At 69.7% G+C, this 57671-nt stretch carries 44 protein-coding genes (2 of these 44 only partly in view); 21 read left to right on the top strand and 23 right to left on the bottom strand.

The features are described from left to right. Positions 1-460: the 3' portion of a response regulator gene (locus tag CW359_RS22265; RefSeq protein WP_269805608.1), read on the top strand. It extends 248 nt beyond the left edge of the window; 460 of the gene's 708 nt are visible here — the last part of the coding sequence; its start codon lies beyond the left edge, outside the window; it ends in the stop codon at positions 458-460. On the opposite strand, the gene CW359_RS22260 is transcribed toward CW359_RS22265, so the two are convergent. From CW359_RS22260 to CW359_RS22250, 3 genes are read right to left on the bottom strand one after another with little or no spacing between them, the layout of a single operon-like run. Beyond that, the gene (locus tag CW359_RS22260) at positions 421-1446 is read right to left on the bottom strand and encodes an ABC transporter substrate-binding protein (protein WP_105971837.1); all 1026 of its coding nucleotides are present in this window, start codon (positions 1444-1446) and stop codon (positions 421-423) included. The two genes, CW359_RS22265 and CW359_RS22260, sit on opposite strands and share 40 nt — an antisense overlap. 12 nt (positions 1447-1458) lie before the next feature. Continuing rightward, positions 1459-2265, bottom strand: coding sequence for an ABC transporter ATP-binding protein (locus CW359_RS22255; RefSeq protein ID WP_105971836.1), 807 nt, complete (start codon positions 2263-2265; stop codon positions 1459-1461). Positions 2266-2270: 5 nt separating this feature from the next. After that, complete coding sequence (locus CW359_RS22250; protein WP_408647508.1) at positions 2271-3416, bottom strand: FecCD family ABC transporter permease; 1146 nt, start codon at positions 3414-3416, stop codon at positions 2271-2273. Positions 3417-3616: 200 nt separating this feature from the next. Between CW359_RS22250 and CW359_RS22245 the strand changes: the two genes are divergently transcribed. Next, positions 3617-5770 (top strand): acyltransferase family protein, encoded by a 2154-nt coding sequence (locus CW359_RS22245; RefSeq protein ID WP_105971834.1) that lies wholly within the window; start codon positions 3617-3619, stop codon positions 5768-5770. Between the two features lie 20 nt (positions 5771-5790). On the opposite strand, the gene CW359_RS22240 is transcribed toward CW359_RS22245, so the two are convergent. Together CW359_RS22240 and CW359_RS22235 are read right to left on the bottom strand one after the other, a co-directional pair. Beyond that, complete coding sequence (locus tag CW359_RS22240) at positions 5791-6420, bottom strand: hypothetical protein (RefSeq protein ID WP_105971833.1); 630 nt, start codon at positions 6418-6420, stop codon at positions 5791-5793. A 13-nt stretch (positions 6421-6433) separates the two neighbouring features. Then, the gene (locus CW359_RS22235) at positions 6434-7141 is read right to left on the bottom strand and encodes a DUF6215 domain-containing protein (RefSeq protein WP_105971832.1); all 708 of its coding nucleotides are present in this window, start codon (positions 7139-7141) and stop codon (positions 6434-6436) included. Positions 7142-7464: 323 nt separating this feature from the next. Here CW359_RS22235 and CW359_RS22230 point away from each other — a divergent pair, with 323 nt between their 5' ends. Continuing rightward, a complete protein-coding gene (locus tag CW359_RS22230; RefSeq protein WP_105971831.1) occupies positions 7465-9756 on the top strand; it encodes a M4 family metallopeptidase in 2292 nt (763 codons plus the stop codon). Positions 9757-9764: 8 nt separating this feature from the next. On the opposite strand, the gene CW359_RS22225 is transcribed toward CW359_RS22230, so the two are convergent. After that, a complete protein-coding gene (locus CW359_RS22225) occupies positions 9765-9956 on the bottom strand; it encodes a DUF397 domain-containing protein (protein WP_105971830.1) in 192 nt (63 codons plus the stop codon). After that, positions 9938-10774: a helix-turn-helix domain-containing protein gene (locus CW359_RS22220; protein ID WP_105971829.1), complete on the bottom strand. Its 837-nt coding sequence runs from the start codon at positions 10772-10774 to the stop codon at positions 9938-9940. The genes CW359_RS22225 and CW359_RS22220 overlap by 19 nt, the downstream gene beginning before the upstream one ends. Positions 10775-10894: 120 nt before the next feature. Here CW359_RS22220 and CW359_RS45380 point away from each other — a divergent pair, with 120 nt between their 5' ends. From CW359_RS45380 to CW359_RS22180, 10 genes are all read left to right on the top strand, one after another. Then, positions 10895-11110, top strand: a complete 216-nt coding sequence (locus CW359_RS45380; protein WP_157968614.1) for a hypothetical protein — start codon at positions 10895-10897, stop codon at positions 11108-11110. Then, positions 11107-11358, top strand: coding sequence for a hypothetical protein (locus CW359_RS22215; protein WP_105971828.1), 252 nt, complete (start codon positions 11107-11109; stop codon positions 11356-11358). The genes CW359_RS45380 and CW359_RS22215 overlap by 4 nt, the downstream gene beginning before the upstream one ends. A gap of 176 nt (positions 11359-11534) precedes the next feature. Then, a complete protein-coding gene (gene recO, locus CW359_RS22210) occupies positions 11535-12284 on the top strand; it encodes a DNA repair protein RecO (RefSeq protein ID WP_105971827.1) in 750 nt (249 codons plus the stop codon). Between the two features lie 29 nt (positions 12285-12313). After that, a complete protein-coding gene (locus CW359_RS22205) occupies positions 12314-13165 on the top strand; it encodes an isoprenyl transferase (protein ID WP_105971826.1) in 852 nt (283 codons plus the stop codon). A gap of 173 nt (positions 13166-13338) precedes the next feature. Next, a complete protein-coding gene (locus CW359_RS22200; RefSeq protein WP_105971825.1) occupies positions 13339-17004 on the top strand; it encodes a laminin G domain-containing protein in 3666 nt (1221 codons plus the stop codon). A gap of 76 nt (positions 17005-17080) precedes the next feature. After that, positions 17081-23602: an RHS repeat domain-containing protein gene (locus CW359_RS22195; protein ID WP_232838525.1), complete on the top strand. Its 6522-nt coding sequence runs from the start codon at positions 17081-17083 to the stop codon at positions 23600-23602. Positions 23603-23688: 86 nt separating this feature from the next. Next, positions 23689-24153 carry a hypothetical protein gene (locus CW359_RS45375; protein ID WP_157968613.1) on the top strand — a complete coding sequence of 155 codons (465 nt, stop codon included), beginning with the start codon at positions 23689-23691 and terminating at the stop codon, positions 24151-24153. Positions 24154-24336: 183 nt separating this feature from the next. Then, positions 24337-24546: a hypothetical protein gene (locus CW359_RS22190; RefSeq protein WP_105971824.1), complete on the top strand. Its 210-nt coding sequence runs from the start codon at positions 24337-24339 to the stop codon at positions 24544-24546. Positions 24547-24672: 126 nt separating this feature from the next. Next, complete coding sequence (locus CW359_RS46620) at positions 24673-24861, top strand: hypothetical protein (RefSeq protein WP_232838524.1); 189 nt, start codon at positions 24673-24675, stop codon at positions 24859-24861. Beyond that, on the top strand, positions 24858-25604 hold the full coding sequence (locus CW359_RS22180; RefSeq protein WP_157968612.1) for a hypothetical protein: 747 nt from the start codon (positions 24858-24860) through the stop codon (positions 25602-25604). The genes CW359_RS46620 and CW359_RS22180 overlap by 4 nt, the downstream gene beginning before the upstream one ends. Positions 25605-25706: 102 nt before the next feature. On the opposite strand, the gene CW359_RS22175 is transcribed toward CW359_RS22180, so the two are convergent. The 6 genes from CW359_RS22175 to CW359_RS22150 form a co-directional block, all read right to left on the bottom strand. Next, entirely contained in the window at positions 25707-28145 is a 2439-nt protein-coding gene (locus tag CW359_RS22175; protein ID WP_456300557.1) for a M4 family metallopeptidase, read from the bottom strand. A 207-nt stretch (positions 28146-28352) separates the two neighbouring features. Next, positions 28353-29594 carry an MFS transporter gene (locus tag CW359_RS22170; RefSeq protein ID WP_105971822.1) on the bottom strand — a complete coding sequence of 414 codons (1242 nt, stop codon included), beginning with the start codon at positions 29592-29594 and terminating at the stop codon, positions 28353-28355. 124 nt (positions 29595-29718) lie between these two features. Beyond that, on the bottom strand, positions 29719-30138 hold the full coding sequence (locus tag CW359_RS22165; protein WP_105971821.1) for a Fur family transcriptional regulator: 420 nt from the start codon (positions 30136-30138) through the stop codon (positions 29719-29721). A 59-nt stretch (positions 30139-30197) separates the two neighbouring features. After that, the gene (locus CW359_RS22160) at positions 30198-31100 is read right to left on the bottom strand and encodes a metal ABC transporter permease (RefSeq protein ID WP_105971820.1); all 903 of its coding nucleotides are present in this window, start codon (positions 31098-31100) and stop codon (positions 30198-30200) included. Further along, positions 31100-31867 carry a metal ABC transporter ATP-binding protein gene (locus CW359_RS22155; protein ID WP_105971819.1) on the bottom strand — a complete coding sequence of 256 codons (768 nt, stop codon included), beginning with the start codon at positions 31865-31867 and terminating at the stop codon, positions 31100-31102. Before CW359_RS22155 ends, CW359_RS22160 begins: the two co-directional genes overlap by 1 nt. 45 nt (positions 31868-31912) lie before the next feature. Next, positions 31913-32872, bottom strand: a complete 960-nt coding sequence (locus CW359_RS22150) for a metal ABC transporter solute-binding protein, Zn/Mn family (protein ID WP_105971818.1) — start codon at positions 32870-32872, stop codon at positions 31913-31915. Between the two features lie 176 nt (positions 32873-33048). Here CW359_RS22150 and CW359_RS22145 point away from each other — a divergent pair, with 176 nt between their 5' ends. Next, positions 33049-34431, top strand: a complete 1383-nt coding sequence (locus CW359_RS22145; protein ID WP_105971817.1) for a glycine--tRNA ligase — start codon at positions 33049-33051, stop codon at positions 34429-34431. A 110-nt stretch (positions 34432-34541) separates the two neighbouring features. On the opposite strand, the gene CW359_RS22140 is transcribed toward CW359_RS22145, so the two are convergent. From CW359_RS22140 to CW359_RS22130, 3 genes are all read right to left on the bottom strand, one after another. Beyond that, a complete protein-coding gene (locus CW359_RS22140) occupies positions 34542-34748 on the bottom strand; it encodes a hypothetical protein (protein WP_105971816.1) in 207 nt (68 codons plus the stop codon). A 133-nt stretch (positions 34749-34881) separates the two neighbouring features. Further along, on the bottom strand, positions 34882-35595 hold the full coding sequence (locus CW359_RS22135) for a response regulator (protein WP_232838523.1): 714 nt from the start codon (positions 35593-35595) through the stop codon (positions 34882-34884). After that, complete coding sequence (locus CW359_RS22130; RefSeq protein WP_105971815.1) at positions 35580-36968, bottom strand: sensor histidine kinase; 1389 nt, start codon at positions 36966-36968, stop codon at positions 35580-35582. The genes CW359_RS22135 and CW359_RS22130 overlap by 16 nt, the downstream gene beginning before the upstream one ends. Before the next feature lie 267 nt (positions 36969-37235). On the opposite strand from CW359_RS22130, the gene CW359_RS22125 reads away from it, so the two are divergent. Together CW359_RS22125 and CW359_RS22120 are read left to right on the top strand one after the other, a co-directional pair. After that, the gene (locus CW359_RS22125) at positions 37236-37928 is read left to right on the top strand and encodes an ABC transporter ATP-binding protein (protein WP_105971814.1); all 693 of its coding nucleotides are present in this window, start codon (positions 37236-37238) and stop codon (positions 37926-37928) included. Positions 37929-38038: 110 nt separating this feature from the next. After that, the gene (locus CW359_RS22120) at positions 38039-40375 is read left to right on the top strand and encodes an FtsX-like permease family protein (RefSeq protein ID WP_232838535.1); all 2337 of its coding nucleotides are present in this window, start codon (positions 38039-38041) and stop codon (positions 40373-40375) included. A gap of 167 nt (positions 40376-40542) precedes the next feature. Here CW359_RS22120 and CW359_RS45370 read toward each other — a convergent pair whose 3' ends face one another. Together CW359_RS45370 and CW359_RS22110 are read right to left on the bottom strand one after the other, a co-directional pair. Beyond that, positions 40543-41025 carry a hypothetical protein gene (locus tag CW359_RS45370; RefSeq protein ID WP_157968611.1) on the bottom strand — a complete coding sequence of 161 codons (483 nt, stop codon included), beginning with the start codon at positions 41023-41025 and terminating at the stop codon, positions 40543-40545. Between the two features lie 138 nt (positions 41026-41163). Continuing rightward, the gene (locus CW359_RS22110; RefSeq protein WP_105971813.1) at positions 41164-42597 is read right to left on the bottom strand and encodes an MFS transporter; all 1434 of its coding nucleotides are present in this window, start codon (positions 42595-42597) and stop codon (positions 41164-41166) included. 101 nt (positions 42598-42698) lie between these two features. On the opposite strand from CW359_RS22110, the gene CW359_RS22105 reads away from it, so the two are divergent. Then, positions 42699-43673 (top strand): helix-turn-helix transcriptional regulator, encoded by a 975-nt coding sequence (locus CW359_RS22105; protein WP_105971812.1) that lies wholly within the window; start codon positions 42699-42701, stop codon positions 43671-43673. A gap of 65 nt (positions 43674-43738) precedes the next feature. Here the strand turns inward: CW359_RS22105 and CW359_RS22100 are convergent, their stop codons facing one another. Further along, the gene (locus CW359_RS22100) at positions 43739-45214 is read right to left on the bottom strand and encodes an MFS transporter (protein WP_105971811.1); all 1476 of its coding nucleotides are present in this window, start codon (positions 45212-45214) and stop codon (positions 43739-43741) included. Positions 45215-45278: 64 nt separating this feature from the next. Between CW359_RS22100 and dusB the strand changes: the two genes are divergently transcribed. Further along, positions 45279-46433: a tRNA dihydrouridine synthase DusB gene (dusB, locus tag CW359_RS22095; RefSeq protein WP_105971810.1), complete on the top strand. Its 1155-nt coding sequence runs from the start codon at positions 45279-45281 to the stop codon at positions 46431-46433. Positions 46434-46500: 67 nt separating this feature from the next. Continuing rightward, entirely contained in the window at positions 46501-47028 is a 528-nt protein-coding gene (locus CW359_RS22090) for a hypothetical protein (protein WP_105971809.1), read from the top strand. A 38-nt stretch (positions 47029-47066) separates the two neighbouring features. Here the strand turns inward: CW359_RS22090 and CW359_RS22085 are convergent, their stop codons facing one another. The 3 genes from CW359_RS22085 to CW359_RS22075 all read right to left on the bottom strand — a co-directional run bounded on the left by CW359_RS22085 (position 47067) and on the right by CW359_RS22075 (position 52667). Beyond that, a complete protein-coding gene (locus CW359_RS22085; RefSeq protein WP_232838522.1) occupies positions 47067-48947 on the bottom strand; it encodes a sulfatase-like hydrolase/transferase in 1881 nt (626 codons plus the stop codon). 328 nt (positions 48948-49275) lie between these two features. Beyond that, positions 49276-51213, bottom strand: a complete 1938-nt coding sequence (locus CW359_RS22080; RefSeq protein ID WP_105971807.1) for an amylo-alpha-1,6-glucosidase — start codon at positions 51211-51213, stop codon at positions 49276-49278. After that, on the bottom strand, positions 51210-52667 hold the full coding sequence (locus tag CW359_RS22075; RefSeq protein ID WP_105971884.1) for an MGH1-like glycoside hydrolase domain-containing protein: 1458 nt from the start codon (positions 52665-52667) through the stop codon (positions 51210-51212). The genes CW359_RS22080 and CW359_RS22075 overlap by 4 nt, the downstream gene beginning before the upstream one ends. Positions 52668-52787: 120 nt before the next feature. Between CW359_RS22075 and CW359_RS22070 the strand changes: the two genes are divergently transcribed. Then, positions 52788-53999: an ROK family protein gene (locus tag CW359_RS22070; protein ID WP_105971806.1), complete on the top strand. Its 1212-nt coding sequence runs from the start codon at positions 52788-52790 to the stop codon at positions 53997-53999. Between the two features lie 434 nt (positions 54000-54433). Further along, on the top strand, positions 54434-57154 hold the full coding sequence (gene ppdK / locus CW359_RS22065; RefSeq protein ID WP_105971805.1) for a pyruvate, phosphate dikinase: 2721 nt from the start codon (positions 54434-54436) through the stop codon (positions 57152-57154). Positions 57155-57297: 143 nt separating this feature from the next. On the opposite strand, the gene CW359_RS22060 is transcribed toward ppdK, so the two are convergent. Further along, on the bottom strand, positions 57298-57671 hold the final stretch of the coding sequence (locus tag CW359_RS22060; protein WP_232838533.1) for an RNA polymerase sigma-70 factor. 448 nt of this gene lie beyond the right edge of the window; the window shows 374 of its 822 coding nt (coding positions 449-822); the start codon falls outside the window, past its right edge — the gene reads right to left on this strand; its stop codon occupies positions 57298-57300.

The raw sequence follows: 57671 nt of genomic DNA, 5'->3' as shown, positions 1-57671 counted from the left end.
GGGGGCGGGCACGCAGGGCACCGGCACCCGGATCGTCGTCCTCACCACCTTCGACGACGACGATCACGTGTACGGGGCGCTGCGCGCGGGCGCGTCCGGGTTCCTGGTCAAGGACATGGCCCTGGACGACATCCTCGCGGCGATCCGGATCGTGGCGTCGGGAGATGCCCTGATCGCCCCCAGCGTGACCCGGCGCCTGATCCAGGACTTCGCCGCCAATCACCAACAGAGGGCAGAACAGAGGGAGTTGGCCGCGATCACCGGCCGTGAGCGTGAGGTGCTCACGCTCGTCGGGCGCGGTCTGTCCAACACGGAGATCGCCGCCGAGCTGTGCATCAGCGTGGCGACGGCGAAGACGTACATCACCCGGCTGCTCGCCAAGCTGGACGCCCGTGACCGCGTCCAGCTGGTGATCCTCGCCTACGAGGCGGGCTTGGTGTCCGCCACCGAGCGCAGGTAGGCGCCCAGCCGGGCTATCGCCGACGGGTTGCGCGGGCTCTCGACGAGGTCGACGTAGTCCAGGACGAAGATCCGCTTGTGCTTGACGGCCGACACGTTCTTCAACGGGCCGTACGACAGCAGGAACTCGCGCTTCTGCTCCGCGCTGACGTCCCCGTAATTGCAGATCACGATCACGTCGGGGTCGCGCTCGACGACCGTCTCCCAGCCGACCGTCGTCCAGGAGTCGTCGACGTCGTTCATGACGTTGACGCCGCCCGCCTTGCTGATGACCTCCTCGGGGGCCGCGTAACGCCCGGAGGTGAAGGGGGAGTCGGTGCCGCTGTCGTAGAGGAACACCTTCGGACGCGCGTCCCCGGTCGGAGCCTTGGCCGCCACCGCCGCGACCTGCCTCTTGAAGTCCGCGATCAGCGTGGCCGCGCGCTGCTCGACCCCGAAGAGCTTCCCGAGGTTGGTGAGGTCGGTGTAGAGGGCGTCCAGGGGCGGCATGATGCCCCGCGAGGTCTTCGTACGGCCGTTGCGGCAGGACTCGGTGAGGGTGTACGAGGGGATGCCGAGCTTCTTCAGCGCGTCCGGGGTGAAGCCGTTGTCGTCGCGGAAGCCGTAGTTCCAGCCGGCGAAGACCCAGTCGCCGCGCGCGTCCAGGACGTTCTCCTTGGTGAGCTGGTCCTTGGACAGCCACTTGACCTTGTCGTAGCCGGCCTTCCAGGGCACGTCGGTCAGCTCGCCCTTGTCGTCGGGCATGGCGAACCCGGCCATCCGGTCCTCCAGACCGAGCGCGAACATCAGCTCGGTGATCCCGACGTCGTTGGTGACGGCCCGCTCGGGGACCTTGTCGTACGTCACCTTCTGGCCGCAGTTGGTGAGGGTGACGGCGGACGGGGACCCGGAGGCCTTCGCGGATTGCTTCTCGACCGTCGCACCGCATCCGGTGGCGAGGAGGGAGGTGACCGAGAGCAGGGCAGCGGCGACAACTGGCTTGCGCATGAGGGGGGTTCCTTACAGGGAAGGCAGGGAGGACGGGGAGGCCGTGGAGATCGGGGAGGGCTTGGGAAGCAGGTCGAAGAGCAGCTGGACGGCGCCCGTCTCCGGATGCCTGACGGGATGCGCACGTACCCCGAACACCTCGGCCAGCAGCCCAGGTTGGAGCACCTCGTGCGGCGGCCCCGAGGCGACGACCCGGCCGTCCGCGATGACGTAGAGCAGATCGCAGTGGGCGGCGGCGAGGTTGAGGTCGTGCAGGGCTGCCAGGACGGTCAGGCCGCTGGAGCGGACCATGGACAGGACGTCCAACTGGTGGGCGATGTCGAGGTGGTTGGTGGGTTCGTCGAGGACGAGGACCCGGGGCCGCTGGGCCAACGCCCTTGCGATGAGGACGCGTTGCTTCTCGCCGCCGGACAGGGCGAGGAAGCCGCGGTCGGCGAGATGGGCGATGCCGGTCCGTTCCAGGGCGGCGGCGCAGATCTGCCGGTCCCCGGCCGCCGTACGCCCGAGGTGCGGCAGCCGGCCCATCGCGACCACCTCCGCGACGGTGAAGTCGAACTCGGCGGACGACTCCTGGGGCAGCGCGGCCAACACCCGGGCGGCGGCCCGGGGTTCCATGGCGTGCACCTCGTCGCCGTCGACCCGTACCGCGCCCGCCGCCGGCCGCAGCGCGCGGTACACGCACCTCAACAGGGTCGACTTGCCGCTCCCGTTGGGCCCGACGAGCCCCACGAAGGCCCCGCTGTCCACCCGCATCGTGATGTCGTCCACGAGCCGTACGGCCCCCGCGTCGACCGACACACCCTCCACATCGAGCCGCATGCCGTTCACCGCCCCCCGAACGCGTAGCCGCCGCGCCGCATCAGCAGCAGGAACGCCGGTACGCCGACCACGGCGGTGATCACCCCGACGGGCAGTTCGGCGGGCGCCAGCAGCAGCCGGGACAGGATGTCGGCCCACACCAGCAGCACGGCCCCGGCGAGCGGCGCGACGGCCAGCACCCGGCGGTGATCGGCGCCCACGAGCATCCGTACGACATGCGGGACCATGAGCCCGACGAAGCCGATGGCGCCGCTGACGGCGACGACGGTCCCGGTCACGGCGGCGGTCACGAGGAACAACTCCCGCCGTAGCCGCGTCGGTTGGACCCCGAGGGCGGCGGAGGTCTCGTCGCCCATGGCGAGGGCATTGAGCGATTCGGCCCGCCGGGCGAGCCACGCCCACCCGGCGACGACGGTCACGGCGGCGATCGGCACCTGCGCCCAGGTGGCCCCGCCCAGGCTGCCGAGCAGCCACATCATCGCGGACCTGGCGGCCTCGCCCCGGGCGGCCCCGAACACCATCACGGTGGTGATCGCCTCGAAGCCGTACGCCAGCGCGGTCCCGGTGAGGATCAGCCGCAGCGGCGTGAGCCCGTGAGCGGCCGACCGGGCGACCCCGTACACGATGACCATGGCGGCGAGCGCGGAGGCGAAGGCGGACACGGACAGTGCCCACACCCCGAGCCCGGCGAAGGCGCCCAGCAGGATCACGGCGTTGGCCCCGACCGCCGCACCGGACGAGATCCCGAGGACGAAGGGATCGGCGAGCGCGTTGCGCACCATGGCCTGCACGGCCACCCCCACGGCGGCGAGCCCGGCGCCGACGACGGCGGCGAGGACCACGCGGGGCAGCCGCAGTTCCCAGACGATGGTGTACGAGGCGACGTCCTCGGCGCGGATGGTGCCACCGGTGATCCCGTCACCGAGGAACCGGAAGACCTGCCCCCAGCCGATCCCGGAGGCGCCGAGCCCGACCCCGCACAACAGGGAGACGAGCAGCAACACAGTCAGCCCAACTGCCAATGGCAGCACGGGTATTCGGCGCACGGTCGGCGATCCTTCGCCTCGGCTCGCAGTCCACGGCGAGCGTTCAGTGGGGCACGCGCACCTTGGGTGATCGGGCTCGCACGCCCACCTGTCGGGGGCGTGCATACCGTTGCGGGTCAGCGCCGGAGTCTCACCGGACTTCCCCCAGGGGACGCGTCGGCGAGCGTAGCAAACGCGCCGGACCGGCCAATTGTCGCGGGTCACCCTTTGTCGGGTTCTCGCGGGCGGGCTCGCGGCCGACCGGGGAAATTTCTGGTGACCGAACGGAAACGACCACAACCGTTCGAGTGGGCCGACCGTCTCTGATGAGCGTGAAGACGCGACCGACCACGCGACCAGCCGCTCGACGGAACACACGACCGGACACACGATCGGACACGCGACCGCCGACGCGATCGACCGAGAACCCCGGCCTGCGGCTCGACATCCAGGGCCTGCGGGCCGTGGCGGTGACGTTGGTCGTCCTCGACCACGCGGGGGTGGCGAGGCTCGGCGGCGGCTACGTCGGAGTGGACGTCTTCTTCGTCATCTCGGGCTTCCTCATCACCTCACTCCTGGTACGCGAACTCACCACGAGGGACGGCCTGTCGATCCGAGGCTTCTACGCCCGCCGAGCCCTCCGCCTCCTCCCCGCGTCGACCCTCGTGGTCGTCACGACCCTCGCCGGTTCCTGGCTGTTCCTGTCTAGGGTCCGCTTCGAGGAGTACGCCGGGGACGCGGTGAGCAGCGCGCTCTACGCGGTGAACTTCCGTCTGGCGGCAGCGGGTACGGACTACTTGGCGGAGGGGAGCCCGCCGTCCCCCTTCCAGCACTTCTGGTCGCTGGCGGTGGAGGAACAGTTCTACGTGGTCTGGCCCCTGCTGCTGTTACTGACCTGGCGCCTGAGCCGAGGAAGACGAGCCCTGCTGGCGATCCCACTGGCGGCGCTGTGCGTGCTGTCGCTCGTCCTGAGCGTGACGGTGACGGAAGAGGCCCCGTCCTGGGCGTACTTCGGCTCGCACACGCGGATCTGGGAACTGGGCGCGGGAGCACTACTGGCCCTGGCGGCGGACCAACTACAACTCCTGCCAAGCAAGTTGGCGGCCCCGATGACCTGGACGGGCCTGGCCTGCATAGCGACAGCGGGGGTGGCGTACGGCAACGAGACCCCGTTTCCCGGGTATTACGCGCTGCTTCCGGTGCTGGGGACGGTACTGGTACTGGCGGGAGGCTGCGCCCCGTCGAGAGGGGACGCCCAAGTACTCCTTGCCAGAGCCCCGTTGGTGTGGCTGGGCGGCCTGTCGTACGGCTGGTACCTGTGGCACTGGCCGCTGCTGGTCATCGGCCCGGCGGCGCTCGGAAGACTCCCGGAGACGACGACCACGGAACTGTCGCTGCTGCTGTGCGCGTTGGCGCTGCTACTGGCCTGGGCGACCTTGCACCTGCTGGAGAACCCGATACGTTTCCACGCCAGGTTCCGGTCCCGCCCGGGCCGCGCCCTGCGCCTCGGGGCGACGCTGTCGACGGTCGCGGCGCTGCTCGCGGCGACGGCGTACGCGTTCCCGCCGCCGATCGACTCGGGCAGACCGGCGAGGGACCTGAAGCGGGAGCTGGCGAAGGCGGCAACCCCCGAACGACGCCTGAGCCAGCTGGTGGAGGCATCGACGGGAAACGGAAACCTGAGCCTGCCGAGCAACCTCGCCCCACCCCTCCCCGAGATCAAGCCGACGAGGTCGGCGGTCTACCGGGACGGCTGCCATGTGGCGTACGACGCGACGAGCGCGCCGGCGTGCGAGTACGGCGACCCGGCCTCCGACAGGGTCGTGGTCCTGTTCGGCGACTCCCACGCGGCCCAGTGGTTCCCGGCGCTGAACCGCCTTGCGCTGGAACGGGGTTGGCGGCTGGTGTCGCTGACGAAGGCGTCGTGCAAGGCGGCGAAGGTGACGCTGCGCCGCTTCGGGGGTCCGTACGCGGAGTGCGACACGTGGCGGGCACGGGCGGTCGAGCGGATCACGGAAATGCGCCCGGCTCTGGTGATCGTCTCGTCCTCGGACGCGGGTGAGCCGATGACCCCGGAGGCGGACCCGGTGAGCCAGTGGACGAACGGCCTGCGCATGACGTACGCGGAGCTGGGCGAGTCGGGCGCGAGGGTGGTGGCGCTCCTGGACACCCCGTGGCCGCGAACGGACGCGGTGGACTGCGCGGCCCTGTACTCCCTCCACCTGACCCGCTGCGCGAACCGCCTGCCCGGTGCGATCAGGGACGAGTCCCGAAGAACGGCCACGCTCAGGGCGGCGAGGTCGGCGGGCGCGTCGGTGATCGACCCGGTCCCGTGGCTGTGCACGGGCGGGGGCGACTGCCCGGTGCTGGTGGGGAACACGATCGTGTACCGGGACGACAGCCATGTCGCGGACGCGTTTGCGGAGGCGGTGGCGCCGGTGCTGGGTGATCGGCTGACCGAGGTGCTCGGGATCGGCTGAAAGGGGGACCCGGGAGGCCCCTACGCCTCTCTGGCGAACGGGTTGCCGTGTCCGGGAAGCCTCCTGTCCGGTCGTACGTACTGAGGGCGCCCGAGTTCGTCGGTGACCCGTATGAATCCGGCGGCTTCCAACTGGGCGATGTTCTCGGCGATTTGGCGTCGGCTGAAATGGAGCAGGACGGGCAGCAGCGCCATGAGCGTGGCCCAGACGATGAGAGTGGTGACGACCACGGCCGTGTCCGCGTGGAACCTGAAGGCGATGGCCGCGGCGAGCACTGAAAAGACTGTGACCCAGATCGCCGCCCGCTGCTTCTCGGTGAGCGCGTGGTTGAGGTCGAACAGCATGCGGGTCTTGAGCAGCTTGAGCGCGTCGGGTTCCACGGGCGGCAGTGAGACCCCGTCGGTCGCGTCGGGATAGCGCACCCGGTTCTGCGCGGCGCGCTCCCGGGCCTGTGGCCTGGGGTCGGGCACGATGGTCAGGACCGTCTTGTAATCGCTGGACGTATACACGTTCGCGTACTCGTACCCGAACTGCTCGGCGAAGTAGGCGAGTCGGGTGAGCTTCTTCCACGTCATCATGCTGATGGTGAGCCGGACCGGCTGCCCGCTCTCCATCTGACGCAACATCTTTCGCACAAGCTTCTTGGCCATCAGTGCCCCGTTCTCAACTCGCTGTCCACCCCGGAACCGTAGGCAGCACGCTCTCCGCGACCCGGAGCAGTGCCGTGTCGTCGGGGAGGGTGTCGTCCTGGCGCCAGAGGGAGATCTCGTACGAACCGCCGCCGTCCTTGGGGTCCTTGGCGATCAGGAGGTTGCGGGAGGTGCCGCCGGGGGCGCTGGAGCCCTTTCCGTCCTCGAAGACGATGCCGATGGTCCGGCCCGAGTAGAGGAACGCCGAGTGGCCCAGGAATGTTCTCCGCTCTCCCGACTCGGCCAGGTAACCGGCGATCTCGCCGACCGTCAGGTCGCCGTACGCCGAGAGCTTCACGGAGTAGCCCTCCAACTGGACGGTGGCCTCGGGGTCGCTCGGCAGGATGTCGCGTTCGTCGCTGAGGACGGCTTCGTTGCTGTCGGCGCTCAGCGCGCGGTCCTCGGGCGTGCCGAGCAGGGTCGGCAGGTCCGGGCGGTTCAGCGCCTCGCACAGTCGTACGCCGGAGACGGGCTTCGACAGGGGCGTGTCCTCGTCCGATCTGGAGCACGAGGCCGGTGTGCGGTCCTCGGGGGCGGAGTCGGGCTGGTACTTCGCCATCACCCAGAAGCCGGCCGCCAGGCACCCGACCAGCAGCAGCGCCGACGCGATCTGCGCACCCTCGCTCGCGCCCTTCTCGGCAACGTGCGCCGGTCTGGGCGCGTCGATGTCTTCCGTCGTCATGCCTTTTCCCCCACCCACAAGTCCCCCACCGCAAGCCCAACACCCCACACGCACACGCCCGTTACACGCGCGCCGGGCAGCATAACCGCGCGATCCCTGCGTCGCGACCGATTACGCGGCTGAAAACGTGCGCCCAGTTGGGCAGATCCCCAGCTAGTCATGGTCATTTCAAGCCGTTGTCTTGGCGATCACATGACAAAAAGCGGCACCCAGTGCCACGCTGCTGCTGAAGTTCACCATTCCTTCACCTTCTTCACTTCCTTCACGCCCACACCGAGTGCGGGAGACCCCCCACTCACCCCCCACCGCAGAAGGAGACCCCGTTGCCCCGGCGACCCCACCCCACTCCCCGGCGCAGACGCGCCACCGTCCTCGCGCTGACCACCATCGGGACCCTGCTCGCCATGGGCGCCCCGGCCGGTACCGCGACCGCGGCCGCCCCCGCCGACCCGGGCCCCGGCTCGGCCCCGGCCCAGATCACCGCCGAGCCCCGCGCGGGCGCCGCCGTCGTGCCCCTCTCGGCCACCCGCCGAGCCTCGCTGATCAAGAGCGCGCAGACGACGTCCGCCACCACGGCCCGTCAACTCGCCCTCGGCGCACAGGAGAAGCTCGTCGTCCGGGACGTGATCCAGGACGCCGACGGCACCACCCACACCCGTTACGAGCGCACGTACGCCGGACTGCCCGTACTCGGCGGTGACCTGGTCGTGCACCTCAAGAGCGACCGCACCACCGTCTCCAAGGCGAGCGGCGCGACCCTCACGCTGCCGTCCCTCACCCCGAAGCTCACCGGGGCCAGTGCCGGCAGCAAGGCCCTCGCGACCGCGAAGGGCGCCGACGTCACCGGCGCCGAGACCGAGCGGGCGCCGCGCCTCGTCGTCTGGGCCGGTGCCGGTGCGGCCAAGCCCGTCCTGGCCTGGGAGACGGTCGTCGAGGGCGTCCAACCCGACGGTACGCCAAGCGAGTTGCAGGTCGTCACCGACGCCGGCACGGGCAAGCAGCTGCTCGCCGCCGAGAAGGTGCACACCGGTGAGGGCACCGGCCAGTACAGCGGCACGGTTCCGCTCGGTACGACCCTGTCGGGATCGACGTACCAGCTCACCGACGGCGCCCGCGCCGGGCACAAGACGTACGACCTGAACCAGGGCACCTCGGGCACCGGCACCCTGTTCACAGACGACAACGATGTCTGGGGCAACGGTCTGCCGTCCAACCGCCAGACAGCCGGGGTCGACGTGGCCTTCGGCGCCGCGGCCACCTGGGACTACTTCAAGGACGTGTACGGCCGCAACGGCATCCGCAACGACGGGGTCGCCGCCTACAGCCGTGCCCACTACGGCAGCAGCTACGTCAACGCCTTCTGGCAGGACAGCTGCTTCTGCATGACCTACGGCGACGGCTCGGGCAACACGCACCCGCTGACCTCGCTCGACGTGGCCGCCCACGAGATGAGCCACGGCGTCACCGCCGCCACCGCCAACCTCACCTACGCCGGTGAGTCCGGCGGCCTCAACGAGGCGACCTCCGACATCTTCGCCGCGGCCGTCGAGTTCCACGCGAACCTCGCCGCCGACCCCGGCGACTACCTCGTCGGCGAGAAGATCGACATCAACGGCAACGGCACGCCGCTGCGTTACATGGACAAGCCCTCCAAGGACGGCTCCTCGCGCGACAGTTGGAACTCCAGCCTGGGCAGCATCGACGTCCACTACTCCTCGGGCCCGGCGAACCACTTCTTCTACCTGCTCTCCGAGGGCAGCGGCGCCAAGACCGTCAACGGCGTGGCCTACGACAGCCCGACCTCCGACGGTCAGGCCGTCACCGGCATCGGCATCGAGAACGCCGCCGCAGTCTGGTACCGCGCGCTGACGACGTACATGACGTCGTCGACCAACTACGCGGGCGCCCGCACCGCCACCCTCCAGGCGGCCGGTGACCTCTTCGGCGCCTACAGCCCCACCTACCTCGCCGTCGCCGACGCCTGGGCCGCCATCAACGTCGGCGGCCGGATAGCCCTCGGCGTCAACGTCGCCCCGATCGCCGACCAGACCAGCGGCGTCGGCCAGGCGGTCAGCCTCCAGGTGGACGCCTACACCACCAACTCCGGTGCGGGCCTGACCTACGAGGCCACCGGTCTGCCCGACGGTCTGACCCTCAGCCCGAGCGGCCTGATCTCCGGCACACCGACCACCCTCGGCGTCGGCGACGTCACCCTCAAGGTCACCGACGGCACGGGCTCCTCCGTCACGGACACCTTCAGCTGGCGGATCGCGTACATCTACGCCACCACGACCCGCGTCGACATCCCCGACAACGGTCCCGCGGTGGAGTCCCCGATCACCATCGAGGGCCGCGACGGCAACGCCTCCGCGACCACCTCGGTCTACGTCAACATCGTGCACACCTACCGCGGTGACCTGACCGTCGACCTGGTCGGCCCCAACGGCACCGTCTACTCACTCCTCAACCGCACCGGCAGCTCGGCCGACAACGTCGACCAGACGTTCACGATCGACGCCTCGGCCCAGCCCCTCAACGGCACGTGGAAGCTCCGCGTGCAGGACCGGGCGGGGATCGACGTCGGCTACATCCAGCGGTGGCAGCTCACGCCCTGACCCCCGGGTCAGATGACATGGCCGATGAACTCGGCCCAGGCAGGCGCACCAACTAGCAGTACCGGCCCGTCCGAGACCTTGCTGTCTCGGACGGGCACCACTCCGGGGACTCCGTCGGCGACTTCGACGCAGCTTCCGCCGTTGCCGTCGCTGTAGGTGCTTTTGCGCCAGCGGGCGTTGCTCAGGTCGTACTCGCGCATCGTCTGTGGTCCTCCGCCGCCGACTCGATCAGGGCCAGGGACGCCTCCGGCGACAGCGCGGCGGCCCTGATCAGATCGTATGACGCCTGCGCGCGCTTCACCACAGCCGGATCGTCCAGCAGGTTCCCCGAATACACGGCTTCTGTATAGGCCGTTGGGGGCGCGTCATCGAACTCCATGAGCGTGACCATCCCGTTCATGAGGGCGTACGCACCAGCCGAGTACGGCAGCACCTGGACCAGCACCTTTCGCTCTCGCACGAGGTTCGCGATGTGCTCCAACTGCTCGGCCATGGCGGCGGGTCCGCCGACCGGAACCTTCAACGTGTTCTCGTGCAGGATCGCCCAATACTCGGGCCGTGTAGCGTCCTTGAGGATCTTCGCGCGCTCCAGTCGTCCGGACACCTTCTCCTCGATGTACTCGTCCGGGGCGAGCGGGTTCATGGCGATGGTGACCGCGCGTGCGTACGCCGGGGTCTGCAACAGCCCAGGCACCAGCGCGGGTGCGAACTCGGAGATCTTCGTAGCCAGCGACTCAAGCTCCGCAGCCTTCGCGAAGTAATCCGCGTATCGCTTGTCGTCGATGAGCTTGCGCCACGTGCGCTCGAAAATACCGTCGGTTTGCAGTACGTCGTCCAGTCGCATCGCCACATCCAACTGCGGCTTACGAATGGCCTGCTCGAACTGCCCGATGTAGCCCCCGGAGACGAAGACCATCGCCCCCAACTCCACTTGGGTTAACCCCGCTTCCTCCCGCCGCCGCTTCAACTCCGCCCCGAAGAACTCCCAGGCCGCCTGCCGTTGCGAACCATTGGCCATAGCCGAACCGAACCCCCTTCAACTGCACCGTCGTTGCTGCGCCCAGAGCCTTCCGAGTGTAGGCACAACACGTCACCGTAGAAGTGCGAAGAGTGAAACTCGATAAGCAAGGGGAGCACGGTGACGGCACGACAGACGGCACACTCGACGGCCTGTGTCGAAGAAGCGGAGGAAATTGTGAAGGAATTGCGGACGGCGTTGAAAAACGCCGGGATTACCTTGCCGACGCTCCGATTGGACGCGGCGAGTGTCGCCCGGGAAGCGCCCTGTCCGCTCATCGAATTGGGCCGCTGCAACGTCGAGACGGCGGCCCGGATCGTGGCGGCGCTGCGATGAACGACGTACGGCCGGCGAAGTCGGGAAAGCCGGGGCGGCCGGAGATCGGTACGTACGTGATGGACACCCGCGCGGGAAAGGTGGGCCTGGTGATGGGCCACGAGGGACCCTACGTCCAGCTCAGATCGTACGGCGGCGGCCGGGAGTGGGACGCGCCCCCGAACACCCTCCGCCCCGCGACCCCGGCGGAACGCCTCAGCGCGGCGACGGCGTACGCGAACGCACGCAGCCGCGGCGAGGTGCCCTGAGGTTCCCTGCGGGGCCTGGCGGGATCTGGGGCGTCCCCGGATGAGGTGCCGCGCCCCTTAGGGGCGCGGGGAACTGCGCGACCAGCCACAGCGGACCCGCAGGTTCTGCACCGCGTATCCGGCGAAGCGCTACCGCCCCCGTCCGGGCCCCCCGTTCCGTACGCGACAATGACCCCATGAGCCTGTTCCGTGACGACGGAGTCGTCCTGCGTACCCAGAAGCTGGGTGAGGCCGACCGGATCATCACGCTGCTCACGCGCGGTCACGGGCGCGTACGGGCCGTGGCCCGGGGGGTACGCCGGACCAAGTCCAAGTTCGGGGCGCGGCTCGAACCGTTCTCCCATGTCGACGTGCAGTTCTTCTCGCGGGGCAGCGAACTGGTCGGGCGCGGGCTGCCGCTGTGCACGCAGAGCGAGACCATCGCTCCGTACGGTGGCGGCATCGTCACCGACTACGCCCGCTACACCGCCGGTACGGCCATGCTGGAGACGGCGGAACGGTTCACCGATCACGAGGGCGAGCCCGCCGTACAGCAGTATTTGTTGCTGGTCGGCGCGCTGCGCACCCTCGCCCGTGCCGAGCACGAGCCGCACCTCATCCTCGACGCCTTCCTGCTGCGCTCCCTCGCCGTCAACGGCTACGCACCCACCTTCAGCGACTGCGCGCGGTGCGGTATGGCGGGCCCGAACCGCTTCTTCTCCGTCGCCGCCGGAGGCTCCGTCTGCGTCGACTGCCGGGTGGCCGGCAGCGTCGTACCCTCTCCTCAGGCCCTCGAACTGCTCGGCGCGCTGCTGACGGGCGACTGGGCCACGGCGGACGCGTGTGAACCGCGCCATGTCCGGGAGGGCAGCGGACTGGTGTCCGCGTATCTGCACTGGCACCTGGAGCGCGGACTGCGCTCCCTGCGCTATGTAGAGAAGAACTAGAGACAAGCACTGAGGGAGACGAGAAGCGCATGGTCGTACGCGGAATCCTGGGGAGCCGGCGCCGCGAGTACAGGACGCCGGAACCGCACCCCTCCGGCGCCCGCGCGCCGAAGCTCCCCGGCGAACTCGTACCCACCCATGTGGCCTGCGTCATGGACGGGAACGGCCGCTGGGCCAAGGAGCGCGGTCTGCCGCGTACGGAGGGGCACAAGGTCGGCGAAGGGGTCGTCCTCGACGTCCTCAAGGGTTGCCTGGAACTCGGCGTCAAGAATCTCTCCCTCTACGCCTTCTCGACGGAGAACTGGAAGCGGTCACCGGAAGAGGTCCGCTTCCTGATGAACTTCAACCGTGACGTCATCCGGCGGCGGCGCGACGAGATGGACGAACTGGGCATCCGTATCAGGTGGGTCGGGCGGATGCCCAAGATGTGGAAGTCCGTCGTACAGGAACTCCAGATCGCCCAGGAGCAGACCAAGAACAACGACGCCATGACGCTCTACTTCTGCGTCAATTACGGCGGCCGAGCCGAACTCGCCGACGCCGCGAAGGCGATGGCCCGCGATGTCGCCCTCGGCAAGCTGGACCCGGAGAAGGTCTCCGAGAAGACCATCCAGAAGTACCTCTACTACCCCGACATGCCGGACGTCGATCTCTTCCTCCGGCCCAGTGGTGAGCAGCGGACTTCCAACTACCTGATCTGGCAGTCGAGTTACGCCGAAATGGTGTTCCAGGACGTCCTCTGGCCCGACTTCGACCGGCGTGACCTGTGGCGCGCCTGCGTCGAATTCGCCTCCCGGGACCGGCGGTTCGGCGGGGCGGTGCCGAACGAGCAACTGCTGGAAATGGAAAGGGACATGCGGGGTGACCTCCCCGCGTCGTAGAGGTGAACGATCGTCGGTTTTTGCCTGTATGTGGCCGACTGATCGTTTGGTCTTGATGGTTCCCTTGGGCTTCCATGAACGCTTCCCTGCCAGGCTTCTCGATCATCAAGTGAGCGTGATCGGTTCGGCGGAGCACTCAGGGGTGGGTCGTGGGGGAGTCCGGGGGAAGACGTGTGCGGTCGTCGCGCACGGCATGGCTGGCCGCAGTTGTCCTGTTGATCCAGCCGGTCGCGGCGACCGCGATGTATCCGGCCGCCGCTGACGTCCAGGACGACGGTTCCACCACCGCGACGTCGCTCTCCGCGGAGGCGGCGGCCTCGCAGAAGGCGGTCGCGGAAGGTTCTCCGGTCGAGGTCGTCGACGACCGCACGGAGTACGCGACGACGTACGCCGATCCGGACGGCACGACGTTCACCCTGGACCAGTCGGCCACGCCGGTACGGGTGCGGCAGGGCCAGGGGACGTGGACGTCTCCCGACCCGACACTCGAAGTCAGGGCGGACGGCACGGTCGGTCCGAAGGCGGCAGTGGTGTCCCTGGCCTTCTCCGACGGCGGCGACGGCTCGGATCTGGTGGACATCACCCGGGGTGGCAAGTCGTTGCGGCTGGGCTGGCCGGGGCAGCTGCCGAAGCCCACGCTGGACGGAGCGAGCGCGGTCTACGGCGATGTGCTTCCCGGCGTGGACCTGCGGATGACGGCGACGACCGAGGGCTTCCGCGAGCTGCTCGTGGTGAACACCCCGGAGGCGGCGGCCGATCCGGCGCTGAAGAAGGTCGTCTTCTCGCTCCAGGCGGACGGGCTGACGGTCGCCCCGACGAGCGGCGGTGGGATGACCGCCGTGGACGACGACGCGCGCCCGGTCTTCACGGCTCCTCCCGCGCTGATGTGGGACTCCCAGGGCGACGCGACCACCGCGGGTACGACTGCCCAGCTGGAGCGGACGACCGATGCCGCGCAGGCGGCCGACCCGTCCCCGGCAGCGACCACGGACCCCTCCGCCGGAGCGCCGGCGGACGGTACGGCGGGGCCGGGCGACGGCGACACGTCCGCGGTGCTGGCCGTCCAGGTCGGCACGGATTCGCTGGCGGTGGTACCGGACGCGGGCATGCTGGCGAACAGCGACAGCGGCGCCTACCCCCTCTACATCGACCCCAGCGTCGGCCTGGACCAGACGGCCCACACCTATCTGCGCTCCGACGGCGTCTCCGACTTCAACTGGGGCAACGGAAGCGACAACGAGGGCAAGGGCGTGGGCCACTGCTCCTCGTACGACGGCTACTACTGCGGTCCCGGGTACACGGAGCGGCTGTACTTCCAGTTCTCGCCGAGCGGTCTGGCGGGCAAGAAGGTGCTGTCCGCGACGTTCAGGGCCACCGAGAGCTGGTCGTTCACCTGTGACGCGCGCTGGGTCGATCTGGAGCGCACCAGCAACATCTCCTCGTCCACCACCTGGTCCTCGCGTCCCTCGAACCTGGGGACGATGGCGAGCCGCGACGTCTCGGCCGGCCGCAGTTCCGCCTGCGCCCCCTCACAACCACCGGCTCCGATCGAGTTCACCGGTTCGAGCCTGACGTCGGCGGTCGGGAACCTCGCGGCGGGCAAGTTCTCCCGGCTGACGCTGCTGCTGAAGGCCAGGGACGAGACGGACACCAGCGCCTGGAAGCGGTTCCGGAACGACGCGGTGCTGTCGGTGACCTATGTGGGGCTGCCCGCGGCGCCGACCAAGGCAGGCATCGTCGAGGGCAGCGGGATCAGCTGTGAGACGGATTCCACCGACCCCGACGTCATCACCGATCCCACGCCCAGCCTGACCGCGACGGTGTGGACGGCGACCGGCGGCGGCAGCGGGGCGAGCCTGCGGGCGCACTTCTACATCCAGCAGCGGAGCAGCGACGGCACCTGGCCGGTGGTGACGACCGAACCGGTGCGGCCCACCAGCGGATACGTCGGCAACGGCGCCGTCCTCACCTACCCCTCGCCGATCACGTTGTCGGACGTGCCCCTGTACCGGCTGGCGGTGTTCAGCCGCTCGTACTACGACAGCGGCGACAGCTACCTGGAGTCGCACAGCACGGTGACCACCAAGGGCTGGTGCTACTTCAAGGTGGACACCACCGCCCCGAAGGCGCCCACGGTGACGGTCGGGAGCCCGTACTCCGAATGCACGGCCAACGACTGTGCCGCGGCCGGAGGGCCGGGCGAGGCGGGCCAGTTCACCTTCTCGCCGGCCTCCGGTGACACCAACACCGCCTACGAGTACAAGCTGGCGTCCGCGACCGCCTGGTCCCAGCCGATCTCCGGAAACACCGTCACCAAGGCGATCACGCCCCAGCTGGCGGGCACCCAGCAGCTTCAGGTGCGGGCGCAGGACAGCGCCGGACGCTGGGGCGCCAAAGCGATCGTGAAGTTCGACGTCGCCGAGGGGAAGACGGCGATCGGCCGCTGGCACTTCGACGACGCGGCGCCGGGCTCCGGTGCCATCACGGCCGCGGACACGGCGACGGAAGGCGCCCGTCACACGGCGACGCTCTACACGACCGGCGCCGGCTGGTCGTCGCTCGCGCGCAGGGGCGACGGTGACCGGTCGCTGTGGCTCAACGACACCTCCGACACGACCCGTCAGTCCGGGTACGCGGCCACGGCCGCTCCCGTGATCAACACCCAGTCGTCGTTCACGGTGTCGGCCTGGGCGTATCTCACGGACAGCTCCGACTACCGCGCGGTGCTGTCGGAGACGGGCAGCGACGGCTCCGGGTTCGCGCTGTACTACTCGCCGGGCGTCCAACGCTGGGTGTTCCTGTGGAGCTGGTACGAGAACGGCGTACGCAAGTACCTGGGCACGAACGCCGATGTCGCGGGCGTACCCCTGAAGGTCTGGACGCATCTGACCGGTGTGTACGACTCCGTGCATCGCACCATCTCCCTCTACGTCAACGGGCGTCCGCAGGGGTCACCGGTGGCGCTGCCCACCACCTCGGACGCCACGACGAGCGACGGCACCCTGCAGTTCGGCCGGGCCAGTTTCACGCCGGGCAGTTACGTCGACTACTGGCGGGGCCGGGTCGACGAAGCGGCCGTCTGGCAACGGACGTTGACGAGCGACGAGATCGCCACCGAGGACGGTCTGCTCGACTCCGATGGCGCGGCGAGCGTGGAGCTGATGGGTGCCTGGAACCCGGACGGTGCGAGCGGCACCACGCTCGCGGACTCCGTGTCCGGATACGGCCGCACCCTCACGCTGTCCGGTGGGGCCTCGCTCGACGGCGAGGGCATCGTCCTGGACGGCAATGACGGCAGGGCCAGTGCCCCCGGTCCGGTACTGGACGACACGGCGTCGTTCACCGCCAGCACCCTGGTCGACATCGACAGCGACGCCCTGCTGAACAAGCCCGTCGGCTACACCGCCCAGGTCGTCGGCCAGCGCGGCGCGGACGGCTCCGCCTGGGGCTTCTGGTACCAGCTGACCGGGACCGACCTCGACCCGGACACCGACACGACCGTCCCGGTCGGCAAGTGGTACTTCGGCCGGCTGAACACCGACGGCGGTTTCACCGGCGTGGTCTCCGACGAAGCCGCGGAACTGGGCAGCCCGGTACGGATGACCGGAACGTACGACGCCCCGACCGGCACGGTCCACTTCTACCTCGGCCCCGACGAGAACGACGCCGACGTCACCCATCCCTACACGGCTGTGGCCGGGTCCGGCGACTTCGCGGCCGGTGAGGGCTACGTCGGCGGGGCGTGGGGCCACTACCTGCCCGGAAAGATCACCGACATCAGGTTGTGGGCCGGTGCCATGGCGGACCAGCAGCAGATCATCGACACCGTCGGCGACTGAGCACCTGTACTCCCTCCTTTCCTCCCTCCCTCCCAGTTCCCCCGTGTCCACAGCCTGCTCGCATGGAGGTCCGGTCATGAGTTCCGGTTCGAAATCCCGCTGGATCCGCCGTCGCCGGGGGACACCTCTCGTCGCCGTGCTGAGCATGGCCCTGGCCGCCTCGGCGGGACTGGCGGTGCCGGCCGCGCACGCCGCCGACGGCGGCCTGGGCAGACCGGCCGTGCCCGAGCAGCGAGTCGACAAGGTACGTACGGACACGGGCCTCGGCGCGAAGGAAGCCCGAGCACAGGTCGAGAGAACCAAGGCCGCCAACGCGGCCCAGGCCGAACGAGCACGTGCCCAGCAGCACAGCGCCTGGCCCGCCGCCGCCACGGCGACCGGGGCGATACCCGGGCAGGGCGCCGCCGAGCTGACGGCGGGAGGACTGCCCGTCACGGTCACGCCCGCCCCGGGGACCGACCCTGTCGCAGGTCAGGTGCGGGTGCGGGTCCTCGGACAGCGACAGGCCCGGGCGGCGGGCATCAAGGGTGTGCTGTTGACGGCGTCCGCCACGGACCCCGGTTCCGCCCGGGTGAGCGTCGACTACTCGGCGTTCGCCTCCGCCTACGGCGGCGACTGGTCGGGCCGCCTGCGCCTGGTCCGGCTGCCCGCTTGCGTCCTGACGACCCCGCAGAAGGCCGCATGCCGGACGCAGACACCGCTCGGCTCGCACAACGACATCGGCGACCAGACCCTCACGGCCGAGGTCATGGCCGCCGGCACCACCGCGGCGGCCACGGTGCTGGCAGCCACCGCCACTGCCGGGGAGTCGGCGTCCGGCTCTGGTGACTACGCGGCCAGCAAGCTCTCGGCGTCCTCCAGTTGGGAGGCCGGAAGTTCCTCGGGCTCGTTCACCTGGTCGTACCCCTTGGCCACCCCTCCGGCCGCCGCCGGTCCGTCGCCCGACCTGTCGCTGTCGTACGACTCCGGAAGCGTGGACGGCAGGACCGCTTCGACGAACAACCAGGGAAGTGTCGTCGGCGAGGGCTTCGGCGACGTGGCGTCCTCCTACGTCGAGCGGTCCTACGCCTCGTGCGACGACGACGGCCAGGACGGCAAGTACGACCAGTGCTGGAAGTACGACAACGCCTCGCTGGTGCTGAACGGCAAGTCCACCGAACTGGTCAAGGACGACACCACCGGTGTCTGGCATCTGAAGGACGACGACGCCTCGACCGTCACCCACTCCACCGGCGCCGACAACGGTGACAACGACGGCGAGTACTGGACCGTCGTCACCGGCGACGGCACCAAGTACGTCTTCGGCCTGAACAAGCTGCCCGGTGCGGACACCCAGCGCACCGACTCCGTATGGACGGAACCGGTGTTCGGCGACGACTCCGGCGAGCCCGGGTACGACCAGGGCTCCACCTTCGCCGGCCGTTCACTGACCCAGGCATGGCGCTGGAACCTGGACTACGTGGTGGACCCGCACGGCAACGCGATGTCGTACTGGTACACCGCCGAGACCAACTACTACGGCAAGAACGGCGCGTCCACCGGCACCGCCCAGTACACCAGGGGCGGCTACCTCACCAAGATCCTCTACGGGCAGAACAAGGACACCCTGTTCACCGGCACCGCCTCGGACGAGGTCACCTTCGGCTACGACGAGCGGTGCACCGCGTCCGACTGCTCCTCACTGACCTCTTCCACCTCCTCCGACTGGCCGGACGTCCCGTTCGACTCCATCTGCGCCTCGGGCGCGGACTGCAACGCCAGCGGCCCGGACTTCTTCACCCGCAAGCGACTGACCAGCATCGACACCCACGCCTGGTCGGCCACCGCCGGTGCCTACACCACCGTCGACTCCTGGGCGCTCACCCAGCAGTTCCTGGACCCCGGTGACATCGGCAACAGCACCGACCAGAGCCTCGTCCTCAAGAGCGTCCAGCACACCGGCAAGAACGGCACCGCCATCTCCCTGGACCCGGTGACGTTCACCTACCAGATGCGGGAGAACCGCGTCGACTCCTCCACCGACGACGTCCTGCCGCTGAACCGCCCCCGTATTCAGACCATCACCTCCGAGACCGGCGCGGTCACCAACGTGACGCTGTCGGACCCGGAGTGCGTACGCGGCTCGGACATGCCGTCGGCCGAGGACAACGACACGAAAAGCTGCTACCCGGTCTACTGGCACGTCAACGGCGCCACCGAGGCGACCCTCGACTGGTTCAACAAATACCGGGTGCTGGACGTCGTCACCTCCGACCCCACCGGCCTCGGCGAGACGACGGAGAACCACTACAGCTACGCCGGCCCGGCCTGGCACTACGACAACGACCCGCTGACCCCGGCCACGGAACGCACCTGGTCCGACTGGCGCGGCTACCGCACCGTCACGGCCGTCAAGGGCGCGTCCACCGAAACCCGGTCCAAGACCGTGTCCGTGTACCTGCAAGGCATGGACGGCGACCGGCAGAAGGACGGCACGACCCGCTCGGTCTCCGTCCCGGGCATCGGCTTCACCGGCCTGAGCGTGGCAGACCAGACCGACAGCGACCGCTTCTCCGGCTTCACCCGGGAGGAGATCACCTACAACGGTTCCACCCCGGTGACGGTCACGGTCAACGACCCGTGGTCCAGCCGAACCGCGAGTCAGCAGAAGTCGTACGCCGACATCGAGGCCTACTTCATCCGCACCTACCGGACCCAGACCTCGACCTACCTGACGGCCACCGCCTCCTGGCGCACCCGCACCGTCACCACCGGCTTCGACGGCTACGGCATGCCGACCAGCGTGTACGACGCGGGTGACACGGCTGTCACCGGTGACGAGACCTGCACCCGCACCTGGTACGCCCGCAACGACAGCCTGGGCATCAACTCGCTGGTCTCCCGCGCCCGCGTCGTCGGCCGTGCCTGCTCCACGGCCGAGACCGACCTGAGCCTGCCGACCTCGTCGAGCACCCGCGGGGACGTGCTGTCCGACGCGGCCACGGTCTACGACGACACCACCGCCACCGCCTGGACCGCCACACAGACGCCCACCCTGGGCGACGTCAGCTGGACCGGCCGCGCGTCCGCCTACCCGGCCACGGCCACTGGTGGCGAGCGGTCCCCGACCTCCTGGCAGACCGTCACCAGGAAGACGTACGACACCCTGGGCCGCCCCCTGACCGCCACCGACGCGGCGGGCAAGGTGACGACCACCGCCTACACCCCGATCACCACCGGGCCGCTGACCAAGGTCACGGTCACCGACCCCAAGGGCCAGAAGAGCTACACCTACCTCGACTACGCCCGCGGCACGACCGTCAAGTCCTATGACATCAACACCAAGTTGACCGAATCCACCTACGACGCGCTGGGCCGGGCGACGGCAGTCTGGCTGCCCAACCGTGCCCGCTCCGGCGGATACGGGGCCAACTACACCTACGCGTACTCGGTCGGCAGGAACGCCCCGTCCTGGTCGTCCACTTCGACGATCCGCGGTGAAGGGGTCTACAACACCACCTACACGATCTACGACTCGCTGCTTCGGCCGCTGCAGACGCAGTCCCCGACCGCGAACGGCGGACGGCTGCTGACCGACACCCGCTACGACAGCCGCGGCCTGGCGTACGAAACGTACGCCGATGTCTTCGACGACGCCGCCACTCCCTCCGGCACCTACGCCCGGGCCAAGTACGGCGGTGCGCCGAAACAGACCGACATCGTCTTCGACGGCGCCGAACGCCCGACCAGCAGCACCTTCTACGTCTACGGCGTGCAGAAGTGGTCCACCACCACCGCCTACACCGGTGACTCCACCGCCACCACCGCCCCGGCCGGCGGATCCGCGGTCCGCACCCTCACCGATGTGTTCGGCCGCACGACCGAACGGCGCGAGTACGCCGGTACCGCCCCCGCCGACACCGCCTACGGTGCGGGCGTCGGCACCGCCTACACCTCGACGAAGTACGGCTACACCCGCGACGGCAAGCCGGACACCGTCACCGCGACCGACGGAACCCGGTGGTCCTACACCTACGACCTGTTCGGCCGCCGGACCACGGCGACAGACCCGGACGAGGGGAAGACCACCACCTCGTACACCGACCTGGACCAGGTCGCCACGACGACCGACTCCCGCAACACCACGCTGCTCTACGCCTACGACGATCTCGGCCGCACGACGGACGAGTGGCAGGCGGCCAAGACCGACGCCGACAAACTCACCCACTGGGCCTACGACACCCTGGTCAAGGGGCAGTTGGACTCCGCCACCAGTTACGTCGGCGGAGTGACCGGCGCGGCCTACACCAGGAAGGTCACCGCCTACGACAGCCTGTACCGGCCGACCACCACCCAACTCGTCCTGCCGTCCACCGACGCTCTGGTCACGTCAGGTGCCGTCGCGGCCACGCTGACATCCTCGACGTACTACAACCTCGACGGCACCCAGCAGTACGTCTCGGAGCCCGCGGCCGGCGGCCTCGCCGCCGAGACCATCGACACCGGTTACGACACCGTCGGCCTGCCCACCACTGTCAGCGGCGCCAGCGACTACCTCCTCGGAGCCGCCTACTCCGCCATCGGCCAGACCGACCAGCTCACCCTCGGCACCTCCTCGGCCGCCGGTACCAAGAAGGCCTACATCACCAACGCCTGGGAGGAAGGCACCGACCGGCTCAAGCAGGCGGCCGTCACCGGCCAGACCGACAGCTACGAGCTCCAGGAACTGAACTACTCCTACGACGACGCCGGCGACGTCACCTCCATCACCGACCCCACCACCCTCGGCGGCACAGGCGGGGCGGACAACCAGTGCTTCTCCTACGACGGCCACCAACGTCTGACCGAGGCCTGGACGCCGTCCACCGCCGACTGCTCGACGTCGGGCCGCACCACCGCGAACCTCGGAGGCGCCGCCCCCTACTGGACCTCGTACGCCTACACCGACAGCGGCCTGCGCACCACCGACACCACCCACACGTCAGCAGGTGACAGCACCAGCACCTACTGCTACAGCGCGACCCGGCCGCACGCACTGACCGCCACCACCACGGCGTCCTCGTGCACGGGAGTCACCGCCGCCTACTCCTACGACACGACCGGCAACACGACGGGCCGACCCAACGGCGCGGACACCCAGACCCTCACCTGGACCCCCGAAGGCCAACTGGACACCCTCACCGAGAAGACCGGTGCAGGAAGCACCAAGAGCACCACCGGCCACGTCTACGACGCCGACGGCACCCTCCTGATCCGCCGCGACACCGGCGGAGAGACCGTCCTCTACCTGGACGACGGCACCGAGGTCCACCTCGACACCTCCACCTCGACCGCCAAGTACTGGGCCCAGCGGTACTACACCGTCGGCGGTTCGGCCATCGCCCTGCGCAGCAACAAGTCCGGCACTTCGACCACTTCGACACTGACCTGGCTCGCGGCCGACCAGCACGGAACCAGCAGTCTCGCCATCGATGCCGCGACGCAGGCCGTCACCAAGCGGTACACGACTCCGTTCGGTGTCCCGCGCGCCGGTGGTACCGGAACCTGGCCCGACGACAAGGCGTTCCTCGGCGCCTCAGCGGACTCCGCCACCGGCCTCACCCACCTCGGCGCCCGCGAGTACGACCCGTCCACCGGACGCTTCCTCAGCGTCGACCCCATCCTCGACCTGGCAGAGCAGCAGTCCCTCAACGGCTACACCTACGGCAACAACAATCCCGCCACCCTCGCGGATCCGGCCGGCACCGATCCGTGCGGCGGCCTCAAGTGCGGCCACGCAGGGGACAAGTGCAGCGACCCGTCCATCTACTGCTACGCCGAGAAGGCGGACGGCACAGCTGACACCACCGGCGCGGTCCCCTCCAGCGGCGGCACGGCCAGCACGAGCAGCACCGGCAACACCAGCAGCGGCAAGAGCGGCGGCTCCCATGGGGGCTGGCTGTCGAACGCGGTGAACACCGTCGTCGACTACGGCTCCGCGATCTTCTCCCAGCCCGACATCTGGTGGGGTTCCGCGGAAACCGCCGGAAGCATGTTCCTCATGGGTCTCGGCGGAGATGCCATCGTCGGCGGCGGAGCCCTCTGTCTCACCGGCGTCGGCTGCATCGCGGGCGCCCCCATCGCCGCAGGAGGCGTAGGCCTGATCGGCACTGGCGCCGTTGGCGCGGCGGACGGGATCGGCCGCATCAACGACGGGCTGGGGAAGGCGCTGTCGGAGGCCAGTAGCGAATCCTCTGGAGGCGGTGCCGCGGAGGACGTTGGCGCACAGAATCCAGACGTTGTGTGGAAGACGGATGACTGGGACGGTTGGGAACACGTTCAAGAAAGTCATCGAATTGGCGGCGCGGAATATAATCCGATCAACAAAGGTGCCTTTATAGGGAAGGGGCGAAAGGTTCAGCAATGGATCCAGCAGGTGGTGAAAGAAAATCCGGCGCAAATAAATAACTCGAAGGGGCGTGACGGATACCTCTATCGAGGTCGAATTAACGCCGGGCCGGATGGGGTTGGAATCCTGAGTGAACAACAGAGTCAAGGGCTGGCCGGCAATAGGGGGTACGGCGTCGAAGTGATTCTTAATCGCGACGGTAGCCTGAGGACTGCCTACCCTATTCCGTGAGATAGTTCGCCAGTCACCCGCACTGCTGTGCGGGCGACTGGCGAATGCGGCATACCTAACACTGCATGGTTGAGAATCGGAGAGTAATGTTCGACATCACGTTCGATGCGCATTCGATGCGGAAGCCTCGCGAGAAGAAATTGGCTAAACTAGGTCAGGCCAGCGAGATGAATCTCCGCTATGGGTATTTCGAGACTGATCTTACTTTTACTGTGGGTGAATTCGGGAGCGAGGATCTCCCTGGGGTCACAATCCTTGATTTCATTTTCTGCCTGCTTTATGCGGCTCGAGAGGTGCGGCAAGGGAATGTCGGGGAGATTGGTTTCACGGAGAATGATCAAGTCATCCGTATAATTCCCAATGGGGAAATCATCACAGTAAGTAGGTCGTGGTCCAAAGATTCCGGAGACTGTGGTGTAGATGTATTCTTTGCTGTTGTCGCGCGATTCTGTAGTGATGTCCTAGGGTTCATCGTCGAACAGTATCCAGCCTTTCAGGAGAATTTGGCTCTATCGAAGCTCGTCAGTATGCTTGCCGAATTTCAGCGATAATTTGTGGAAGTTGTCGCGCTTCTCGTCCGGGGACGTCTCCTCCGCTCAGCGGGATTTTCGTGGTCCAGTAGGCTAAGATCGTGCGATTGGTGAGCCGTGTAAATTTGGAATCGGACCCGTGAAACCCGTGAAATCTGAAAGGGCGGTCGGTAAATGGCCAAGTTTCGATGTCGCTGTGGTGAAGTGATCGCCATGAGTGGGGCGATTCCCAACCCGCTGGAGTGGCATCTCTCGTCGGATCAGGAACTTGAGGAATCCTGGGAGGCGGAGGACTTCGCGAGGCTCCAGCAGGTGGCCAGGCCTGTCTTTCTGTGTCCCAGATGCGGAAGGATCTGGGTCTACTGGGACGGGTATGAGGGGGAGCGCGTTTCGTACGTTCGGGAAGAGGAGTGACGGGCGGGGGGGCAGGGGCATGGCCGTGTACGTTTCGGTGCGGGGATGGCTGGAGTGTGATCGGTATCAGTTGGCCGAGGTGAAGAAAATTATCGCCGGGAATTCCGATGGGCATTATTCCGGAGGGTGGGCGTTTCCCGCGACCAGTTGACGGAAATGGCTGCTTTGCCGCCTTCGGATGAAGACGACTCTGGCGTACAGGGACTCTTCATGGTCACGCACGAGCTCGACGGGCTTGTCGAGTGGCAGATCCGCGACGGTGGCATTCATGACGTGCCCGGTGACGAGCGCCACCAGTATCTGGGGCCTACGTGAATTCAGTTTCCGACGACGAGATCATTGCCGCCGTGCGTGCGGAACTAGCAACGAAGGAACCGCTCGTACCCGCGTCGCAAGACGCGGTGGACGGCGCGGAGCGCGCAATCGGGTATCCCCTTCCCCCGCTGCTCCGGCGCCTGTACCTGGAGGTGGCCAACGGCGGATTCGGTCCGCGTGGGGGCGTGCTGGGAGTGCCTGGGGGAAAATGGCGCGGAGACTGGGCGGACATTGTGGACGTCCATCAGGCGTTCTCCGCTGCTCCTGGCAGCGAGGTTCCGGACGGACTGGTTTGGCTGTTCGACTGGGGAGACGCCGTCTGGTCCCTCGTCGATTGTCGCGATTCGGCCGGGATGATGTTCGGTTGGGATCCCAACCACGGCCTTGAGGGCGCGCTCATTCCGACGGGGCGGAATCTTGCCGAATGGCTGTCCGATGCGGAGGCACTCATGGAGAAAGATCTGGTCGGCCGTCTGGAAGAGGCGGCGGATCGTTTCGTGATCCCACTGCGGATGAACGAGGGGTTCGACGAGCAGGCGCTCCGCAAGCTGGAGGAGGAGATCGACCGCTGCGGGACGGTATGGAGGGGAGCGGCTCACGTGCCGAAGCGTGCGGCGTTGATCCTCGCCGAACTCCACCCGTCGATCGAGGCCTGCGCGTGGCTTTATGAAGGGGACATGCGCCAGCGGATCCAGGAGGCGGGAGTGATGGTGTCCGAGGCGGTGATCGCCGCTCTGGACTGAGCGCCCTCCGCAGGCCCCGGCGTGAAGCGGCACCCGGCGCCGGAGAAAGGCGCCGGGTGCCGCTGTCGTACCCGTGGGGGGAGGATCAAGGGGCGGCGGTGATCAGCCGGTCGTCACCGCCGTGTCGTCGATCACGAAGCTCGTCTGGAGGGACGAGTCCTCGACGCCCGTGAACTTGAGCGCCACCGTCGTGCCCGCGTACGCCGACAGGCTCAGCGACTTGGCGACGTAGCCGCTCGCCGCGTTGAGGTTGGAGTAGGTGGCCAGGGTCGTCGTACCGGCCGTCACCGTCAGCTTGTCGTACTGGGTGCTGGTGGTGGTCTCGGCCGTGTCGATGTGCAGGTAGAAGGTGAACGTCGTGCCCGTGCAGCCGCTCGGGATCGTCACCGACTGGGAGAGCGTGTCGGTGTGGGTCGAGCCGTAGCCGTCCAGCCAGGCCTTGTAGGAGCCGGTGCGGGCCGCCTGGCTGCTGGAGCTGGTGATGACACCGCTCGTCGCCGTCCAGGTGGTGTTGCCGGACTCGAAGCCCTGGTTGCCGAGGAGTTGGGCCGAGGTGCAGGAGCCGCCGCCGGTCGCGCTGACCGTCCAGGTAAAGGACGCCGTACCCGTGGCGCCCGTGCTGTCGGTCACCGTGACCACGCTGCTGTACGTGCCCGCCGTGGTCGGGGTGCCGGAGATCGTGCCCGTCGAGCTGCTGATCGACAGGCCCGTCGGCAGACCGCTCGCCGCGTAGGTCAGCGTGCCGGAGTTCGTGCTGCTCGCCGTGATCGCCAGGCTCACCGCGGTGCCGACCGTCGACGACTGGCTGCCCGGGTTCGTGACCGTCACGCCGGTGGTGGGGACGGTGATGTGGCTGCCCACGTTGACGCCCGCGAAGGCGTTGCCGACACCCGCGTACTGCGTGGAGCTGCTGCCGTAGAGCGCCGTGGCGGCGTTCAGCGCGGCGGTGCGGGCCTGGGCGTACGTGGTGCTGGACGTCATGTACGTCGTCAGCGCCTTGTACCAGATCTGGAGCGCGGCGGCCCGGCCGATGCCCGCGACGGCGACGCCGTCGGAGGTCGGGCTGTTGTACGTCACGCCGTTGATGGTCTTGCTGCCGCTGCCTTCCGACAGCAGGTAGAACATGTGGTTCGCCGGGCCCGAGGAGTAGTGGACGTCCGCACTGCCGATGCCGGAGTACCAACTGTCGTACGAGGAGCCGTCCTTGTCGGGCTCGTCCATGTAACGCAGCGGCGTGCCGTCGCCGTTGATGTCGATCTTCTCGCCGATGAGGTAGTCACCGACGTCGGTGGAGTTGGCCGCGTAGAACTCCACACCGGTGCCGAAGATGTCGGACGTCGCCTCGTTCAGGCCGCCCGACTCGCCGGAGTAGGTGAGGTTGGCGGTGTTGGAGGTGACCCCGTGCGTCATCTCGTGCCCGGCCACGTCCAGCGAGGTCAGCGCGTGCGTGCTGCTCGTGCCGTCGCCGTACGTCATGCAGAAGCAGCTGTCGTCCCAGAAGGCGTTCACGTACGCCGTGCTGTAGTGCACCCGGGAGTAGGCCGCGACCCCGTCGTTCTTGATGCCGCTGCGCCCGAAGGTGTTCTTGTAGAAGTCCCAGGTCGTCTGCGCCCCGAAGTGCGCGTCCACGCCCGCCGTCTGCGTGTTGGACCCGGACCCGGTGCCCCAGGTGTCGTCGGCGTCCGTCATCAACGTCCCGGTGCCCGACGTGCCGTTGTTGAGGCTGTACGTCTTGTGGGTGCCGCGCGTGGTGTCGTTGAGCTGGTACGTCGAACCCGACAGCGTCGTCCCGATGGTGACCGTGCCGCTGTACTGGCTGTTGCCGGTACCGGTCTTGATGTCCTGGAACTGGTGGAGCTTCTCGCCGGTCAGGGCGTCCGTGATGACGTGCAGCCTGCTGGGCGTGCCGTCGTCCTGGAGACCGCCGATCACCGTCTCCCAGGCCAGTTTCGGCGTACCGCTGCCCGCCCAGATCACCTTGCGGGCGCTGTCGGTGGTCGGCTTCTCCGCGTCCAGCGCCTTGGCCGCGCTCAGCGCCTTCGTCTCGGCGGCCGACTTGGCGTACGTGGGGGTGGTGGACGCGACCGAGATGGTCCGCTTGTTGTTGAACGTGGTGCTCACCGTGCCCGAGGCCTTGGCGGCGGGCGGGGTGTGCACGACGAGGTCGCCGCCGAGCACCGGCAGCCCGGCGTACGTGCGCTCGTAGCGGGTGTGGAGGGTGCCGTCGGCGTCCTTGACGACGTCCTTGACGAGGAGCTTCTCCTTGGCGCCGAGACCCAGGGAACCGGCGGTCGTCGTCGTTCGCTGCGTCGCGCTCTTGATCAGCGCGGTGCGCTGGGACGGGGTCAGTTCCGCCTGGAGCGAGCCGGCGCGCAGCGGACTGGGCGCCGGGGGCGCGGGCTTGGCGGCGGCCGGGACCGTCTGGACGCCGACGGCCAGCAGGGTCGCGGTGGCCAGCAGAGCGCCGGCGGCGGTGGCCTTGCGGGAGCGGAGGGCCTGGGTGCGGCCGGATCTGTGGGGGGTGTTGGACGTTCGTCTCACTCGAAACTCCTCCTGCGACGGCCGCGCCTTCAACGGCCGGAAACAGAACCGGGCGTACGGGGGTGTGCGGCCCGGGATGAGCTGAGCAGTGCGGGATGTGCGCCTGAGACGTGGGGGATGGCTGCCGGAAGAGTGGCACTCTTGAGGAGTGCATGTCAGCAAAAGATAAGAGGTCGAGGGTTATCCCTCTGCGAGGAGAGGGGCCCCTCAGGCGTGGGTGCGCGGCAGCAGCAGGGGAGTGGCGAGGATCAGGACGCCCGCCGCCCCGACGGCTGTCAGGGGCGTCGTGAGGGCCGCCAGCAGCCCCCACAGCGCGGTGAGCGCGGCGACGGTCAGCTTGCTGGTCACCGACCACGCGGAGAGGGTACGGGCGACCCGGTCCGCCGGGGTGTGCCGGAGCCGGTAGGTGGCGTACACCGGATTGAAGACGCCCATGCAGGTGATCAGCCCGAACTGGACGACCATCACGAGGACGAGTCCGGTCGGCCCGCTGTGCAGGAACGCCATCCCCACCGGCCAGCACACCCGGAGCGTCCCGAAGACGCGCATGATCGCGCGCTGCCCGTACCGCGCCACGAGCGGCCGGGACAGCCGTGACCCGAGGAGACCGCCGGTGCAGGGCACGGCGAAGGCGAGCGCGTACTGCCAGGGCGCGAAGCCGAGGGGGCCGAGCATCAGGACGGCGACCAGCGGCGCGGTCGCCATGATCAGCCCGCTGACCAGCACGGTGTTGAGGAACAGGGGCCGCAGCACCGGATCGGCCAGGATGAACCGCCACCCGTCGAGCAGATCACCGGGACGCGGCCTCGCCTTCTGCGCCCCCTCGGCCTGTTCCCGTACGGGACGGGGCTCGTCCCCGCCCATCGCCCGGATACCGACCGCCGACAGCAGGAAGCTCACGGCGTTCGCGACCACCGTGGTCACCGGCCCGAACAGCCCGACGGCGGCTCCGCCGAGCGGCGGTCCGAGCACGCTCGCCGTCCACATCGTCGACTCGAACCGCCCGTTGGCGACCAGGAGTTGGGAGGGCGGCAGCAGCCCCTTGAGACAGGCCCCGCCGGCCGCCGTGAAGGTGATGTCGGCGGCGGCGACGATCACGGCCACCACCACGAGCTGCCCGAAGGACAGCGCCCCGAGGGCGTAGGCGAGCGGCACGGTGAGCAGCGCCCCGCACCGCACCAGGTCCATGGCGACCATCACGGGCCGCTTCCGCCGGAACTCGATCCAGTGCCCGAGCGGCAGAGCCACCACAGCCCCGACGGCCACCCCGGCGGCAGCCAGCAACGACACCTGGGCGGGCCCGGCGTGCAGCACGAGCACAGCGATCAACGGAAACGCGTCGAACGCCACCCAGGTCCCGAACAGACTGGTGGCGTAGGCCCCCCAGAGCCACCGGAACGGCACCCCGAGAGAGACGCGGCCCGACTGCTTTTCCCCGACATGACTCACCGCGCGAAGCTATCGGATACGAGACTGCCGCGCCCCGCCTTTAGGGGCGCGGGGAACCGCGCGACCAGCCACGACGCTCCCGCAGCCGAAGAACTGACCGGAACTTACCGGAACTCGGCGGAACCTACTTCTGCCCAACCGCCGCGCACTCCACGCAGGTTCCGAAGATCTCCACCGTATGAGCCACGTTCACATACCCGTGCTCCACGGCGATCGCCTCCGCCCACTTCTCCACCGCGGGCCCCTCCACCTCGACCGCCTTGCCGCAGACCCGGCAGACCAGGTGGTGATGGTGATCGCCGGTCGAGCAGCGGCGATACACCGACTCGCCGTCCGACGTCCGCAGGACATCGACCTCACCCGCGTCCGCCAGGGACTGCAACGTGCGGTAGACGGTCGTCAGACCCACCGAGTCGCCCTTGTGCTTGAGCATGTCGTGGAGTTCCTGCGCACTGCGGAACTCGTCGACCTCGTCCAGCGCCGCCGCCACAGCGGCACGCTGGCGGGTGGATCGTCCCTTAACGGGCGGGCCGGCCGTCGTCACCGTTGTTCTCCTCACGTCTGCGCTTGCCGGGCCATTGTGCCAGCCCGGACTGTGCGCGGTCAGACGCCCGCCCTGCCGGCGGCTTCCCGGCTGGCCGGAATCACACACTCCGCCGGGTCCCCGCCCGGCTGCGCGGCGGCTGCCGCACGGGCCCGGCGGCGGGCCAGCGGCGTCGCCAGGGCGGTCAGCGCGACGAACGCGCCGATGGTCAGCAACACGATGGTCGCACCGGGCGGCACATCCTGGTAGTACGAGGTCACGGTCCCGCCGACCGTCACGGACACCCCGATCGCGACGGCGACCGCGAAGGTCGCCGCGAAGCTCCGGGTGAGCTGCTGAGCGGCGGCCACCGGAACCACCATCAGCGCGCTGACCAGCAGCAACCCGACCACCCGCATGGCGACCGTGACCGTGACCGCAGCGGTGACGGCCGTCAGCAGGTTCAGCGCCCGCACCGGCAGCCCGGTCACCCGGGCGAACTCCTCGTCCTGGCTGACCGCGAAGAGCTGCCGCCGCAGCCCGAAGGTGACCAACACCACGAGGGCCGCGAGGATACAGATCGCCGTCACGTCGGACTCGCTGACCGTGGACAGGGACCCGAAGAGATGCGAGGTCAGGTTGGCGTTGGAGCCCGTCGGCGCGAGGTTGATGAACATCACGCCGCCGGCCATACCGCCGTAGAACAGCATCGAGAGGGCGATGTCGCCGCGTGTCTTTCCATACCAGCGGATCAGCTCCATCATCACCGCGCCGACGACGGAAACGCCCATGGCCATCCACACCGGCGAGGTGTTCAGCAGGAAGCCGAGCCCGACGCCCGTCATCGCGACATGCCCGATGCCGTCGCCCATCAGCGCCTGGCGCCGCTGGACCAGGTAGATGCCGATGGCGGGGGCCGTGATGCCGACGAGGACCGCGGCCAGCAGGGCCCGCTGCATGAAGGCGTAGTCGAGGAATTCCATCAGCTCAGCAGTCCCGTCCGGATGGGTTCGGCGTCGTGAGCCGCGTGCGGGTGTACGTGGTCGTGGCCGGGCAGGGCGTGCTGGCCGACGGCGTGCGGGGGCGGCCCGTCGTGCGTCACGCAGCCGTCGCGGAGCACCACCGCCCGGTCGATCAGCGGTTCCAGCGGCCCGAGTTCATGCAGCACGAGCAGCACCGACACACCCTGCGCCACCTGCTCGCGGAGCGTCCGCGCCAGCACCTCCTGGCTCGCCAGGTCGACGCCCGCCATCGGCTCGTCCATGATCAGCAGCTCGGGTTCGGCGGCCAGGGCACGGGCGATCAGTACGCGCTGGTGCTGGCCGCCGGAGAGTGCGTTCACCGAGTCCTTCGCGCGGTCCGCGAGGCCCACGAGCGCGATGGCCCGCCGTACCGCCTCGTGGTCCGCCCTGCGCAGCAGGCCGAAGCGGGCACGGGACAGCCGGCCGGACGCGACGATCTCGGTCACGGTCGCCGGTACGCCCCCTGCGGCGGTCGTCCGCTGCGGTACGTAGCCCACGCGCCGCCAGTCCGTGAAGCGGCGCCGGGGGACGCCGAACAGCTCGATCTCGCCGGCGCTGACCGGGACTTGGCCGATGACCGTGCGGACGGCGGTCGACTTGCCGGAGCCGTTGGCGCCGAGCAGCGCGACGACCTCACCGCGGTTCACGGCGAGGTCGATGCCCCGCAGGACCGGGCGCGCGCCCAGCTCGGCGCGTACGCCGCGCAGGGAAATGACCGGCTCACCCATGCCTGCATCCTCCGTAACGATCATCAACTGCCGCCCGTTCGCTGCCTACTTGGCGCCCAGCGCCGTCCGCAGCGCCTTGAGGTTGGACTCCATGACCGCGATGTAGTCGGAGCCCCGGGACTTCTCGGTGATGCCCTCCAGCGGATCGAGGACGTCCGTCGTCAGGTTCGCGTCCTCGGCGAGGGTCTTCGCGGTCCTGTCGGAGACGAGTGTCTCGTAGAAGACGGTCGTCACACCGTCCGCCTTCGCCTCCTCCTGGAGTTCCTTCATCCGCGCGGCACTCGGCTCGCTCTCCGGGTCGACCCCGGAGATGGCCTCCTGGGTCAGGCCGTAGCGCTCGGCGAGGTAGCCGAAGGCCGCGTGGTTGGTGAAGAACACCTTGCTCGCGGTGTTCTTCAGGCCGTCCTCGAACGAGGTGTCGAGCGAGGTCAGCTTGGCGGTCAACGCCTTGGTGTTCAGCTTGTATTCCGCCGCGTTGGTCGGATCGGCCTTCTGGAAGGCGGCGCTCACACCGTCGGCGATCTCGGCGTACTTCACGGGATCGAGCCAGACGTGCGGGTCGAGACCGGAGGCCTCTTCGTCGGAGTGCGCCTCCTCGCCCTCGTGGGCGTGCCCGTCGCCGCCGTGGTCCTCCAGAGTGGTGAGGGTCGCCGCGTCGATCTTCGTCTTCGCCCCGGACTGCGCGACCGCCTCGTCGACGGCGGGCTGGAGGCCCTTGAGGTACAGGACCGCGTCGGCCTTCTGGAGGTCGACGGTCTGCTTGGCGCTGATCTCCAGGTCGTGCGGCTCCTGGCCGGGCTCGGTCAGCGTGCTGATGGAGACATGCCTGCCGCCTATCTGCTCGGCGAGGTACTGCATCGGATAGAACGACGCCACGACGTCGAGTTGCCCGGTGATGTTCCGGTCGGAGGCGCTCGAATCCGAGGAACAGGCGGACAGGGCGCCGAGGCCGAGCGCGGTGGCCGCCGCGATCGCGGTGCCCGATATGAGTCGTCGTACGTTCATGACAGTCATTTTCAATGATTCTGGAAACGATTGTCAACAAGCGGGTAAAACGGCCGGCCCGGGAGCGCGGCCCGGAGTGCGCTCAAGGGCCGCTGCCGGAACCGATTTGATTGGAGGGCGGGCCCCGCCGGTAACCTGAAGCATTCGCGCCGTCCGTTCGTAATGAAGAGAGCATCGTGGCCGCCGACAAGATCGACACCATCGTCAGCCTGAGCAAGCGCCGTGGCTTCGTTTTCCCCTGCAGTGAGATCTACGGCGGCCAGAAGGCCGCCTGGGACTACGGACCGCTCGGCGTCGAGCTGAAGGAGAACCTCAAGCGCCAGTGGTGGCGCTACATGGTGACGTCGCGCGAGGACGTCGTCGGCATCGACTCGTCCGTCATCCTGGCCCCCGAGGTCTGGGTGGCCTCCGGCCACGTCGCCACCTTCTCCGACCCGCTCACCGAGTGCACCTCCTGCCACAAGCGCTACCGCGCCGACCACCTGGAGGAGGCGTACGAGGCCAAGCACGGCCGTACGCCCGCCAACGGCCTCGCTGACATCAACTGCCCCAACTGCGGCAACAAGGGCCAGTTCACCGAGCCCAAGCAGTTCTCGGGCCTGCTGTCGACGCACCTCGGCCCGACCCAGGACAGCGGCTCGGTCGCCTACCTGCGCCCGGAGACCGCCCAGGGCATCTTCACCAACTTCGCCCAGGTGCAGGTCGCTTCGCGCAAGAAGCCGCCGTTCGGCATCGCGCAGATGGGCAAGTCGTTCCGGAACGAGATCACGCCGGGCAACTTCATCTTCCGTACCCGCGAGTTCGAGCAGATGGAGATGGAGTTCTTCGTCAAGCCGGGCGAGGACGAGAAGTGGCAGGAGTACTGGATGCAGGAGCGCTGGAACTGGTACACCGGCCTCGGTCTCCGCGAGGAGAACATGCGCTGGTACGACCACCCGAAGGAGAAGCTCTCCCACTACTCCAAGCGCACCGCCGACATCGAGTACCGCTTCCAGTTCGGCGGCAACGAGTGGGGTGAGCTGGAGGGCGTCGCCAACCGCACGGACTACGACCTCAACGCCCACTCCAAGGCCTCCGGTCACGACCTCTTCTACTTCGACCAGGAGGCCCAGGAGCGCTGGACGCCGTACGTCATCGAGCCGGCGGCGGGTGTCGGCCGCGCGATGCTGGCGTTCCTGCTCGACGCGTACGTCGAGGACGAGGCCCCCAACGCCAAGGGCAAGCTGGAGAAGCGCACGGTGCTGCGTCTCGACCCGCGCCTCGCGCCGGTCAAGGTCGCGGTCCTGCCGCTGTCCCGCAACGCCGAGCTGTCGCCGAAGGCCAAGGGCCTGGCCTCCGCCCTGCGCCAGAACTGGAACATCGAGTTCGACGACGCGGGCGCGATCGGCCGCCGCTACCGGCGCCAGGACGAGATCGGTACGCCGTTCTGTGTGACGGTGGACTTCGACACGCTCGACGACAACGCGGTGACGGTGCGTGAGCGGGACACGATGAAGCAGGAGCGGGTGTCTCTCGACCAGATCGAGGGGTATCTGGCTCAGCGGCTTATCGGCTGCTAGTTGGTTGGTTTTCGGCTGCGGGTCGGTGGGGGCCGGTCGCGCAGTTCCCCGCGCCCCTGGTAACGGGCTTCGCCCGTTCCAGGGGCGCGGATTGGTCCTGACGACAGGGCCTAGGACGCTTTGGGGTCCACCGTCGCCTGGTGTTCCTCGGCGAGGTGTTCCTCCGCCTTCAGCCACGGCAGGAACTGCACCTTCTTGCGCCAGCCGCAGGTGTCGCAGCTCATGACGCGATGTGCTCCGGTGCGCTGGACGTGGACGACGTGCTCCCGCCCGTGCTGGTCCCAGCGGCTCACCTTGCTCGTGTTGATCTCCGACATGACCTCTCCGGCGTCCAAGGTGCGTGCAGGTGTGAGTGTGCAGCAAGAGCAACATCAACAGGGGTCGACTGTGTGAAGAGTTGACCGGTGCCCCAAGTTCCCCAGGTGCCCCGGGCGTTGGCGCCCCGGGCGTTCAGGACTCCGCGCCGGGGGCGATCAGTCCCGTCTCGTAGGCGAGCACGACCGCCTGGACCCGGTCGCGCAGGTCGAGCTTGGAGAGGATGCGGCCCACGTGCGTCTTGACCGTGGTCGGGCTCAGGAACAGCCGCTCCGCCAGCTCCGCGTTGCTCAGGCCCGTCGCCAGCAGTCGCAGGACCTCCAGTTCCCGGGGTGTCAGCCCCGACAGGTCGGTGTGCCGGGCGGCGGCCGGGGACGGTTCCTCGCGGTGGGCGAAGCGCTCGATCAGCCGGCGGGTGATCGCCGGGGCGAGCAGGGCGTCGCCGGACCGGACCAGGCGTACGGCCGCCACCAGGTGCTCGGGCGTGACGTCCTTGAGGAGGAAACCGCAGGCCCCGGCGGTGAGGGCCGCGTAGACGTAGTGGTCGAGGTCGTAGGTGGTGAGGATGACGACCCGGGTCCGCGCCGCCTCCGGGGCGTCGTCGGCGAGGATGCGCCGGGTCGCCTCGATGCCGTCCATGCCGGGCATCCGGATGTCCATCAGGACCACGTCGGGCCGGGTCCGGCGTACGGCGGCCACCGCCTCGGCCCCGTCGGCCGCCTCCGCCGTCACCTCGATGCCGTCGGCGGCCAGGATCATCCCGAAGCCCGTACGGACCAGGGCCTGGTCGTCGGCGATGACGGCACGGAGGGGCGGTGGTCCGTCGTGCGGTGTCACGGTGTCCGCCACGGGACGGTGGCCGTGATGCGGTAGCCGCCGGTGCGGGTCGGACCGGCGGTCAACTCGCCGCCGTAGACGGCCAGTCGCTCGCGCAGCCCGATCAACCCGCGCCCGGCGCCGCCGCTTTCGTCGTTGCTGCCGCCCGGCACCCTGACCGGGCGGGTGTTGCCGACCTCGATCTGGAGCCGGTCGCCGGTCCAGCCGATCACCACGGAGGCCTCGGCGCCCGGCGCGTGCCTGATCGTGTTGGTCAGCGCCTCCTGCACCACCCGGTACGCCGTCAGGTCCACCCCCGGCGGCAAGGAGTCCGGCGGCAGCGACACCGCGACGGTCGCCGGGGTCCCGGCGCCGCGCACCCGCTCCGTCAGGGCGTCGAGCCGGTCCAGGCCGGGCTGCGGCTCAAGCCCGTCGGCCGGAGTGTCGTGCGGGTGGGGCTGGGGGCCGGTGTCGGGGGCGGCCAACAGGCCCATCACATGCCGGAGTTCGGCCATCGCGGCCCGGCCCCCGGCCTCGACCGCGAGCAGCGCCTCCTTGGACCGTTCGGGCGCCGCGTCCATCACCTTGCGTGCCGCACCGGCCTGGATCACCATCACGCTCACATTGTGGGTCACCACATCGTGCAACTCGGCGGCGATACGCGCCCGTTCCTCCGCGACGGCCCGCCGCATCGCCTCCTCCTGCGTCCGCTGCAACCGCGCGAACCGGTCCCGGTCGGCGGCCACCCGGCCCCGCCAGAAGCGGACCAGCCCGGCCAGCACCCCGGCCACCAGCAGCACGACCCCGGGACTCGACCAGCCCGGCAGCAGCGGCTCCGCCCGCTGGAACACCACGCCCGCCAGCACCGCCCCGACGGCCAGCGCGCCCAGCGCCCCCGCCCGGTGACGGCTGTGCACGACCGCGCTGTAGGCCCCGATGACACAGGTCAGCACGGTGATCCAGGAGGCCTCGTCACCGATGCCCAGCCCGGCGAGCAGCACCACCCCGAACACCGCGAGCGGATACCGCCGCCGGGCCAGCAGCGGCAGCGCCGACAGGACGACGAGGGGCCAGGGCGCGACGGGTTCCTCGCCCGCCATGACCGGCGGCCGGGGCGGGACCGGGGGCGCGGGTGGCGGGGGCGGCGGGTTCACCGGCGAGGTCCCGTACCCGTAGCCGGTGCTGGGGACGAAGCGCACCGGGCCGTCGCCGGGATAGCTCGCCGCGACGACCAGCGCCACGACGGTCAGTACGACGGCCAGCAGCACGTCGGCCCGCAGTGCCCGGCGCGACAGCGGGGCGGGTCTCGGCTCCGGCCGCAGCGCGTCCCGCAGTTGCCGACACCAGTGCCGGACGCGCCCGCGCGGCTGCTCGGCCCCGGCAGATGTCCCCGTCGGCGTCTCCATCGGCTCATTGTGGGTGCCGGTGCCTCGGCCCGCGTCCTTCCTGGCGGCCCGACCACCCCTCCCTCAGGCGTACTTCGCAGGGATGACCCCTCGGCCGGGTCCTCCGCGGGGAGGGCCGGACGTCGGTGCCACGGCCGACGCGCCGGGAGGGCGCCCGCCCCTAGGTTCGCCGGGTCCGACAACTTCTCATTCCAGCTCCAACTCCAGCTCCAACTCCAGCTCTCATTCCCGCTCTCACTCCAACCGACCGTAGGGGCAGGCGAGTTCATGACCCAGGTGATCCAACTCGACGGCGTGGCCAAGCGCTACGACAGCGACGGCAGGCCCGCGCTCGGGCCGCTCACGCTCTCCGTCGAACAGGGCGAGGCCCTCGCCGTGACCGGCCCCTCCGGCAGCGGCAAGTCGACCCTGCTGAACCTCGTCGCGGGCCTGGACCGGGCCACCGAGGGCACCGTCTCCGTCGCCGGCCGACGGCTCGACGACCTGAACGAGCACGCGCTGGCCCGGTTCCGCCGTGAACAGATCGGCATGGTCTTCCAGTTCTTCAACCTCCTGGACGACCTCACCGTCACCGACAACATCCAGCTCCCCGCCCAACTGACGGGCACCGCACGGCGCGAGACCGCCGCCCGCGCCGGGGAACTCATGGAGGTGCTCGGCATCCAGCAACACGCCCGCGCCTACCCGGGCCGCCTCTCCGGCGGTGAACGCCAACGGGTCGCGGTGGCAAGGGCCTTGGTCAACCGCCCCGCCCTGCTGCTCGCGGACGAGCCGACCGGCGCTCTCGACACCGCGTCCGGTCAGGACGTACGGGACCTGCTGGTGGACCTGCACCGGGGCGGCCAGACCATCGTGCTCGTCACCCACGACCTGGCGCTCGCCGAGGCGTGCGCGAGCCGCACGATCCGGCTGGTCGACGGCCATCTCGCCCTCGACACCCGGGCGGAGGCCGTCCGTTGACCGCCTTCAGGATCGGTGGAGGTGGCCGTGGCGGCGGTGCGCTCGGCCGGGTCGTACGGTCCGGGGTGGGCCGGCGCCGGGTGCAGACCCTGGTGATCGCCGTGGCCACGATGATGGCCGTGGCCTCGGCGGTGGTCGCCGGTTCGCTGATCGTCGCCGCGAACCGTCCCTTCGACCACGCCTTCGCGCAGCAGCACGGCGCGCAGCTGACCGTACAGTTCGACCCGGAGAGAGCGAGCGAGGCCCAACTCCGGTCCACCGCCGACGAGTCGGGCGTCACGGCGAGCGCGGGCCCGTACCCGGCGACCACCGTCCAGCCGGTCGACTCGGCGGGCGGGCACCTGCCGGCGCTGACGCTGGTCGGACGGTCCGCCCCGGCGGCCGACGTGGACGACCTGGACCTCAAGTCCGGCCGCTGGGCCACGAAACCGGGCGAGGTCGTCCTCGACGCCGAGTTCGCGGGCCCCGCCCTGGAACTCGGCTCCACACTCAAGACCTCGGACGCCGCCGACAGCCCGACCCTGACGATCGTCGGCTTCGCCCTGTCCGTCAGCAGAACCGCCGAAGCGTGGACAACTCCGGCCCAGGCGAGGGCACTTGCGTCGGCAGGAACCTCCCTCACCCCCCTCACGAACCAGATGCTGTACCGCTTCGACGAGGCCGACACGGACGGACAGCTCATCGCGGCCCGCGAACGGCTCGCCGCCGCCGTACCGTCCGGCGCGCTGCTGAGCAGCCGTTCCTACCTGGAGGTCAAACGCGACGCGGACCAGGGCGCGGCGCCGACGATCCCCTTCCTGATCGCCTTCGGCGTCCTCGGCATCGTCATGTCGGTGATCATCGTCTCCAGCGTGACCAGCGGCGCGGTCGGTTCGAGCCTGCGCAGGATCGGCGTCCTGAAGGCGATCGGCTTCACCCCGCGCGAGGTCGTGCGCGCGTATGTGGCCCAGTCGCTGATCCCGGCGGCCGTCGGCATCGGGCTGGGCGTAGTCCTCGGCAACCTGCTCGCCGTACCGCTCCTGGACGACACCGAGCAGGCGTACAGCACCACCAGCCTGACCGTGGCCTGGTGGGTGGACGTCGCCGTACCGGCCGCCGCGCTGCTGGTAGTGGGTCTGGCGGCACTGGTGCCCGCGCTGCGCGCCGGCCGCCTGAGTACGGTCGAGGCGATCGCGGTGGGCCGAGCCCCACGCCCGGGCCGAGGCCAGTGGGCACACCGCGCGGCAGGCCGCCTGCCCCTGCCCCGAGCCGTGACCTACGGCCTGGCGAGCCCGTTCGCGCACCCGGTCCGCACGGTCGCGATGCTCCTGGCGGTGGCCTTCGGCACGATCGCGGCGACCTTCGCGGTGGGGCTGACGGCGTCCCTGACGGCGGTCAGCGCGGCGGCGGACCCGGAGGAGCGGGCGGCGGTAACGGTGTTCGGAGGCGGCGGCGAGGTGCAGGCGGGCCCGGGGGTACCCCGGCCGACGGAAGGCGGGACGAAGGAAGGGCCGGAGGGAGGACCGACGGAGGGCGACTCCGAGCCCCAGGCCGCCGATCCGGCACGTGTCCGCGCCGCGATCGAGGCACAGCCGGGCACGGCCGCGTACTACGCGATGACCAGGGACGACGTCTCCGTGGCCGGGGTCAGCGGTGTGGTGCAGGCCAGCTTCTACCAGGGAGACATGGGCAGCACCGGCGGCTACGAGATGCTCGCCGGCCACTGGCTCGACGGCGCGGGCCAGGTGGTGGTGGGCTCGGGCTACCTGGACCGGACCGGCACCGAGATCGGCGACACGGTCCGGGTGACCTACCTCGGCGACACCCGCACCCTGCGGATCGTCGGCGAGGCCTTCGACACGTCGGACGGCGGCGTACGGCTGCACGCGAACATCGCCGACTTCCCCGGGGCCGAGCCCCGGATGTTCCTGGTCGAGGTGGAAGAGGGCGTCGCGCCCGTCGAGTACGCCCAGAAACTCGCCGCGGTCCTGCGGCCACTGGGCGGCGACGCGATGGCCAACGCCCCGTCGGGACAGGACAACTTCGTGCTCGTCCTGCAGTCGATGGCGGCCCTGCTCACCCTGATGCTGGTCTCCGTGGCGGGCATGGGAGTCCTCAACTCGGTCGTCCTTGACACCCGGGAACGCGTCCACGACCTGGGCGTCTGCAAGGCCCTGGGCATGTCCCCCCGCCAGACGGTGAGCCTCGTACTGGCCTCGGTGACCGGCATCGGCGTCCTGGGCGGCCTGATCGGCGTCCCCACGGGCTTCGCCCTGCACGGCGTGGTCCTCCCCCTGATGGGCCACGCGGCAGGCACCGACCTCCCCCCGTCCGTCCTGAACGTCTACACCCCCTGGCAACTCCCCCTCCTGGCATTGGCGGGCCTGACGATCGCCCTCCTGGGAGCCCTGCTCCCGGCAACCTGGGCAGCGAGGACACGCACGGCTACGGCGCTGCGGACGGAGTGAGGGGCAGAGGGTAACGGGGGATGGGGTGAGGGGGTGGAGGAGGTGACGGAGCTGGGGTGAGGGGGTGACGGGGAGCGGCGCGGAGGATCCGGGAGCCGCCCCGCAGGGGCGCTCCCGGAGGGGCGCGGGGAACTGCGCGACCAGCCACAACGCACCCGCACCCGCACTCACACAGCCGCCCCCACCCCCGCCCCACCGGCCAGCCCAGCCGCAGCCGCCCAAAAGAAAACGTGCCCACACCCAGGCGATGCGACCCGCGACCGCCCGCCGAGAACGGTCAGCGCATACTGCAGCTCCGTAGCCATCCGCCAAAGCCGAAGGCTGTACCGCTCACCCCGGTAGACGTACAGCCGGAAGACCTTGACCGCCAACTCGTCGCGCCCGTCGGCGAACGCGTCCGGCAACCCGGCGAGCAGTTCGAAGTCCCGCTTGCCGGTCGCCGCCTCGGCCACCACGCCCAGCGGAAGGGTGTCCAGCACTGCCGCGGAGGCCGCCGACCCGGCGATGTCGACCACGACGGCATAGGCGGTAAGGGCGGCGAGGATCTCGATCAGCCGCTCGCCCTCCCCGATGTCGACACCCCAGTTGCCCAGACGCTCACGGCGCCGCCCCCGCCGCCACGCCTCCTCGTCCACCAGAGGCAGCAACACCCGCCCGAACCGCACGCAGCGCCCCCACAGCCCATCGCGGCCGTAGCTATGGCTACGGCTGTCGCTGTCGCTATTGACGTCGCTATTGACGTGGACGTGGCCGTGGCCGTGATCCGAGGTCACCCGACATCCGCCCCCTCAGCCGATCACCCGAGGCAGCCGCAGACTCAGCAGCGCCGTCAACGCGATACCCCCCAACTGCACCACCAACGTCGTCACCAGCGCATCCCCCATGCCCATCCCGGGCGCCAGGGACAGGAACAACGTTCCGAGCGTCGCCACCCCCAGCGCCAGCGCCGACTGCTGGGTGGTGATCATGACCCCGCTGCCCACCCCCGCCCGCGCCGGCTCGACCTCCGACAGCACGATCCGGAATAGCACGGGCAGCTGCAACGCCTGCCCCGCCCCCGCGACCGCCGCCCCCGGCAGCAGCTCCATCAGCCCCACGTCGGGCCAGGAACGCCACACCGCCACCGCGATGAGCGCCACGCCCACGAACTGGATCAACCCGCCGACGGTGACGACCCGCGTGCCGTAACGGGCGACCAGCCGGGGCCCGGCGAGGGAGACGCAGAAGAACGTCACCGCCATCGGCGCCAGCGCGAGCCCCGCCTGGACCGGCCCCAGCTCGGCACCCCGCTGCAGGGCCACCGCGATCACGAACATGAACCCGCTGAAGCCGATCGAGAACGGCACCATCATCACCAGCCCCCGGCGCAGCGACACCAGCCCGAAGAGGGTCGGCGGCACGAGCGGCGTACGGCCCTTGCGGTCCGCGCCGCGCTCGACCGCGTAGAACGCCGCCGCCACGAACGGGAACGCGGCCAGCGACAGCCAGGTCCACAGCGGCCAGCCCGCCGCCCGGCCCTCGGTGAGCGGGGCGAGCAGGGTGATCAGGGACAGGGCGAGGAGGAGCGTGCCGGGGACGTCCACCGGCTCCGGGCGCTGCGAGCGGGTCTCCGGGACGGTCCGGGCGGCCAGGACCAGCCCGAGCAGCACCACGGGTACGTTCACCAGGAACACCGAGCGCCAGCCGGTACCGGCGATGTCCGCGGCGACGAGTACGCCGCCGAGGATCTGGCCCGCCACCATCGAGAGCCCGGCCGTGGCGCCGTACAGGCCCATCGCCCTGGCCCGGCGCGGACCGGCCGTCGCCGACTGGATGGTCGCGAGCACCTGCGGCAGCATCGCCGCCGACGCCGCGCCCTGTGCGATCCGGGCCGCCACCAGGGTCCAGGCGGTCGGCGCGAGTCCGCAGGCCAGCGAGGTGATGCCGAAGGCCGCCATACCGGCCAGGAAGAGCCGGCGCCGGCCGAAGAGATCGCCGAGCCGCCCGCCGAGGACGAGCAGGACGGCGTACGAGACCCCGTACCCGGCGACCACCAGTTCGAGGACGGCCTCGCTCGCCGCGAGGTCCCGGCCGATGGTGGGCAGGGCGACGTTGACGATGAAGAAGTCGATGAGGGGCAGGGCCGCCCCGAGCAGCACGGTGAACAGACCGAGCCCGCCCAGTAGGGGTGACCCGGAGGGGGAGCGGACGGTGGCGGTGGGTGAGGTGCTTGTGTCGGTCACGTCGACCAGCGTCCGCCTCCCCTGAGGGTGGTACCAGAGTCTCTTTATCCTGGTACCAGGAGTACCTGGAAACAGGGTCCGAGCGGAGGGACAGTGGAAAGGTGACCACCATCGCCCAGGAGACCGGCGCGCGGCAACAGCCGGAGCGGAAGCAGGAACGGCAGCGGCCGGAGGGACAGCGGCCGGAACCGCAGGAGCGGCGGCCCGGCGGGCGCGGCTCGGAGGTCCGGCGCCACGAACTCGCCGTCTTCCTGCGCAGCCGCCGCGAGCGCATCACCCCCGAGCAGGTCGGCCTGCCGCCCGGCAGGCGCCGCCGTACGCCGGGACTGCGCCGCGAGGAGGTCGCCCAGCTCTCGGCGGTGGGCGTGACCTGGTACACCTGGCTCGAACAGGCCCGCGCCATCCAGGTCTCCGAACAGGTGCTCGACGCCCTGGCCCGCACCCTCCTCCTCGACCCGAGCGAACGCGCCCACCTCTTCCAGCTGGCCGGAGCGGTCGACCCGACCCCCGCCGCGAGCTGCCCGACGATCACCCCCGCCGTCCGCGAACTGCTGCGCGCCCTCGACCCCATCCCGGCCTGCATCCAGAACAGCCGGTACGACATCCAGGCGTACAACCGCACCTACGGCCGCCTCATGGGCGACCTGGACGCGGTACCGCCCGAGGACCGCAACCTCATGTTGCTCGTCTGCACGAACGAGGAGTGGCGGAGGTCGGTCGTCCTGTTCGAAGAGACACTGCGCGTGATGGCGGCCAAGCTCCGGGTCCAGCAGGCGGCCCATCTGGGCGACCCCGCCTGGAAGTTGATGCTCAGGCGACTGCGCGCGGAGTCCCCGGAGTTCCGCGAGATCTGGGAGCGGTACGAGGTGGTCAACGTCCGCGGCAAGACCAAGCAGTTCCGCAATCCGTACGTCGGCCTGCTGACCGTCGACCACACGGACCTGTGGCTCGCCCCGGAGTTGGGCACCCGCCTGGTGACGATGGTCCCGTCGGACGAGCAGACGCGCGAGCGCCTGGCGAAGCTGTACGAGATGTTCCCGCCGGCCGATCCGCTTCCATCGGAAAATCAACCATAGATGGTCAATTTCGTTCACGATGCGGGCTGTTGGTGATGACGACCGGAGTCCGCCACGGCGACGGCTCACATCGCGGTGCGCGCCCCCATGGAGCCCCGCACGCCCGTCTCCCCGCCCCCACCGCCGTCCTCGATCTCCAGCCGCTCGGCGGTCCGTTCCGCCGTCCGCCGGGCCCAGCCGCCGGTCGTGACCGCGCCCAGCACCAGCACGGCCAGCCCGCAGCCCGCGATGATCCACCAGCCGGGCCGCGCCGCAGCGGCGAACACCTCCTTGTACGGTCCTGCCCCGATGCCCGACGCCAGCGCCGCGCCGATCACCGCGACCCCGAGGGTGCCGCCGGTCTGGCGGCTGGTGGAGGCGATCGCGGCGGCCACCCCGGCCTGCGAGCGGGGCATGCCCGAGACGGCCGTGTTGGTGATCGGCGCGTTGACGAAGCCGAAGCCGAGGCCGAACAGGAAGTACCCGATCACCAGCGTCACGTTCGACGTCTCCCCGTCGAACCCCGCGAACAGGACCCCGCTCGCCGTCATCGTGACCCCCGCCGTGAGCAGCGAGAACCGTGGCCCCCTGCTGCCGACCAGCCGCCCCGATATCGGCGCGCACACGAAGCACATCACCGCCATCGGCAGCATCCACAGACCGGCGTGCAGGGCGGACAGCCCCCGCACGTTCTGCAGATACAGCGTCGACAGGAACAGGAATCCGCTCAGCGCGCCGAACGCGCTCACCGCGACCACCGTCGCCCCGCTGAACGGCACCGACCGGAAGAACCGCAGGTCGATGAGGGGTTCCTTGCGCCGGGGCTCGTAATACAGCAGTCCCAGCAGCGCGGCCAGGGCGACCGACCCGAAGGCGAGCGTGTGCGTGACCGGTGAGCTGGGCGCCTCGATGATCGCGTACGTCAGCGAGCCGAGCAGCGCGATGACCAGCACCTGGCCTACCGGGTCCGGGCGGCGGGCCTTCGGCGCGCGGGACTCCGGGACGAACCGCCAGGTCAGCAGGAGCGCGGCGAGGCCCACCGGCAGGTTGAGCCAGAAGATCGAGCGCCAGCCGACGGAGTCCACGAGCAGGCCGCCGACGATCGGCCCCGCGGCCATGGATATCCCGACGACCGCGCCCCACACCCCGATCGCCTTGGCCCGCTCGCGCGGGTCGGTGAAGGTGTTGGTGATGATCGACATGGCGACCGGGTTGAGCATCGAGCCGCCGATCGCCTGGATCATGCGGAACGCGATGAGCGAGTCGAGGTTCGGGGCGAGCGAGCAGAGCACCGAGCCGAGGGTGAAGAGCACCAGCCCGGTCTTGAAGACCCGGCGGCGGCCGATGCGGTCGGCGGTCGAGCCCGAGAGCATCAGCAGGGAGGCCAGGACCAGCGTGTACGCGTCGAGCGCCCACTGCATACCGGCCACGCTCGCGCCCAGGTCCTTCTCCATGGAGGGCAGCGCGACATTGAGCACGGTGACGTCGAGGCTCACGATCAGCAGGCTCATACAGCAGATCGCGAGCACCAGCATGCGGCGGCGGGGACTCAGCTCGGACATGCGAACATAGTACGCCTAACTAACGACTTTGGCTGTACTCCATTCGGTGCGAGAGAATGGCGCAATGTCCACGCCCGTGACCGCACCCGCGAACCCTCTCCAGATCGGCCCGCACACCGTGCAGCCGCCCGTCGTCCTGGCCCCCATGGCCGGGATCACGAACGCGCCCTTCCGCACCCTGTGCAGGGAGTTCAGCGGCGGCAAGGGCCTGTTCGTCAGCGAGATGATCACGACCCGGGCGCTGGTCGAGCGCAACGAGAAGACCATGCAGCTGATCCACTTCGACGCGACCGAGAAGCCGCGCTCGATCCAGCTGTACGGCGTCGACCCGGCGACCGTCGGCAAGGCCGTCCGCATGATCGCGGAGGAGGGCCTGGCCGACCACATCGACCTGAACTTCGGCTGCCCGGTCCCGAAGGTGACGAGGAAGGGCGGCGGCTCAGCCCTCCCCTACAAGCGGCCCTTGCTCCGGGCGATCCTCCGCGAGGCGGTCAGCGGGGCAGGGGACATCCCGGTCACGATGAAGATGCGCAAGGGCATCGACGACGACCACATCACCTACCTCGACGCCGGCCGGATCGCGGTCGAGGAGGGCGTGACGGCCATCGCCCTGCACGGCCGCACGGCCGCCCAGCACTACGGCGGCACGGCGGACTGGGACGCCATCGCCCGCCTCAAGGAGCACGTCCCGGAGATCCCCGTCCTCGGCAACGGCGACATCTGGTCGGCGGAGGACGCGCTGCGGATGGTCCGCGAGACGGGCTGCGACGGGGTCGTGGTCGGCCGAGGCTGCCTGGGCCGCCCGTGGCTGTTCGCGGACCTGGTGGCAGCCTTCGAGGGCCGTACGGAGGCGATCGCGCGCCCGGCGCTCCGTGAGGTCGCCGACATCATGGTCCGGCACGCGACCCTGCTCGGCGAGTGGATCGGGGACGAGGCGCGCGGGGTCATCGACTTCCGCAAGCATGTCGCCTGGTACCTGAAGGGCTTCGCGGTCGGCAGCGAGATGCGCAAGCGCCTCGCGATCACGTCGTCGCTGGCGGAACTGCGGGAGGGGCTGGACGAGTTGGACCTCGACCAGGCCTGGCCCCTCGGCGCGGACGGGCCCCGGGGGCGTACGTCGGGCAACAACCGGGTGGTGCTGCCGGACGGCTGGCTGAAGGACCCGTACGACTGCGCGGGTGTGAGCGAGGACGCGGAACTGGACACGTCCGGGGGCTGATCCGGCGGTCGCCCCGGCCGCCGAGGCCCTCTCGACAGCCGTCGGGGGCTCACGGACACTGGTCGGCGTGACGGACGTCGCGGTGTGGGTCGCGGCCTTCACCGGCGGTACGGCGGTGCTCGCGAGCTGGGTCACCAACCTGGGGAACGTACGGGCGGCGCGGGCCCAGGCGGAGGCCTCGGCGCTGGCCCAACAGCGGGATCGGGTACGGGAGTTGCGGCGGGCGGCCTACCTGGAGTTCCTGGAACGGGCTCATCTTCTCGGCGAGTTGTACTGGCGGGCCGAGTCCAGGTTCGTCCAAGTCGCCGATCCCGATCAGCTGCTGACGGACCTTCAGGAGCTGCGTGGCGAACTGCGCGGTGCCTACGACCCCCTCATGCGAAGCGTCCGGGTCATCTCCCTGGAAGGGCCCGCCGCCCCCGCCGAGGCCGCCGGAACGGTCCTGGAGGCGGCGGCGGACACCAGCAGGGCCCTGTGGCGCTTCACGCTCGGGGAGCCCGAGGCACGGGCCCGCTTCGACGAAGGGCATCAGCGCTTCAAGCGCCTTCTGGCACAGTTCGTCGAAGCGGCACGCGAGGCCATGACGGCCCCGTGACTCCGTGACCCCGTGGGGCTTCTTGCAGATGGGAGTGCTTACGGGTGGGGCGTCGAGCCGTACGCCGTAAGGAACTTGTCGCGGAAGGCGCTCATCTTCCACACCGGGGCGTCGTGGGCCGGGCGCAGGCCGTCCGTCCAGTTCCAGTCGGTGATCCTGTCCAGGATCTTCGGGTCCTTGGCCACGATCGACACCGGGACGTCGCGGCTCGCGTTGGTGCCGCTGACCCGGGACATGGGCTGGTGGTCGCCGAGGAAGACGAGGACGGTGTCGTCGGTGCCGTAGCGCCCCAGCCAGTCGACGAGGCTCGTCACCGAGTACTGGATCGACTTGCCGTACTCCTGCTTGGCCGCCGTGCCGTCGTACAGGACGTCCTTCGGGTCCTTGCCCGCCTTCTGGATCGAGTCGAACACCGAGCCGTCGCCGAGCTGGTCCTGGGGGACCGTCGTCGGAAGGGGCGCCCAGGGCTGGTGACTTGAGGTCAGGATGATCTCCGACATCAGCGGCTTGTCGCTCTTCTTGCCGTGCTCAAGCCGCTGGAACGCCTCCAGCGTGTACTGGTCCGGCATGGTCGACCAGCTGAACTTCGGGCCCTTGTAACCGAGGTCCTTGGACGAGTAGTTCTTCTCCAGCCCGTAGAACTGCTGCTCCGGCCAGCCCTTCTGCACACCCGGCATCACACCGACCGTCCGCCAGTCGCCGGTCTTCCGGAACACCTCGGGGAGGGTGAGGCGGTCGCTGTTGACGAGGGTGCGGTAACGCGACTGGTTGTTGATCCACAGGCCGGACAGGAACGTCGAGTGACCGAGCCAGCTGTTGCCGCCGAACGTGGCCGAGGTGAGCCAGCCGCTCTTCGCCGCGAACCCGGCGTCCGTCAGCTTCTGTGTGCTCTCCGCGAGGGTCTGGTCGACCCCCGGCGACATGATCGGGTCCTCGATCGCGCTGCGGCCGTAACTCTCGATGAACGTGAAGATGACGTCCTTGCCGCGCAGGTCGGGCACCAGTTCGCTGCCGGGCGTCTTCGCGAACGGGTCGTTCTTCGCCAGCTCCTTGAACGCCGCCTCGTCGCGCAGCGTGTCCTGCACCCGCCGCACCTGCACCTTCACGACCCCGGCCGTGTGGTCCGAGGCCAGCGGCACGCCGCCGACGGTCAGCCCGAGGGACATACAGGTGATCCATACGGTCCCGGCGATGAGCGTCGCCTTGGTGGCGACGGTGTTGTTGCGGGCCAGCAGCTCACTGAGCCGCACGCTCGCGAACGCGGTCCCGACGGGCAGGAACAGGGCGAGCAGGATCACCGCGACGGTGACCGCGACCGACCCCGCCGTACCGATGGCGTCGGTGATGTACGACTGGGCGTCGTCCAGCAACTCCCAGTCCAGCACGATGTTGAAGTGCCGCCCCAGGAACTCGACGAACCCCATGTCGAGCAGGTTCAGCACGGTCAGCGCCCCGAGGAACACACCGATACAGGCCGCGGTGATCACCCGGGGCCGCCGCGGCATCGCCAGCAGCACGACAGCGCCGACGATCGCCTCCGCCGGCAGCCGCAGAAACTCCGAGAGCCGGAAGTTACCGGCGGTGTTCGGCATCTGCAGAGCGAAGAGGACGAGCAGCACGGAGAGGACGGTCGCCGTCCGGCTGAGGTTACGGGCGGTGGTGGGGCGACGGGTGCGCCAGGTGGGTTTGGGGGGAATGGGGGGTTCGGCGGGAGTGGGGGAGGAGGAGGTGGCCGATTTGGGGTCGTCGGGTTCTGCGGCCGGGGGCGCGGATTCTGCGAGCACGCCTCCGGCGAGGGTCCCCGCTACCGAGGCGCTTCCGGCGGGGGCGCCTTCCGCCTGAGTTTCCTCGGCGTGCTCGCTCCGCCCCGCGACCTGCCCGGAGGGCTTGTCCTCGGCCGTCGTAGCGGTCGACGGCACCTCGGAAGGCACGTCAGGAGCCGCCCCGCCGGACACCTCGGCAGCTGCCTCCGCAGGCACCCCGGTCGGGGACTCGGAAGATGCCCCGGAAGGTTTCTCGGTGGTGGCGTCCGTCGATGGGTTGAGGCGTGTGAACAGAGGCACCCCGAAGGTCCTTCCGTGTGGAGCCCGTGCAGGAGTGGCGGACCCCGACGCGGGAGCCCGGGTCCGCCACCATCCCGTACGGCGGGCCCTCGGCCTCCGTTCAGCCCCCGCGTCCAAGCACCCGGCAAACACCGGGCAAACGCCTCACCAAGCGACGAGCCACCTACCTCGCCCCCGCACCCCCTCAGGCGCCCCCGACCGCCGTGAGCAGCGCCAACGGGGCCGCCGCCGACCGGGATTCGCGTACGCACGCGTGCGGGTACGGCACCGGTTCGCCGTGGGTGTCGCGGCCGTAGCCGGCGAGGACCTCGGGGAGGCGGTGGCCGGTGGCTGTCGCCGCGTCGACCAGGGCGTGGGCGACCGTGCGGGCCTCGTCGTGCAGGCCGTAGCGCGAAAGGCCCAGCGTGATCAGGGCGTTGTCGTGCGGCCAGACCGAACCCCGGTGGTAGGACAGGGGGTGGTAGGCCGGTTGGCCCGACGCCAGTGTCCGTACGCCCCAGCCCGAGAAGAAGTCCGGTTCCAGCAGGCGTCGGCCCACCTTCTCGCCGTACTCCTTGTCCAGCAGCCCCGACCAGAGCAGGTGCCCGGCGTCCGAGGCCAGCGCGTCCACCTGCCTGCCCTCGCCGTCCAGCGCCAGCGCCGGGAAGGAGTGCTCCGGCATCCAGAAGTCCCGCTGGAAACGGTCCCGCAGGTCGCCCGCCGCCTGTTCCAGGAGGGCGGCGTACGTCTCGTCGCCCCACACCGTGCGCGCGACCCACGCCGTGCGGCGCAGCGCGTCGTACGCGTACCCCTGCGCCCCCGCCGCCATCACCGCGCCGCTCGCGCGCGTGCCGTCGGCCGAGCAGATCGCGCCGGGGGAGTCCTTCCAGTTCTGGTTGGCGAGGCCGCCCTGGTCGGCCCGGTACACCAGGTAGCCGCGTGACGTCAGGCCGCCGTGGTCCAGCATCCAGCCGATCGCCGCCCGGGCGTTCGCCTCCAGGCGGCGGGCCAACGCCGTGTCGCCTGTCTGTTCCACGTAGGCCCCGAGCAGGACCAGGAACAGCGGCGTCGCGTCCACCGAGCCGTAGTAACGCCCGTACGGCACCTGGCCGAAGTGCGCCAGCTCGCCGTGCCGTACCTCGTGCACGATCTTGCCCGGCTGGGCCACCGAGTCCGGGCCGACCTCCGTCGCCTGCGTCGCGGCCAGCGCCGGGAGTGTGGCGGCGGCGAGTTGGGGGCGGTACGGGAGTGCGAAGAGGGACGTGAGCAGTGCGTCGCGGCCCAACAGGGTGAGGAACCAAGGCGCTCCCGCCGCCGGTACGCGCAACTCCTCGCCGTCCGGGCCCGTCGCGGGGACCTGGAGTGCCGCCAGGTCGGACAGGCCGCGCGCACACGCCGCCGCCAACTCCGGCCAGCCGGTGGGGAATGCCACTCCTTCGACGAACTCCCCCTCCAGCGCCAGGAGTTGGTCGTTCGCGGCAGCGGGGGAGGCGGGCACCTGCGGTTCCCGTGTCGCGCCGTGCGGGCGGGCCGCCACCCGCAGCGCCAGCTCCGCCGAACCGTGCGGCTCCAACTCCAGGGCCCAGACCAGGCGTCGGGCACCTGTGCCGGTCTCCTCGACGCCGTCGGGGGCGGGCTCAGCACTGACCCTCGTACACGACAGCCACTCACCGCGCCGGTAGCTGAACTCGACGCCGTCGTCGAGGACTTCGCGCTTTCGTACGGCCCCGGACTTGACGTACGTACGGTGGTCGGAGCGCAGCTCGAACTGGTCCGTGAAGTCGGCGTCCGCCGTCACCGCGATCCGGACCGTCGTCGGCGTCGGGCGGTTGCTCGTCACGCGCAGCGACTCGACGAACCCGCCGTCCCCTACCGCCTGTTCACGGAAGAGCGTGTACGCGGGCGGCTCCTGACGGCCCCCGCGCGGTACGAGGACGCAGCGCGCGGTGTCCCCGTCGGCGACCGGGCTGAGCGTCTCGGGCACGGCGCCGTCGACGGTCAGCTGCCAGCGGCTCAAGTGCCGTGCGTCGCGCACGAATAACCCGTCGGGGTGACTGCCGCCACGTACACCGCTGATGTCCCCGCCGTCCCCGACGGCCGCGAACGTCCCGCCGTGCACGAGCAGATGATGCCGGTCCGTCATCGCCGTTCGCCTCCCTTGTCACTCATGTCGTCCATCTCGCGAATGTCGAACGCGCCCACGTCGGTGGGCTGTTGGTGGAGCAGGTCGAGAGTCAGCGCGGCCGTCCAGCCGAAGCCGAGCGCCCCGCAGGCCTCGCCGGTGTACGGGTCCACGTACTCCGCGAAGTCGGTCGCGTCGGCGGTCTCCAGCAGCGCCGTACGCAGCGTGTCGGCGTGTCCCCGCTCCCCGTGCTGCCGCAGCCCGCGCTCCATCAGCCAGCCCGTGTTGAACCAGGCGGGGCCGCGCCAGTAGCGGTGCGGGTCGAAGGCCTCGCCGAGGAGGTCGTAGGACGGTACGAGGCGGGCGGCGCCGCCGAGTTCGAAGTGCGGCCCGCGCGCCGTACGGACGAGGGTGTCGGCGATGTCCCGGGGGAGGGTGGGGAGGAGGAGCGGGATGAGGCCGGAGACGCTCCGCTCGGGGATCAGCGCCCCGTCCCGCGCATCGCGTACATCCCGCACGTCACGGCAGAAGAACATGCCCTCCGCCGGGTCCCACAGCCGCTCCACCAGCGCCGCCGTCAGCCGCTCCGCACGCGCGTGCCTGGCCGTCCCCGTAGCGCCCAACTCGTGAGCGATGCGCGCCAATGCGTGCTCCGAGGCGATCAGCAGCGCGTTGAAGGACGGGTCCTCGACGGCGAACTCGCCCACTCCGTCCGCATATTCGCCGTCCCGGTAGTCCGTCGCCAACCGCACGTACCGCCCGTAGTCCAGATCCGTGGGCCGGTCCTCGGCGGCGCCGTGGTCGAGGTCGGCGCGGCGGAAGGAGCGGGCCGGGGCCGGCGTGACGCGGCTCAACGGGGCGTCCCAGCAAGGGCTGTTGTCCATACCCTGTTCCCAGGGGTGCACGACCGACGCCAGGCCGCCGCCGCCCAGGTCGCGGCGGTGCAGCAGATAGCGGTGCCAGGCGGCGAGCGCCGGGTAGGCGCGGGCGAGGAAGCCGCGCGCGCGGGACAGGCCGGGGTCGGCCTGGTGCACCAGCCAGACGGCCAGCGCGTGCACCGGTGGCTGCACGATGCCGGACGTCTGTACGGTGCGCGGGGCGCCCGCAGCGCGCCCCGCGGTCGAGGAGCGCCAGAAGTCGGGGCTCGGGAAGTACGCGTCGAGCGGGACGGAGGGGTTGAAGACGATGTGCGGGATCCGCCCGTCGCCCCACTGGGCCGACAGCAGCGTCTCCAGCTCCGTCTGCGCGCGCAGCGGCGACAGATGGCGCAGGCCGATCGCGATGAACGCGGAGTCCCAGGACCACTGGTGCGGATACAGGCCGCGCGAGGGGACCGTCGAGCTGCCCCTCCAGTTGGCCTTCAGTACCTCGGCCGCCCTGACGTGCGGAGAGTCTGGCGAATGTGTCGTAACGTCCGGTTCGTATACGACGGAGTGCGTCGCGGCGCGTGAGGTCAGCTGGGCAGTGCGATCCACTCGGGGCTCCCCGAAGACGTTCGGCCTGACCGGTTCGGTCGCGGCCACCGTAGAGTTACGTCTATTTAACACGCAGAACTCAATATGTAATGCACGCTTGAGAAACACAAGGGGGTGCGCATGAGTAGTCGTGCTCAGGCGAGCGCGGGCGATCTGCTCGAACTGGTACGCAGCGGGCGTGCCACGACTCGCGGTGCCCTGCAACAGGTGACGGGCCTCTCACGCGCGACGGTCGGCCACCGCCTGGACCGGCTGTTCCGCGCGGGCTGGCTGCGCGAGGGTGCCTCGGGCCCGGTCGACTCGCCGCTCGGCGGGCGCCCCTCGATCACCCTGGAGTTCGACGACGCCCACGCCGTCGTCCTCACCGCCGACCTCGACACCCGTCATGCCCGCGCCGCCGTACTGACCCTCACGGGTGAGCTGCTCGCGGAACACTCGGGCGGCCTGGCCGTCGACGACGGCCCCGAGGTCGTCCTCGGCGAACTCGGCCGCTGGTTCGCCCAGCTCCTCCCGAAGGCCGGCCACGGCCCCTCCGAGGTCTGCGGGATAGGCCTCGCGGTCCCGGGCCCGGTCGACACGGACACGGGCCGCGTCGTCCAGCCGCCGATCATGCCCGGCTGGGACGGCTACGACATCAGGGCCCGCCTGGCCCGCGCCTTCGCCGAACACACGGACGAGCCGACCGCGGCGACGGTCCCGGTTTTGGTGGACAACGACGCCAACCTCATGGCGTACGGCGAACAGCGCACCGCACACCCCGACTGCTCGGCGTTCGTGCTGGTCAAGGTCTCGACGGGCATCGGCGCGGGGGTCGTGGTGGGCGGTTCCGTCTTCCGGGGCATCGACGGCGGCGCCGGGGACATCGGCCACATCCGCGTTCCGCAGGGCGCCGAGGCGCTGTGCCGGTGCGGGTCGTACGGCTGTCTGGCGGCCGTCGCGAGCGGTGGCGCCGTCGCGCGGCGGCTGGCCGAGGCCGGGGTGCCGGCGGCGTCCGGCTCGGACGTACGGGAGCTGCTCGCGGCCGGGCACCCGGAGGCGGTCGCGCTCGCGCGCGAGGCGGGCCGGAGTGTGGGGGACGTACTGGCGACGGTGGTGACGCTGCTCAACCCGGGCGTGCTGATGATCGCCGGGGACCTGGCGGGCACGCCGTTCCTGACCGGCGTACGGGAGCTGCTGTACCAGCGGGCGCTGCCGCGTTCGACCGCTCATCTGGACGTGGTGACGTCGAGGCTGGGGGAGCGGGCGGGGCTGGTGGGGGCCGGGGCGATGGTCGTCGAGCATCTGTACGCACCTGAGCGGGTGGAGGAGCGGCTGTCGGCGCTCGGTGTGTGAACCGGGTCAACGGCCGAAGAGGCCTGTGACGGGGGTGTTTCCGGTTCGGGTCGGCGTCCGCATGGTGAAATCCGGTCCCTGATTCGCGCGTGATTCTCGCCACCCCTGATAGGGGTTGCGCTCAGATGAGCGGATCTTGAGCGACTGCACTTCTCAAAGGGTGGCACTCAGTGCCACCCTTTGATCGTTCATCGATGAAACTCAGACGTGTTGCCATCTGCTCATGTGAGCGACAAAATGGGCATGTGCCTGCCAGTGCGTTCAAGAAGTGAAAACATGCGCCCTCCACCGCTTGCCAAGCCTTGACTTTGGATCTGCTGGCGGACGGCTGGTTACAGGCGCATGACACGCAAGTGGACGTACCCAGACGCCTTCGATCTGGGTATGTTCCTCGCCGTCAGGGCAGCCACCGCGTCCCGAGGGAGTCGAGACCCGTGTCGGAAAACAAAGAACCCCACGTAGTCAAGTTCGTTTACGACTTCACCGAGGGAAACAAGGACCTCAAGGACCTCCTTGGTGGCAAGGGTGCGAACCTCGCCGAGATGACCAATCTGGGACTCCCCGTTCCCCCCGGCTTCACCATCACGACCGAAGCCTGCAAGGTCTACCTGGGCAGCGGCGAGGAGCCGGCGGCACTGCGTGACGAGGTGAGTGCGCACCTCGACGCCCTGGAACAGAGCATGGGCAAGAAGCTCGGCCAGGCCGACGACCCCCTCCTCGTGTCCGTCCGCTCCGGGGCGAAGTTCTCGATGCCCGGGATGATGGACACGGTGCTGAACATCGGGCTCTCCGACAAGTCGGTCCAGGGCCTCGCCAAGCAGGCCGGTGACGAGCGCTTCGCATGGGACTCGTACCGCCGGCTGATCCAGATGTTCGGCAAGACGGTCCTCGGCGTCGAGGGCGAGCTGTTCGAGGACGCGCTGGACGCGGCGAAGACGGCGAAGAAGGTCGCGGTCGACACGGAGCTTGAGGCCGCGGACCTCAAGAAGCTGGTCACCAAGTTCAAGAAGATCGTCAAGACCGAGGCGGGCCGCGACTTCCCGCAGGACCCGCGCGAGCAGATGGACCTCGCGATCCACGCGGTGTTCGACTCCTGGAACACCGACCGCGCGAAGCTCTACCGCCGCCAGGAGCGCATCCCGGGCGACCTCGGCACGGCGGTCAACGTCTGCTCGATGGTCTTCGGCAACCTGGGCCACGACTCGGGCACGGGCGTCGCGTTCACCCGCGACCCGGCCAGCGGCCACGCGGGCGTGTACGGCGACTACCTGCAGAACGCGCAGGGCGAGGACGTGGTCGCGGGCATCCGCAACACGGTTCCGCTGGCCGAGCTGGAGCAGATCGACAAGAAGTCGTACGACCAGCTGATGAAGATCATGGACACGCTGGAGAACCACTACAAGGATCTCTGCGACATCGAGTTCACCATCGAGCGCGGCCAGTTGTGGATGCTCCAGACGCGCGTCGGCAAGCGCACGGCGGGCGCGGCGTTCCGTATCGCCACGCAGCTGGTCGACCAGGGCCTGATCGACGAGGCGGAGGCGCTCCAGCGCGTCACGGGCGCGCAGTTGGCGCAGCTGATGTTCCCGCGCTTCGACGAGGAGTCGAAGGTCGCGCAGGTCGGCCGGGGCATTGCGGCCTCGCCGGGCGCGGCGGTCGGCAAGGCGGTGTTCGACTCGTACACCGCGGTGAAGTGGTCGCGTTCGGGCGAGAAGGTCATCCTGGTCCGCCGGGAGACCAACCCCGACGACCTCGACGGCATGATCGCGGCCGAGGGCATCCTGACGTCGCGCGGCGGCAAGACGTCCCACGCGGCGGTGGTGGCGCGCGGCATGGGCAAGACGTGTGTGTGCGGCGCGGAGGAGCTTGAGGTCGACACGAAGCGGCGCCGGATGACGGTGCCGGGCGGCCATGTGGTGGAGGAGGGCGACCTCATCTCCATCGACGGCTCGTCGGGCAAGGTCTACCTGGGCGAGGTCCCGGTGGTCCCCTCGCCGGTGGTGGAGTACTTCGAGGGCCGGATGCACGCGGGCGCCAACGACGCCGACGAACTGGTCGAGGCCGTCCACCGGATCATGGCCTTCGCGGACCGCAAGCGCCGCCTGCGGGTCCGGGCCAACGCGGACAACGCCGAGGACGCGATGCGCGCACGGCGGTTCGGCGCGCAGGGCATCGGCCTGTGCCGTACGGAGCACATGTTCCTCGGCGACCGGCGCGAGCTGGTGGAACGGCTGATCCTCGCCGACACGGACGTGGAGCGCGAGGAGTCCCTGAAGGCGCTGCTCCCGCTCCAGAAGCAGGACTTCGTGGAACTGTTCTCGGCGATGGACGGACTCCCGGTCACGGTCCGCCTGTTGGACCCCCCGCTGCACGAATTCCTGCCGGACATCACGGAGTTGTCGGTACGGGTGGCGCTCGCGGAGTCGCGGAAGGACCCGCACGAGAACGAACTGCGCCTGCTCCAGGCGGTGCACCGGCTGCACGAGCAGAACCCGATGCTGGGCCTGCGGGGTGTGCGCCTCGGCCTGGTCATCCCCGGCCTGTTCACGATGCAGGTCCGCGCCATCGCGGAGGCGGCTGCCGAGCGCAAGAACGCGAAGGGCGACCCGCGCGCGGAGATCATGATCCCGCTCGTCGGCACGGTCCAGGAGCTGGAGATCGTCCGCGAGGAGGCCGACCAGGTCATCGCGGAGGTGGAGGCGGCGACGGGTACGGACCTGAAGCTCTCCATCGGCACGATGATCGAGCTGCCGCGCGCGGCCCTGACGGCGGGTCAGATCGCGGAGGCGGCCGAGTTCTTCAGCTTCGGCACGAACGACCTGACGCAGACGGTGTGGGGCTTCAGCCGGGACGACGTGGAGGCCTCGTTCTTCACGGCGTACCTGGAGAAGGGCATCTTCGGCGTCTCCCCGTTCGAGACGATCGACCGCGACGGCGTGGGCGCGCTGGTCAAGTCGGCGGTGGAGGCGGGCCGTGCGACCCGCCCGGACCTGAAGCTGGGCGTGTGCGGCGAGCACGGCGGCGACCCGGAGTCGGTGCACTTCTTCCACGAGGTCGGGCTGGACTACGTCAGTTGCTCGCCGTTCCGGATCCCGGTGGCGCGACTGGAGGCGGGGCGGGCGGCTTCGTCCTCGGCGGGGAGTGATCACCGCTAGGGCCGACTGAGGGCCCGCTGAGGGCCACTCGAACGCCGGAACTGCCGCCTGTCACCCCGACCCTCAGCGACAGGCGGCGGTTCCGGAGCACGAGAGAGGGCGGCACCCCTGTGCGGGGAGTGCCGCCCTCTCGTCCGTTCGCGTCAGGACAGCGCCAGGCTGTTGTCGGGGGTCAGGCCGCTGAGCTTGTCGGGGTTGACCTGGAAGCGCAGGTTCTGGATGTGGCCGTCCAGGAGGTCGAAGGAGAGGGCGCCGACCGTGTGGCCGTCGAGGGTGGCCAGGACGCCGAGTTCGCCGTTGATGACGGCCGGTTCCATGACCAGGGCGGCCAGTTCGGGCTTCGCCAGGAAACCCACGAGCCAGCGTGCGACCCGGTCGGTGCCGTGGAGCGGACGCCGGGCCGCGGTGACCTTGCCGCCGCCGTCGGACCAGGCGGTGACCTCGGGCGCGAGCAGCTCCATCACGGCGTTCAGGTCGCCGCCCGAGCAGGCCGCCAGGAACCGGTCCGTGATCTGCC

It is taken from the genome of Streptomyces geranii (genome assembly GCF_002954775.1).
Taxonomy (GTDB): domain Bacteria; phylum Actinomycetota; class Actinomycetes; order Streptomycetales; family Streptomycetaceae; genus Streptomyces; species Streptomyces geranii.
The sequence above is the reverse complement of the archived record's forward strand: the minus strand, read 5'-3'. Positions and strand labels throughout refer to the sequence as shown.

Bases quoted from the DNA above. Each gene is read 5' to 3' on its own strand.
- CW359_RS22150 (WP_105971818.1), bottom strand. From the start codon at position 32,872: ATGAACGTACGACGACTCATATCGGGCACCGCGATCGCGGCGGCCACC.
- CW359_RS22160 (WP_105971820.1), bottom strand. From the start codon at position 31,100: ATGGAATTCCTCGACTACGCCTTCATGCAGCGGGCCCTGCTGGCCGCG.
- CW359_RS22130 (WP_105971815.1), bottom strand. From the start codon at position 36,968: ATGGAGACGCCGACGGGGACATCTGCCGGGGCCGAGCAGCCGCGCGGG.
- CW359_RS22120 (WP_232838535.1), top strand. From the start codon at position 38,039: ATGATGGCCGTGGCCTCGGCGGTGGTCGCCGGTTCGCTGATCGTCGCC.
- CW359_RS45375 (WP_157968613.1), top strand. From the start codon at position 23,689: ATGTTCGACATCACGTTCGATGCGCATTCGATGCGGAAGCCTCGCGAG.
- CW359_RS22235 (WP_105971832.1), bottom strand. From the start codon at position 7,141: ATGACGACGGAAGACATCGACGCGCCCAGACCGGCGCACGTTGCCGAG.
- CW359_RS22080 (WP_105971807.1), bottom strand. From the start codon at position 51,213: ATGACGGACCGGCATCATCTGCTCGTGCACGGCGGGACGTTCGCGGCC.
- CW359_RS22155 (WP_105971819.1), bottom strand. From the start codon at position 31,867: ATGGGTGAGCCGGTCATTTCCCTGCGCGGCGTACGCGCCGAGCTGGGC.
- dusB (WP_105971810.1), top strand. From the start codon at position 45,279: ATGTCCACGCCCGTGACCGCACCCGCGAACCCTCTCCAGATCGGCCCG.
- CW359_RS22250 (WP_408647508.1), bottom strand. From the start codon at position 3,416: ATGCACGCCCCCGACAGGTGGGCGTGCGAGCCCGATCACCCAAGGTGC.
- CW359_RS22195 (WP_232838525.1), top strand. From the start codon at position 17,081: ATGAGTTCCGGTTCGAAATCCCGCTGGATCCGCCGTCGCCGGGGGACA.
- CW359_RS22220 (WP_105971829.1), bottom strand. From the start codon at position 10,774: ATGGCCAATGGTTCGCAACGGCAGGCGGCCTGGGAGTTCTTCGGGGCG.
- CW359_RS22260 (WP_105971837.1), bottom strand. From the start codon at position 1,446: ATGCGCAAGCCAGTTGTCGCCGCTGCCCTGCTCTCGGTCACCTCCCTC.
- CW359_RS22240 (WP_105971833.1), bottom strand. From the start codon at position 6,420: ATGGCCAAGAAGCTTGTGCGAAAGATGTTGCGTCAGATGGAGAGCGGG.
- CW359_RS22100 (WP_105971811.1), bottom strand. From the start codon at position 45,214: ATGTCCGAGCTGAGTCCCCGCCGCCGCATGCTGGTGCTCGCGATCTGC.
- CW359_RS22070 (WP_105971806.1), top strand. From the start codon at position 52,788: ATGAGTAGTCGTGCTCAGGCGAGCGCGGGCGATCTGCTCGAACTGGTA.
- CW359_RS22255 (WP_105971836.1), bottom strand. From the start codon at position 2,265: ATGCGGCTCGATGTGGAGGGTGTGTCGGTCGACGCGGGGGCCGTACGG.
- CW359_RS22225 (WP_105971830.1), bottom strand. From the start codon at position 9,956: ATGCGCGAGTACGACCTGAGCAACGCCCGCTGGCGCAAAAGCACCTAC.
- CW359_RS22140 (WP_105971816.1), bottom strand. From the start codon at position 34,748: ATGTCGGAGATCAACACGAGCAAGGTGAGCCGCTGGGACCAGCACGGG.
- CW359_RS22205 (WP_105971826.1), top strand. From the start codon at position 12,314: ATGGTCGTACGCGGAATCCTGGGGAGCCGGCGCCGCGAGTACAGGACG.
- recO (WP_105971827.1), top strand. From the start codon at position 11,535: ATGAGCCTGTTCCGTGACGACGGAGTCGTCCTGCGTACCCAGAAGCTG.
- CW359_RS22125 (WP_105971814.1), top strand. From the start codon at position 37,236: ATGACCCAGGTGATCCAACTCGACGGCGTGGCCAAGCGCTACGACAGC.
- CW359_RS22215 (WP_105971828.1), top strand. From the start codon at position 11,107: ATGAACGACGTACGGCCGGCGAAGTCGGGAAAGCCGGGGCGGCCGGAG.
- CW359_RS22245 (WP_105971834.1), top strand. From the start codon at position 3,617: ATGAGCGTGAAGACGCGACCGACCACGCGACCAGCCGCTCGACGGAAC.